The organism is Lentzea sp. NPDC059081 (genome assembly GCF_042738015.1).
In the GTDB taxonomy this organism is placed as follows: Bacteria; Actinomycetota; Actinomycetes; order Mycobacteriales; family Pseudonocardiaceae; genus Lentzea.
The window spans coordinates 1-51,336 of record NZ_JBHYGW010000042.1; the positions used below are offsets into that span (position 1 = coordinate 1).

51 protein-coding genes are annotated in these 51,336 nt (G+C 69.7%); 29 read left to right on the forward strand and 22 right to left on the reverse strand.

Annotated elements, in window-relative coordinates; genetic code table 11:
- Window positions 1-447, reverse strand: a 447-nt coding sequence (locus tag ACFWV3_RS42525; protein WP_382419700.1) for a cupin domain-containing protein, incomplete at its 3' end; no start/stop codon positions are given.
- 145 nt (window positions 448-592) lie between these two features.
- Here ACFWV3_RS42525 and ACFWV3_RS42530 point away from each other — a divergent pair.
- Window positions 593-1,042, forward strand: coding sequence for a MarR family winged helix-turn-helix transcriptional regulator (locus ACFWV3_RS42530; protein WP_382419653.1), 450 nt, complete (start codon window positions 593-595; stop codon window positions 1,040-1,042).
- Window positions 1,043-1,046: 4 nt separating this feature from the next.
- Here ACFWV3_RS42530 and ACFWV3_RS42535 read toward each other — a convergent pair whose 3' ends face one another.
- Window positions 1,047-1,625 carry a TMEM165/GDT1 family protein gene (locus tag ACFWV3_RS42535; RefSeq protein WP_382419701.1) on the reverse strand — a complete coding sequence of 193 codons (579 nt, stop codon included), beginning with the start codon at window positions 1,623-1,625 and terminating at the stop codon, window positions 1,047-1,049.
- Between the two features lie 330 nt (window positions 1,626-1,955).
- On the opposite strand from ACFWV3_RS42535, the gene ACFWV3_RS42540 reads away from it, so the two are divergent.
- The 4 genes from ACFWV3_RS42540 to ACFWV3_RS42555 are packed head-to-tail and all read left to right on the forward strand — an operon-like array spanning window position 1,956 to window position 8,499.
- Window positions 1,956-3,410: a cytochrome ubiquinol oxidase subunit I gene (locus ACFWV3_RS42540; protein WP_382419654.1), complete on the forward strand. Its 1,455-nt coding sequence runs from the start codon at window positions 1,956-1,958 to the stop codon at window positions 3,408-3,410.
- Window positions 3,411-3,422: 12 nt separating this feature from the next.
- Complete coding sequence (cydB, locus tag ACFWV3_RS42545) at window positions 3,423-4,394, forward strand: cytochrome d ubiquinol oxidase subunit II (RefSeq protein WP_382419655.1); 972 nt, start codon at window positions 3,423-3,425, stop codon at window positions 4,392-4,394.
- Window positions 4,394-7,387, forward strand: a complete 2,994-nt coding sequence (cydD, locus tag ACFWV3_RS42550) for a thiol reductant ABC exporter subunit CydD (protein ID WP_382419656.1) — start codon at window positions 4,394-4,396, stop codon at window positions 7,385-7,387. Before cydB ends, cydD begins: the two co-directional genes overlap by 1 nt.
- A 5-nt stretch (window positions 7,388-7,392) precedes the next feature.
- Window positions 7,393-8,499 (forward strand): GAF domain-containing sensor histidine kinase, encoded by a 1,107-nt coding sequence (locus ACFWV3_RS42555; protein ID WP_382419657.1) that lies wholly within the window; start codon window positions 7,393-7,395, stop codon window positions 8,497-8,499.
- On the opposite strand, the gene ACFWV3_RS42560 is transcribed toward ACFWV3_RS42555, so the two are convergent.
- A complete protein-coding gene (locus tag ACFWV3_RS42560) occupies window positions 8,477-9,094 on the reverse strand; it encodes a response regulator (protein WP_382419658.1) in 618 nt (205 codons plus the stop codon). The two genes, ACFWV3_RS42555 and ACFWV3_RS42560, sit on opposite strands and share 23 nt — an antisense overlap.
- A 61-nt stretch (window positions 9,095-9,155) precedes the next feature.
- On the opposite strand from ACFWV3_RS42560, the gene ACFWV3_RS42565 reads away from it, so the two are divergent.
- A complete protein-coding gene (locus tag ACFWV3_RS42565; protein ID WP_382419659.1) occupies window positions 9,156-9,650 on the forward strand; it encodes a GNAT family N-acetyltransferase in 495 nt (164 codons plus the stop codon).
- 57 nt (window positions 9,651-9,707) lie between these two features.
- Here ACFWV3_RS42565 and ACFWV3_RS42570 read toward each other — a convergent pair whose 3' ends face one another.
- Entirely contained in the window at window positions 9,708-10,226 is a 519-nt protein-coding gene (locus ACFWV3_RS42570; protein ID WP_382419702.1) for a macro domain-containing protein, read from the reverse strand.
- 136 nt (window positions 10,227-10,362) lie between these two features.
- On the opposite strand from ACFWV3_RS42570, the gene pheA reads away from it, so the two are divergent.
- Both pheA and ACFWV3_RS42580 read left to right on the forward strand, forming a co-directional pair.
- On the forward strand, window positions 10,363-11,253 hold the full coding sequence (gene pheA / locus ACFWV3_RS42575; RefSeq protein WP_382419660.1) for a prephenate dehydratase: 891 nt from the start codon (window positions 10,363-10,365) through the stop codon (window positions 11,251-11,253).
- Window positions 11,250-11,843 (forward strand): histidine phosphatase family protein, encoded by a 594-nt coding sequence (locus ACFWV3_RS42580; RefSeq protein ID WP_382419661.1) that lies wholly within the window; start codon window positions 11,250-11,252, stop codon window positions 11,841-11,843. The genes pheA and ACFWV3_RS42580 overlap by 4 nt, the downstream gene beginning before the upstream one ends.
- Here ACFWV3_RS42580 and ACFWV3_RS42585 read toward each other — a convergent pair.
- Window positions 11,840-12,622: an MBL fold metallo-hydrolase gene (locus tag ACFWV3_RS42585; RefSeq protein ID WP_382419662.1), complete on the reverse strand. Its 783-nt coding sequence runs from the start codon at window positions 12,620-12,622 to the stop codon at window positions 11,840-11,842. The two genes, ACFWV3_RS42580 and ACFWV3_RS42585, sit on opposite strands and share 4 nt — an antisense overlap.
- A 69-nt stretch (window positions 12,623-12,691) precedes the next feature.
- Between ACFWV3_RS42585 and ACFWV3_RS42590 the strand changes: the two genes are divergently transcribed.
- Window positions 12,692-13,294, forward strand: a complete 603-nt coding sequence (locus ACFWV3_RS42590; RefSeq protein WP_382419663.1) for a TetR/AcrR family transcriptional regulator — start codon at window positions 12,692-12,694, stop codon at window positions 13,292-13,294.
- A 764-nt stretch (window positions 13,295-14,058) separates the two neighbouring features.
- Here the strand turns inward: ACFWV3_RS42590 and ACFWV3_RS42595 are convergent.
- The gene (locus ACFWV3_RS42595) at window positions 14,059-14,409 is read right to left on the reverse strand and encodes a metallopeptidase family protein (protein WP_382419664.1); all 351 of its coding nucleotides are present in this window, start codon (window positions 14,407-14,409) and stop codon (window positions 14,059-14,061) included.
- Window positions 14,406-15,464, reverse strand: coding sequence for a septum formation family protein (locus ACFWV3_RS42600; protein WP_382419665.1), 1,059 nt, complete (start codon window positions 15,462-15,464; stop codon window positions 14,406-14,408). The genes ACFWV3_RS42595 and ACFWV3_RS42600 overlap by 4 nt, the downstream gene beginning before the upstream one ends.
- A 273-nt stretch (window positions 15,465-15,737) precedes the next feature.
- On the opposite strand from ACFWV3_RS42600, the gene ACFWV3_RS42605 reads away from it, so the two are divergent.
- The 3 genes from ACFWV3_RS42605 to ACFWV3_RS42615 are packed head-to-tail and all read left to right on the forward strand — an operon-like array spanning window position 15,738 to window position 17,918.
- Window positions 15,738-16,274, forward strand: coding sequence for a hypothetical protein (locus tag ACFWV3_RS42605; protein ID WP_382419666.1), 537 nt, complete (start codon window positions 15,738-15,740; stop codon window positions 16,272-16,274).
- A gap of 6 nt (window positions 16,275-16,280) precedes the next feature.
- Window positions 16,281-17,444 (forward strand): glutathionylspermidine synthase family protein, encoded by a 1,164-nt coding sequence (locus tag ACFWV3_RS42610; RefSeq protein ID WP_382419667.1) that lies wholly within the window; start codon window positions 16,281-16,283, stop codon window positions 17,442-17,444.
- A gap of 21 nt (window positions 17,445-17,465) precedes the next feature.
- Entirely contained in the window at window positions 17,466-17,918 is a 453-nt protein-coding gene (locus ACFWV3_RS42615) for a DUF350 domain-containing protein (protein ID WP_382419668.1), read from the forward strand.
- Between the two features lie 28 nt (window positions 17,919-17,946).
- Here the strand turns inward: ACFWV3_RS42615 and ACFWV3_RS42620 are convergent, their stop codons facing one another.
- Entirely contained in the window at window positions 17,947-18,198 is a 252-nt protein-coding gene (locus tag ACFWV3_RS42620) for an AraC family transcriptional regulator (RefSeq protein ID WP_382419669.1), read from the reverse strand.
- Between the two features lie 72 nt (window positions 18,199-18,270).
- On the opposite strand from ACFWV3_RS42620, the gene serS reads away from it, so the two are divergent.
- Entirely contained in the window at window positions 18,271-19,521 is a 1,251-nt protein-coding gene (gene serS, locus ACFWV3_RS42625; protein ID WP_382419670.1) for a serine--tRNA ligase, read from the forward strand.
- On the opposite strand, the gene lhgO is transcribed toward serS, so the two are convergent.
- Complete coding sequence (lhgO, locus tag ACFWV3_RS42630) at window positions 19,508-20,680, reverse strand: L-2-hydroxyglutarate oxidase (protein WP_382419671.1); 1,173 nt, start codon at window positions 20,678-20,680, stop codon at window positions 19,508-19,510. The genes serS and lhgO overlap by 14 nt on opposite strands.
- A gap of 32 nt (window positions 20,681-20,712) precedes the next feature.
- Window positions 20,713-21,594: an LLM class flavin-dependent oxidoreductase gene (locus ACFWV3_RS42635; RefSeq protein WP_382419672.1), complete on the reverse strand. Its 882-nt coding sequence runs from the start codon at window positions 21,592-21,594 to the stop codon at window positions 20,713-20,715.
- A gap of 71 nt (window positions 21,595-21,665) precedes the next feature.
- Here ACFWV3_RS42635 and ACFWV3_RS42640 point away from each other — a divergent pair, with 71 nt between their 5' ends.
- Entirely contained in the window at window positions 21,666-22,469 is an 804-nt protein-coding gene (locus ACFWV3_RS42640) for an HAD family hydrolase (RefSeq protein ID WP_382419673.1), read from the forward strand.
- Between the two features lie 53 nt (window positions 22,470-22,522).
- Window positions 22,523-23,458: an NAD-dependent epimerase/dehydratase family protein gene (locus ACFWV3_RS42645; RefSeq protein ID WP_382419674.1), complete on the forward strand. Its 936-nt coding sequence runs from the start codon at window positions 22,523-22,525 to the stop codon at window positions 23,456-23,458.
- 54 nt (window positions 23,459-23,512) lie between these two features.
- On the opposite strand, the gene ACFWV3_RS42650 is transcribed toward ACFWV3_RS42645, so the two are convergent.
- Window positions 23,513-24,424: a glycosyltransferase family 2 protein gene (locus ACFWV3_RS42650; protein ID WP_382419675.1), complete on the reverse strand. Its 912-nt coding sequence runs from the start codon at window positions 24,422-24,424 to the stop codon at window positions 23,513-23,515.
- A gap of 199 nt (window positions 24,425-24,623) precedes the next feature.
- On the opposite strand from ACFWV3_RS42650, the gene ACFWV3_RS42655 reads away from it, so the two are divergent.
- The 4 genes from ACFWV3_RS42655 (at window position 24,624) to ACFWV3_RS42670 (ending at window position 28,020) form a co-directional block, all read left to right on the forward strand.
- On the forward strand, window positions 24,624-25,976 hold the full coding sequence (locus ACFWV3_RS42655; protein ID WP_382419676.1) for a hypothetical protein: 1,353 nt from the start codon (window positions 24,624-24,626) through the stop codon (window positions 25,974-25,976).
- Window positions 25,973-26,854 (forward strand): glycosyltransferase, encoded by an 882-nt coding sequence (locus tag ACFWV3_RS42660; RefSeq protein ID WP_382419677.1) that lies wholly within the window; start codon window positions 25,973-25,975, stop codon window positions 26,852-26,854. The genes ACFWV3_RS42655 and ACFWV3_RS42660 overlap by 4 nt, the downstream gene beginning before the upstream one ends.
- Before the next feature lie 106 nt (window positions 26,855-26,960).
- Window positions 26,961-27,653, forward strand: coding sequence for a glycosyltransferase family 2 protein (locus tag ACFWV3_RS42665; RefSeq protein WP_382419678.1), 693 nt, complete (start codon window positions 26,961-26,963; stop codon window positions 27,651-27,653).
- Between the two features lies 1 nt (window position 27,654).
- Window positions 27,655-28,020, forward strand: a complete 366-nt coding sequence (locus tag ACFWV3_RS42670; protein ID WP_382419679.1) for a DUF2304 domain-containing protein — start codon at window positions 27,655-27,657, stop codon at window positions 28,018-28,020.
- 57 nt (window positions 28,021-28,077) lie between these two features.
- Here the strand turns inward: ACFWV3_RS42670 and ACFWV3_RS42675 are convergent, their stop codons facing one another.
- Window positions 28,078-28,968 (reverse strand): glycosyltransferase family 2 protein, encoded by an 891-nt coding sequence (locus ACFWV3_RS42675; RefSeq protein ID WP_382419680.1) that lies wholly within the window; start codon window positions 28,966-28,968, stop codon window positions 28,078-28,080.
- Between the two features lie 102 nt (window positions 28,969-29,070).
- On the opposite strand from ACFWV3_RS42675, the gene ACFWV3_RS42680 reads away from it, so the two are divergent.
- The 3 genes from ACFWV3_RS42680 to rfbB all read left to right on the forward strand — a co-directional run bounded on the left by ACFWV3_RS42680 (window position 29,071) and on the right by rfbB (window position 31,671).
- Window positions 29,071-29,679, forward strand: coding sequence for a dTDP-4-dehydrorhamnose 3,5-epimerase family protein (locus ACFWV3_RS42680; RefSeq protein WP_382419681.1), 609 nt, complete (start codon window positions 29,071-29,073; stop codon window positions 29,677-29,679).
- A gap of 79 nt (window positions 29,680-29,758) precedes the next feature.
- The gene (rfbA, locus tag ACFWV3_RS42685; RefSeq protein ID WP_382419682.1) at window positions 29,759-30,640 is read left to right on the forward strand and encodes a glucose-1-phosphate thymidylyltransferase RfbA; all 882 of its coding nucleotides are present in this window, start codon (window positions 29,759-29,761) and stop codon (window positions 30,638-30,640) included.
- 44 nt (window positions 30,641-30,684) lie between these two features.
- The gene (rfbB, locus tag ACFWV3_RS42690) at window positions 30,685-31,671 is read left to right on the forward strand and encodes a dTDP-glucose 4,6-dehydratase (RefSeq protein WP_382419683.1); all 987 of its coding nucleotides are present in this window, start codon (window positions 30,685-30,687) and stop codon (window positions 31,669-31,671) included.
- A gap of 64 nt (window positions 31,672-31,735) precedes the next feature.
- Here the strand turns inward: rfbB and ACFWV3_RS42695 are convergent, their stop codons facing one another.
- Window positions 31,736-33,715, reverse strand: a complete 1,980-nt coding sequence (locus ACFWV3_RS42695; RefSeq protein ID WP_382419684.1) for a DUF6541 family protein — start codon at window positions 33,713-33,715, stop codon at window positions 31,736-31,738.
- 207 nt (window positions 33,716-33,922) lie between these two features.
- Between ACFWV3_RS42695 and glf the strand changes: the two genes are divergently transcribed.
- From glf to ACFWV3_RS42710, 3 genes are all read left to right on the forward strand, one after another.
- Window positions 33,923-35,110: a UDP-galactopyranose mutase gene (glf, locus tag ACFWV3_RS42700; RefSeq protein WP_382419685.1), complete on the forward strand. Its 1,188-nt coding sequence runs from the start codon at window positions 33,923-33,925 to the stop codon at window positions 35,108-35,110.
- A gap of 6 nt (window positions 35,111-35,116) precedes the next feature.
- The gene (locus tag ACFWV3_RS42705) at window positions 35,117-36,988 is read left to right on the forward strand and encodes a glycosyltransferase (RefSeq protein WP_382419686.1); all 1,872 of its coding nucleotides are present in this window, start codon (window positions 35,117-35,119) and stop codon (window positions 36,986-36,988) included.
- Window positions 36,989-37,075: 87 nt separating this feature from the next.
- Window positions 37,076-38,938, forward strand: coding sequence for a glycosyltransferase (locus ACFWV3_RS42710; protein ID WP_382419687.1), 1,863 nt, complete (start codon window positions 37,076-37,078; stop codon window positions 38,936-38,938).
- Here ACFWV3_RS42710 and ACFWV3_RS42715 read toward each other — a convergent pair whose 3' ends face one another.
- The 8 genes from ACFWV3_RS42715 to ACFWV3_RS42750 all read right to left on the reverse strand — a co-directional run bounded on the left by ACFWV3_RS42715 (window position 38,939) and on the right by ACFWV3_RS42750 (window position 46,033).
- Entirely contained in the window at window positions 38,939-39,751 is an 813-nt protein-coding gene (locus ACFWV3_RS42715; protein WP_382419688.1) for a carbohydrate ABC transporter permease, read from the reverse strand.
- Complete coding sequence (locus ACFWV3_RS42720; RefSeq protein ID WP_382419689.1) at window positions 39,748-40,626, reverse strand: carbohydrate ABC transporter permease; 879 nt, start codon at window positions 40,624-40,626, stop codon at window positions 39,748-39,750. The genes ACFWV3_RS42715 and ACFWV3_RS42720 overlap by 4 nt, the downstream gene beginning before the upstream one ends.
- On the reverse strand, window positions 40,623-41,852 hold the full coding sequence (locus tag ACFWV3_RS42725; protein ID WP_382419690.1) for an ABC transporter substrate-binding protein: 1,230 nt from the start codon (window positions 41,850-41,852) through the stop codon (window positions 40,623-40,625). Before ACFWV3_RS42725 ends, ACFWV3_RS42720 begins: the two co-directional genes overlap by 4 nt.
- Window positions 41,853-41,928: 76 nt before the next feature.
- On the reverse strand, window positions 41,929-42,831 hold the full coding sequence (locus tag ACFWV3_RS42730; RefSeq protein WP_090059404.1) for a glycosyltransferase: 903 nt from the start codon (window positions 42,829-42,831) through the stop codon (window positions 41,929-41,931).
- Between the two features lie 3 nt (window positions 42,832-42,834).
- Window positions 42,835-43,653 carry an ABC transporter ATP-binding protein gene (locus ACFWV3_RS42735; protein WP_382419691.1) on the reverse strand — a complete coding sequence of 273 codons (819 nt, stop codon included), beginning with the start codon at window positions 43,651-43,653 and terminating at the stop codon, window positions 42,835-42,837.
- A gap of 19 nt (window positions 43,654-43,672) precedes the next feature.
- Entirely contained in the window at window positions 43,673-44,587 is a 915-nt protein-coding gene (locus ACFWV3_RS42740) for an ABC transporter permease (protein WP_382419692.1), read from the reverse strand.
- A gap of 68 nt (window positions 44,588-44,655) precedes the next feature.
- Window positions 44,656-45,495: a TylF/MycF/NovP-related O-methyltransferase gene (locus ACFWV3_RS42745; protein WP_382419693.1), complete on the reverse strand. Its 840-nt coding sequence runs from the start codon at window positions 45,493-45,495 to the stop codon at window positions 44,656-44,658.
- Window positions 45,496-45,559: 64 nt separating this feature from the next.
- Window positions 45,560-46,033: a bacterial proteasome activator family protein gene (locus ACFWV3_RS42750; protein WP_382419694.1), complete on the reverse strand. Its 474-nt coding sequence runs from the start codon at window positions 46,031-46,033 to the stop codon at window positions 45,560-45,562.
- Between the two features lie 90 nt (window positions 46,034-46,123).
- On the opposite strand from ACFWV3_RS42750, the gene ACFWV3_RS42755 reads away from it, so the two are divergent.
- Window positions 46,124-47,323, forward strand: a complete 1,200-nt coding sequence (locus ACFWV3_RS42755; protein ID WP_382419695.1) for a cysteine desulfurase-like protein — start codon at window positions 46,124-46,126, stop codon at window positions 47,321-47,323.
- 18 nt (window positions 47,324-47,341) lie between these two features.
- Window positions 47,342-47,986 carry a class I SAM-dependent methyltransferase gene (locus ACFWV3_RS42760; RefSeq protein WP_382419696.1) on the forward strand — a complete coding sequence of 215 codons (645 nt, stop codon included), beginning with the start codon at window positions 47,342-47,344 and terminating at the stop codon, window positions 47,984-47,986.
- Here ACFWV3_RS42760 and ACFWV3_RS42765 read toward each other — a convergent pair.
- On the reverse strand, window positions 47,970-48,935 hold the full coding sequence (locus ACFWV3_RS42765) for an NAD(P)H-quinone oxidoreductase (protein ID WP_382419697.1): 966 nt from the start codon (window positions 48,933-48,935) through the stop codon (window positions 47,970-47,972). The genes ACFWV3_RS42760 and ACFWV3_RS42765 overlap by 17 nt on opposite strands.
- Before the next feature lie 45 nt (window positions 48,936-48,980).
- Here ACFWV3_RS42765 and ACFWV3_RS42770 point away from each other — a divergent pair, with 45 nt between their 5' ends.
- Both ACFWV3_RS42770 and ACFWV3_RS42775 read left to right on the forward strand, forming a co-directional pair.
- The gene (locus tag ACFWV3_RS42770; RefSeq protein ID WP_382419698.1) at window positions 48,981-49,613 is read left to right on the forward strand and encodes a GNAT family N-acetyltransferase; all 633 of its coding nucleotides are present in this window, start codon (window positions 48,981-48,983) and stop codon (window positions 49,611-49,613) included.
- 80 nt (window positions 49,614-49,693) lie between these two features.
- Window positions 49,694-51,208, forward strand: coding sequence for a M28 family metallopeptidase (locus tag ACFWV3_RS42775; protein ID WP_382419699.1), 1,515 nt, complete (start codon window positions 49,694-49,696; stop codon window positions 51,206-51,208).
- Window positions 51,209-51,336 lie beyond the last annotated feature (128 nt).

Here is a 51,336-nt window from a genome sequence, read left to right on the forward strand (position 1 = left end):
GGAACGTCGGCGAGGTAATCCACGCTCAGCAGGGCACCTCGCGGCACCGCCCCCACGCCCCCGTACAACCAGTACGAGGACGTGGGGGCGGCACCACGATGCACCCGTCTGACCGCGCATTCCCCCGGCACCGTTCCGAGCCACACCACTAGCCGGCGACCTAGAGCGACCAGGGTGGCGTGATCGTCGTCTCCCGTCCGCCAGCGTGCCCTCGATGCCCACCGACGTCGCGACCAGGACCCGCGCCGGCTCACCGGTCAGCGCCAGCTCGGTGTCCGGCGGTACGACGATCGCGTCCCCGGCGCCCGCGGTCTGTCCCTGGATCGTCACCGACCCGGACAGCACGTAGAACACCTCCTCCTTCGAGGCGCGGTGCGGCGTTTCGTCGCCTCCTTCCGGCACGTCCACGGTCCACAGCGCGATCTCGGAACTGCCGCGCGACGGCACGGCCAATGACCTGAACTCGAACCCGCCGAACGAGTGCGTGACGGCGGAATCCCCCGTGACCAGCAAGACGACCTCCAAAGTAGTCAACCAAGTTGTCTGACCTTAGAATAAGGTCAACCAGGTTGTCTACCTAGAAGGGAAGCGGATGGAACCCGTGCCCGTGCTGCTGGCGATGACCTATCGCGCCATGGGCGACCAGTTCCACGACCGCCTCCGGGAGATCGGTCTCGAACCGCTGCGGCCGGCGCACGGCTACGTCTTCCGGTTCCTCAAGGAGAAGCGCGCCACCACCGTCGACATCGGACAGCACCTCGGCGTCACCAAGCAGGCGGCGGCCAAGATCGTCACCGAGCTCGACGAGTGGGGCTACGTGCTCCGCGAACCACACCCCACCGACAAGCGCGCCCAGTACGTGACGCTCACGACGAAGGGCCGCGACTACCTGAAGCTGGCCGACAACCTGTGGGCCGACCTGGAGGCCGAGATGGCCGAGGCGATCGGCGCGGACACGCTCACCACGATCACGACCGGCCTCGCCGCGTACCTGCGGCACGTCCACGGCGAGGACCAGCCGGGGCTGCGGCCGGTCTGGTGACGGCTCAGAACACCTGCGTCAGCGCGATCACGCCGAACACCGCGAAGATCACCCCGGCCACCCGCTGGATCCAGTGCGTCGGCAGGCGTCCGGCGAGCTTGCGCCCCACCAGGACCGCGAGGCCCGCCACGGCGACCAGCGCGAGCCAGGCGCCGAGCCCGACCGCGATCGGCTCGCCGTAGCGGGCGGTGATGCCGGCGGTCGCGAGCTGCGAGGCGTCACCCCACTCCGCCGCGAACAGCACGCCGAACGACGTCAGCGCGGCTCGCCAGAACGGTACGGCGGCACGGGTCCCGGTCTCGTCCGCGGAGTCCTCCTCCTTCGAGAACCCTTCCTTGAGCAGCAGGAACGCGCCCACCAGGAACAACACGGCGACCACGCCGGCGACCAAGCGGTCGGGGAGCAGGGTGATGGCCGTGCCGAACGCCGCGCCGACCACGGTCTGCACGGCGAAGGCCGCCACGACGCCGACGAACACCGGCCACGCGCGATACCGCGTGGTCAGGACCAGGGTCGCGACCATGGTCTTGTCGGGGAGCTCGACGAGGAACACCACCGCGAAGGCGGTGATGAACGCGAGCAATGAAGTGGCCACGAGGTCCTCCACGTCCGAAGTCGAACCCGGACGGAGGCGCAACAGACCCCGACCGGGCATGCTGCAAAGCCCGGCCGGAGGTCTCGTTCGCCCGTTCAAGACGGGTGTGGCACCGGATCCGCTCGAAGGCAGATCAGTATGTCGATGACCACGCCACCGGCCGACTGCTCCGGTGGGAACTACTCCCCTCTGGCGCATTCATCGTAACCGACGCATGTCACCCGAACGGCGTGACTTCGCGCACGGGACCTTGGTCCCGACTCGGATCGGGACCGTCGTACCTGATAGCGGTCATGATCCACATTTAGGCTCGAAGACGTGGAAGTACTCGAACTCGCGCGGTGGCAGTTCGGCATCACCACCGTCTACCACTTTCTGATGGTGCCGTTGACGATCGGCCTGTCCCTGCTGGTCGCGGGGATGCAGACCGCGTGGGTGCGTACCGGTGACGAGCGCTACTACAAGATGACGAAGTTCTGGGGGAAGCTCCTCCTGATCAACTTCGCCATGGGCGTCGTGACGGGCATCGTGCAGGAGTTCCAGTTCGGCATGGCCTGGAGCGCCTACTCGCGGTTCGTCGGTGACGTGTTCGGCGCGCCGCTCGCGATGGAGGGCCTCGTCGCCTTCTTCGTCGAGTCGACGTTCCTCGGTCTGTGGATCTTCGGCTGGGACAAGCTGCCGAAGAAGGTCCACCTCGCCTGCGCCTGGGCGTTCAGCCTCGCCACCATCGCCAGCGCGTACTTCATCCTCGCCGCCAACTCGTGGATGCAGCACCCGGTCGGCATCGTGATGGACGACGGCCGCCCGCGCCTCACCTCGATCTGGGCCGTGCTCAGCAACAACACCGTGCTCGCCGCCTTCCCGCACACCGTCGCCGGTGCGTTCGCGGTCGCCGGCGCGTTCCTCGTCGGCATCGCCGCCTGGCACCTGTACCGCAAGTCGGAGGAGGAGCGGGTCTGGCGCAGCTCGCTCAAGCTCGGCACGTGGGTCGGCGTGGTCGCGTTCGCCGCGCTGAGCATCAGCGGCGACCTGCAGGGCAAGCTCATGTTCGAGCAGCAGCCGATGAAGATGGCGGCCGCGGAAGCCTTGTGCCACACCGAACAACCGGCGAGCTTCAGCGTTTTCGCGTACGGTGACGTCACCAGGCCCGACTGCGAGAACGTCAAGAGCATCACGGTCCCCGCACTGCTGAGCTTCTTGGCGCACAACGACTTCAGCAGCGAGGTCAAGGGCATCCAGGACCTGGTTCCGCTGTACCAGGAGCGCTACGGTGAGTTCTACCCGGTCGACGACCGCCTGGGTGAGCTCAGCGGCAAGCCGATCGACTACGTGCCCGCGCTTCCCGTCACCTACTGGGGTTTCCGGTTGATGATCGGGTTCGGGGCGATCTCGGCCGGCCTGGGTGTCCTCATGCTGTGGCTGACGCGGAAGAACCGGACGCCCACCGGCTGGTGGTTCCCGGTTCTCGGCCTCGCCGGCATCGCGACCCCGTTCCTGGCCAACAGCTTCGGCTGGATCTTCACCGAGATGGGTCGGCAACCTTTCGTGGTGGTGCCGAACCCGTCCGGTGTGGACGGTGTCTGGATGTTCACCGCGCAGGCGGTCTCGAACAGCACCCCCGGCGAGATCCTGACCTCGCTCATCGCGCTCACCGCGGTCTACAGCGTGCTGGCGGTCGTGGAGTTCTACCTGATCCGCAAGTACGTCAGAGGCGGGATTCCCGGCGTACTGCCCCAGAAGTCCGACGACGGCGCCCTGGCGTTCGCGTACTAGGGGAGAGACGACGTGGAAACGCTCTGGTTCGTGCTCATCGCCGTGCTGTGGCTCGGCTACCTGTTCCTCGAAGGGTTCGACTTCGGCGTCGGCATGTTGCTGCCGGTTCTCGGGCGCAGCAACGACGAACGCCGAGTCATGATCAACACCATCGGGCCGGTCTGGGACGGCAACGAGGTGTGGCTCATCGTCGCGATCGGTGCCACGTTCGCGGCGTTCCCCGGCTGGTATGCGGCGCTGCTGAGCGCCGCGTACCTGCCACTAACGTTGTTCCTCATCGCGTTGATCGGCCGCGGGGTCGCGTTCGACTACCGCGGCAAGGTCGACAACCCGCGCTGGCGCAAGGCGTGGGACGTCACGATCATCGCCGGCTCGTGGATCGCCACGCTGTGCGTCGGTCTGCTGATCTCGACGACGGTGCTCGGCCTGCCGATCGACGCGAACGGCGACCGCGTGGGCTCGGTCCTCGCGGTGATCCGGCTCGACACGGTCGTCGGCGCGCTCGCCTTCGCCGGGTACGCGCTGGTGCACGGCGCCGTGTTCACCGCGTTGAAGACCGAGGGCGAGATCCGCGACCGGGCCCGCCGCGTCGCGCTGACGCTGGCGCCGGTGGCGTTGCTGCCGCTGGTCGCGCTGCTCGCGATCGTCGCCGGGCTCTGGGCCGGTGTGGTCGTGCTGGTGCTCGCCGCGGCGATGTGGCGGTTGCTCGCGAACCGCGACGGCCAGTCGTTCGCGTTGATGGGACTCGCGATCGCGGCGACCGTCGTGATCCTGTTCGGGTCGCTCTACCCGAACGTCCTGCCGTCGACGCTCAACGACGCGTGGTCGCTCACGGTCGCCAACACGGCGTCGAGCCCGTACACGCTGACGGTCATGACGTGGGTCGCCGGCTTCGGCACGCCCGCGGTCCTCGTCTACCAGGCCTGGACCTACTGGGTGTTCCGCAAGCGCATCGGCGTCCAGCACATCCCGGCCGGGCACTGATGAAGCGCGGCCCGCTGGGAGCGCTGCCCCAGCTCTCGAGGAACGCCAGGCGCGCGCTCGCCGGGGTGGGCGTGCTGGCGTTCCTCAACGCACTGGCGCTCGTCGCCCAGGCCGTCGCGCTGGCGTCGGTGATCACGACCCGTGAGGGCCTTCCGCTCCTCGCCGTGGCGATCCTCGCGCGCGCTGCGCTGTCGTGGGCGACGGAAAGCGCCGCCGCTCGTGCCGCTGCCGGCGCGAAGGAGGAGCTGCGGACCCAGCTGCTGGCCAAGTCGTTCGACCGCGGCCCCGGCTGGATCGCCGACCGCGGCACGGCCGAGCTGTCGGTGCTCGCGACCAAGGGCCTCGACGCGCTCGACGCGTACTTCACCCGCTACCTGCCCGCGCTGGTCACGGCCGTGGTCGTGCCGCCGCTGGTCGGGGCGTGGATCCTCTTCACGGACTGGCCGTCGGCGGTGCTGATCGCGGTGACCGTGCCGTTGATCCCGGTCTTCGCCGCCTTGATCGGCTGGTACACCGAGAAGCGCGTGCGGAAGGCCGCCGACGTCACCGAGCTGCTGTCGGCGCAGCTCCTGGAGCTGGTGCGGGCGCTGCCGGTGCTGACGGTGTTCGGTCGCGCCAAGCAGCAGGCCACCGCCGTGCGGCAGATCGGCGAGCAGCACCGCAAGGCCACGATGGGCACGCTCAAGGTCGCGTTCCTGAGCGCGTTGGTGCTGGAGATCGCGGCGTCGCTGTCGGTGGCGCTGATCGCGGTCGGCATCGGAATCCGGCTCGTGCACGGCGACATGACGCTGATGACGGCGCTGGTCGTGCTGATCCTGGCGCCCGAGTGCTACCTGCCGCTGCGCGCGGCCGGTGCCGCCCACCACGCCAGTGAGGACGGGCTGGAGGCGGTCCGGCGGGTCGCCGAGGTCGTCGAGCACGAGGACTCGCGGCGGCCGAGGCTGCCCGGTGGCTCGGTCCACGTCGACAACCTGCGCGTGCTGAGGCGCGGGGGCTTCGCACCGGACGGCGTCAGCTTCGACGTGCGGCCGGGGGAGATCCATCGACTCGAAGGCGCCAGTGGTGCGGGGAAGTCGACGACGTTCCAGGTGCTGCTGGGCTTCCTGGAGCCGACCGACGGCACCGCGTTCGTCGCCGGCGACATCGCGTACGTGCCGCAGAAGCCCGCGTTCGCCGCTCTGACCCCGCGTGCCGAGCTGGAGCTGACGGTTCCGGACGCCGACGACATCGAGCAGGTCGCACGGGAGGTCGTGGCCGAGCACCTGCTCGACCGCCGCATCACGGACCTGTCCACCGGTGAACGCCAGCGCGTCGCAGTCGCGCGCGCTCTGCTGCGGGTGCGTCACGGCGCGACGGTGTTGCTGCTCGACGAACCGACCGCGCACCTCGACCCGGTGACAAGTCGCAAAGTCGACAAAGCGATCAAGCGAGCCAGCGCCACGGCCGCCGTCGTCCTCGCCTCGCACCGCGAGAAGGAGGCGACCGAGGACGAGACGGTCGCCAGGGTCGTCACCGAGGAGACGCGGACCGAACGGCCGAAGCGCCTGCCGCTGCCGTGGAAGGGCGCGGCGCTGGGTGTGCTCGCGACCCTGGCCGGCATCGCGCTGACCGCGCTGGCCGCCCACCTCATCGCGCGGGCCGCCGAGATGCCGCCGATCCTGACGCTGTCGGTGCTGGTCGTGGGCGTGCGGACGTTCGCGCTGAGCAAGGGCGTGCTCCGGTACGTCGAGCGGCTGGTCACCCACGACGAGACGTTCCGGCTCGCCAACAACCTGCGCGCCGAGCTGTGGTTGCGGCTCGTGCGCACCCAACGGCGTGATGGCCTCCAACGGCTCGTCGAGGACACGGACACCGTGCGCGACCTCGTGCCGCGTGTGCTGCTCCCGCCCGTCGTGGCCATCGGTGCGGGCATCGCGACCACGGTCCTGTTCGCGTTCATCGACCCGGCGGCCGCGCTGACGTTGGGCGGTCTGCTGCTCGCGGCGGGGCTCGCCGCACCGGCTGTCGCCGTCTGGACCGAACGCCGGGCCAGCACGAAGCTCGCCAGGGGCCGCCGCAGGGTCGCCAGGGACACGATCAACGCGCTCGCCGCCGCACCGGACCTCATCGCCCACGACGCCCACCACCGGGTGCTGGCGAAGCTCCACGCCGCGGACGTCGAACTCGCTGGTCAGACCCGCAGGCAAGCGTTTGGCACGGGTGCCGCCACGGCGATCGTGCTGCTCGCGACCGGCGCCGCCGCGCTCGTCTGCGCCACGACCGGCAACCCGGTGCTCGGCCTGGTCCCGCTCGCGCTGGCGGAACCGCTGGCCGCGCTGCCGCTCGCCGCCCAGCAGCGCCGGGCGATGCGCGAGGCGAGCGCCCGCCTCCAGTTCGACGCGCCGGAGCGGCCGGAACCGGCCCGCGGCAAGCGGATCCGGTTGGAGAACGTCGACGTCCGCTGGCCCGGTGCGACCGAGCCGACGCTGCGCGACCTGCACCTCGACGTCCAGCCCGGCACGCACGTCGCGATCGTCGGACCGTCGGGCAGTGGCAAGTCGACGCTGTTCGCGCTGCTCCTGGGCTTCCTGCCGCCGGAGCGGGGGATCGTCGAGCTGCCCCGCGCCACCTGGTGCCCGCAGGAACCGATGCTGGTCAGCACGACCGTGCGGGAGAACCTGCGGATGTCGGGGCAGCACGACGACGAGCGGCTGCGGGAGGCGTTGCGGACGGCGTGCCTGCCCGAGTGGGCCGACCGGCTCGACACGGTGATCCGGCCCGACCAGGTGTCGGGCGGCGAGGCGCAACGGCTGGCGCTGGCCAGGGCGTTGCTGCACGACGCCGACGTGGTGCTGCTCGACGAGCCGACCGCGCACCTCGACGAACCGACCGCGCGCACGCTCCTCGACCGGCTCCGCCGCGACGGCAGGACGATCTTGCACATCACCCACCGCCCCGATGAGGCGGCACGGGCAGACCTCGTGCTGGACCTCGGCACGCCCGCCTACCGTTGAGGACCATGGACCCCTCCCTGGCGCGGCGCGTGCTCGTCGCGTCGACCGAGATCACGTCGGCGGCGCTGGAAGACCCGGAGAACGTGCTGCGGCTCGTGGTGGAGGCGGCCGCGGAGATCGCGGACGCCGACCTCGGCCTGGCCATGCTCGCCACGGCGGAGGACGACGGCACGCTCACGGTCGAGGCGTCCAGCGGTGAGCCGATCGTCGCCACGCTGAGCCCGCGCAGTGCCGCCGCCAAGGCCGCGCGCACGGGCGTGCCGGTGATGGCCGACGACGTGACGAACGACCCGCGCACGGCTCCGTACGTGCCGCACGCGTTGCGCGTGTACGGACCGTTCGCGGTGGCGCCGTTCGGCACCTCGGACCGCAAGATCGGCGCGCTGGCCGTCTACCGGCGCCGGGACAAGCCGCCGTTCACGCAGGAGACCGTGGACGTGCTGACGGCGTTCGCGGCCCAGGCCGGTCTCGCGGTGGTGCTCTCGGAGGGCTTCACGGCACGGCAGCGCGTCGCGGTCTACGAGGAGCGCGAACGCATCGCCCGCGACCTGCACGACGTGATCATCCAACGCCTCTACGGCGCCGGTGTGCAGCTCAGCCTGCTGGAACGCCGGCTGGGCAAGAAGCTCGACTCGGGTCAGCGGGCCAGGATCGACGAGGCCGTCGACCTGGTCGACGAGACGATCGCCGAGGTCCGCGCGACCGTCCGCAAGCTGCGCAACACCGACCCCGCCGACTCCGCCGACCTGCACGACTCGATCAAGGCCGAGGTCCGCACGGCCGGTGAGCTGCTCGGGTTCGCCCCGCGCTTGCACGTGTCCGGCGACCTGGCCAACGTGCCGCGCAAGTACGCCGACGACGCACGGGCGGCGTTGCGTGAGGCGTTGTCGAACGTCGTGCGGCACTCGGGGGCCACGAACGTCCAGATCGACGTACGGCGCGATGAGAAGCATCTGCTGCTGCGAGTCGCGGACAACGGGTGCGGGATCCCGTCCGGCGTGACTCAACGCGGTTTGCGGCACCTCGCGGAACGGGCGAAGGCGGCAAGCGGGGATTTTCGCGTCGTGAGTTCGCCGAACGGGACCACGCTCACCTGGTCCGTCCCCGTTTAGCCACCCATGCGGCGGCTTGCGTTCGCCGTTCCATGCCGAGTTTGGAGAGCACGGACGTCACGTAGTTCTTCACGGTCTTCTCCGCGAGGAACAACCGTTCACCGATTTGGCGGTTTGTCAGGCCCTCACCGATGAGTTCCAACACGCGCTGTTCCTGGTCCGTGAGGCCAACCGGGGCGGGATTGCGCATCCGTTCGAGTACCCGGCTTGTGGTGGCCGGGTCCAGAAGGGACCGTCCCGCCGCGACTTCGCGCACCGCCGTGACGACGTCCTGCCCCCTGACCTGTTTGAGCAGATAGCCGGAAGCACCGGCCATGATGGCCCCGACCAGCGCCTCCTCGTCGTCGAAGGCGGTCAGCACCAGACAGCGGATTCCGAGGTCCCGCAGCGACCGGCAAAGGTCGACGCCGCTGCCGTCTGGCAGTTGTACGTCCACAACCGCCACATCGGGCGGTGTCCTTTGGGCCCGAGCAATCGCCTCGTCAACGGAACCCGCTTCGGCGATGACCGAGATGTCCTCCTCGTCGTCGAGCATCTCGCGCAGTCCTCTGCGCACTACTTCGTGATCGTCAACCAACAAAACGCGCACTGGCACGAATCCACCGTACGTCGAATGGCTGTTCCTGAGTGAGACTCGGATTGAGACAGTTCTTGTCATGGCAGAAGGCTCGGTAAGGCCGATCGAGGAAGCAGATCGCATAGTCGTCGCTCGTTTGGTCCTCGAGCTATGGGGCGCACACACATCCGTCGCGCACGGAGAGGTGTTCTTCCCCGCGAGTCTGCCCGGCTTCCTCGTGGAAAAGCAGGGTCACGTGCTGGGTCTGCTGACCTACGCCGTGGCGAACCACCAGCTCGAAATCGTCACGATCGACGCGTTGCGTCGGGGCCGCGGCGTCGGCACCGCGCTGGTCGACGCCGCGGTTCGCCAGGCACGCGCACTCGGCTGCTCCCGAGTGCGCCTGACGACCACGAACGACAACCTCGACGCGATCCGGTTCTACCAACGCCGCGGGTTCAAGCTGGCCGCGCTCCGACCCGACGCCGTGCGGGAAGCGCGCAAGCTCAAGCCGGAGATCCCCGCCGTGGGGGATTTCGGCATCCCCATCACAGATGAGCTCGACCTTGAACGATGGGTCGCGCCACGGCAGTAGTCCACAGCTGTCCACAACCTTGTCCACAGGTTGTGCACAGGTGGGCCAGGTGTGTCGCTAGACGTGGAGCGGGTTGAACGACTCGTCCCACGCGGCGGCCACCTGGTGGGCGCACACGGAAGGCGCGACGCCTCCCACCCCGGTGCCGAGCCCCGGCATCGCGATGGTGTGGACGGCGTCGCGCACCGGCGTGCCGTCCTCCAAGCGTCCGTCGAGCCACAGCCGCAGCACGGCGCGTGCGGCCAGGTACGGGTGGACGGTGTCGACCGGCAGGAGCTCGCCGGGCAGGCGCATGGTCGGCGCGCTGATCAGCCAAGCGGGCTCGGTCTCGCCCGTCGCCACGATCTGCGCCTCGCCCACCGGCAGCTCACCGCCGTGCAGCGTGAGGACCGCGCTGCGGACGTTGTTCTCCACCTCGGGGAACGCCGTGGCGTAGACGGCGTCGATGCCGCCGCGCATCCAGCCCTGCGAGTTGGCGGGGCTCACGATGGCCTGTGCGTGGATGTCCAGCACGGACCCGCGATGCACCCGCACTCCTGTTCGTCCGTCAGCGACGGCGAGCCAGGCGTTCGCCATCGGTTCGTCGACCGCGCACAACACGAGTTCAGGCGCTAGAGCGGGCACGCCCCAAGCATTCCAGTTCGAACGGTCCTGACGGAACCCAGGTTTGGCCGCTGACACAGGCGTGATTCGCGCCTCTACTCTTCACGGCGTGCCTCGCATTGCGTACTTCGGACCACAGGGGACCTTCACCGAGCAGGCCGCGATGCGGTTCGACGGTGAGCTCGTCCCCGTCGAGACCATCCCGCTCGCCATCGCCGCGCTGCGCGAGGGCGACACCGAGTTCGCGTGCGTGCCCATCGAGAACTCCGTCGAGGGGGCCGTGCCGGCCACGCTCGACGCCCTCGTGCGCGACGAACCGGTCGTCGCGGTGGCCGAGACGGTGCTGGACGTCCGGTTCAGCGTGCTGGTCCGCCCCGGCACGTCCGAGATCGGGACCATCGCCTCGCACCCGCACGCGCTGGCCCAGGTCCGCGAGTGGATCGCGGCCACGCTGCCCGGCGTGACCTCGATCGCCACCTCGTCGACCGCCGCGGCCGCCGCCGCCGTGGAACGGGGCGAGTTCGACGCCGCCGTGACCGCGCCCGTGGCTGTGCAGCACTACAAGCTCGACGAGTACGCGACGGACGTCCTCGACGTGCCCGACGCGCGCACGCGGTTCCTTCTGCTGCGTCGGCCGGGGGCCCTGCCGGAGCCGACCGGGGCCGACCGCACGAGCGTCGTCGTGACCACGCCGGACCGCGTGGGCGTGCTGTCCGAGCTGCTCACGGAGCTCGCGCTGCGTGGCATCAATCTCACCGGTCTCGAATCGCGTCCCACGAAGGGCAAACTGGGCACGTACCGCTTCTACATCGACGTCGAGGGGCACATCGCAGAACCGAGGATCGGTGACGCGCTGGCCGCGCTGCACCGACACTCGCACGAGATCCGGTTCCTCGGGTCCTTCCCGAAGGCCGACCACGAGCCCTCCGAGGCTCGCAACGACGAGTTCGCCGCAGCCGCCTCCTGGGTCGATGCTGTCAGAAAGGGCGAGCGCGGGTGAGGTTGCTGCTGGTCAGGCACGGCGAGACGGCGTCGAACATCGAACGGAAGCTGGACACCGCGATGCCGGGGCCCCCGCTGACGGAGCTGGGGCAGAAGCAGGCTCGCGAGCTGGCCGACCTGCTGGCGGCCGAGTCGGTCACCGCCGTCTACGCGAGCATCGGCCTGCGCGCCCAGCAGACCGCCGCCCCGACCGCCGAGCGCTTCGGCCTGCCCGTCCAGATCCTGGAGGGCGTCCACGAGATCCAGGTCGGCTCGCTGGAGGGCCGCAACGACACCGAGGCGTACCGGACCTACCTCGAGACCGTGATCAAGTGGGCCGAGGGGGAGCTGGACGTGCCGTTCCCCGGTGACGGCGAGACCGGGCAGCAGGTCCTCGACCGGTTCCTGGCCGCGATCGAGTCGATCCGCCAGGACGGCACCGTCGTGGTCGTCACCCACGGCGGTACCGGACGGATGGGCGCGCTCGCGCTGGCGTCCAACATCCCGGTCGAGCTGGCGGAGAACCTGCTGCCGAACACCGGCGTCGTCGTGCTCGAGTCCGACGGCGACGGCTGGGTGTGCCGCTCCTGGGCCGGCGTGGAGATCTAGGCGCTCAGGTCCAGCCATTCGCCTGGCCGGAGCACGTGCGCCCGTGGTCCCGCGTGCTTCTCGAACTCCGCCGCCGGGTTCTCGACCTCGACGTAACCGGGCAGCTTCACCGGCTGCTCGGTCTCGTAGTGCATCGGCACGGCGTGCCACGCGCCGAGGATCTTCGCCGCCGCGGCCGCTTGGAACGGGTCCATGGCCGCCGCGACCGGACTCGGCGGCTGCAGGTGCGGCGCGTCGACCACGGCGCCGTTCGCGGGCAGGAACGCCGCGTCGAACGGGCTGAACCGCCGCGCCACCAGCCACCACCAGCCGTGGAACATCGTGTCGCCGCCGTGGAAGACCCGCTGCCCGTCCGCCTCGACGACCCAGTTGAGCTGCGGGTCGCCCAGCCCGTCGATCGACGGCACGGCCGTGACCCTGAACGGCCCGATCTCGCTGGTCTCCCAGGTGTCCACGACCTTCGTCCTGATCTCGTGCTCCAGCAGCTCGCGCTCGCTCAGCACCGTCGCCACGTTGTCCACGTCGTCGCCGTACCCGCGTGCCGGCCGCAGCACCGGCGCTCCGGGCGTGAGGGCGTTGTGGAGCGCCTTGGCGTCCGTGTGGTCCCGGTGCAGGTGCGTGACCAGCGCGCCGGCCGCGTTCCCTGTCGGCGCGGTCAGCCCGATGCCCGGCAGCCACCCCGTGAACAGGGGTGACAGGTCCTCCACGTAGTCGATCACCAGCCGCTCGCCGGCGGCCTCGATCTCGACCCCGGCCCATCCCAGTCGTCTCACTCGCATGGTCCGGCAAGTTAGCGTACGACCGTTCTCCAAATCAATAGCGAACGCACGTACGCTAAGCTCGGTCTCATGTCACCGCGACGCTCCGCGGCCGAGGCGCAGCAGACCCGAGGCCGCATCCTCAGCCGAGCCGCCGAGATCGCCTCGTCGGAGGGCCTGGAAGGCATCACGATCGGCCGCCTGGCCGAGGAGCTGGAGATGAGCAAGTCCGGGGTGCACAAGCACTTCGGCACCAAGGAGACCTTGCAGATCTCGACGCTGGACAAGGCGTTCGTCGACTTCTGGCACCGCGTGGTCTCACCGGCGTTGGCGTTCCCGCCCGGACTCGACCGCTTGCGGGTGGTGTGCGCGAACTCGGTCGACTACCTGGCCGCGCCCCTGCTGCCCGGCGGCTGCCTGATGACGGCCGCCCTGTCGGAGTTCGACGGCCGGCCGGGCGCGGTGCGCGACGCGGTGGCCGAGGTCTGGTCGCGCTGGCAGGGACAGCTGCGGTCGGACCTGGTGGTGGCGGTGGAGGCGGGGGAGCTGCCGGCGTCGTTCGACGTGGAGCAGGCGCTGTTCGAGATCTTGGCGGCCGGGTTGGGGTTGAACGCGGCGATGCAGCTGCAGCACGACGAGGCGGCGGTCGGACGGGCGCGGCGGGCGATCTCCCGGGCGTTGGAGCAGGCCTGAGCCGGGGTGCGTGGCCGTGAGGCTCGCATGCGCACGGACGCCTGACGCGCTGCGCGGTACGGACGCCTAACGCCCGCAACGCGCGCACGGGACGCCTCGCGCGCACGGGACGCGCATGGGACGCGGACGCGCATGGGACGGCTCGCGCGCACGGACGCCTCTCGGAGCGGCCACCACCACTCTGGTTCCGGCGACGTGCCGTGGCGGAGGCTCAGTCGAGCTTCACGCGCACACGCGCGCTCATCGTCGCGGCCACTACCACTCCGGGCAGGACGGCGCGTCCGTGAACAGCGCTGGGCAGGCCCGGCCGCATCGGGCCAGGTCAGATGTGGCCAGGTCACATCGGGCCGAGCCACATCGGGCCCGACCACATGAGGCTCCGGGCCGCATCAGGCGCGACCGCGTCAACCTCGTCGGCCTCACACACACGAACACCTATCGTCGCGGCCACCACCACTCTGGGTTCCGGCGACGTGTCGGGGAACAGTGCCGAGTCGAGCGTCACGCGCACACGGCCACCTCTCGTCGCGGCCACCACCACTCCAGCCCCGCGAGCGTCCAGAGGCAGCGCAACCAGCCACGCCCGACCCCAGGCCGGCCCTGAAGCCACACCGACCGGCCGCCCACGCGCGGGCCCGCCCGCCGAACGCAGCTCCCGCCCATCGAACGCAGCCCCGCCCACCGTGCGGCCTCTACCCGCCGAGCGCAGGCCCCCTCCCAACGCGCCGCAGCCCCGCAACGCGCAGCCCCGCCCCTGGCAGGCCCTAACCCCAGCCCAGCTCGTGCAACCGAGCGTCATCCACCCCGAAGTGGTGCGCGATCTCGTGCACAACGGTGATGGTGACCTCCTCCACCACGTCGTCCTCCGTGTCGCACACGTCGAGGATCGCGTCCCGGTAGATGAAGATGTGGTCCGGCAGCGCGCCGCCGTAGTCCGTCGAGCGCTCGGTCAGCGCGATGCCCTGGTAGAGGCCCAGCAGGGACGGCTCGTCCGGGTTGCGGTCCTCTACGAGCACCACGACGTTGTTCATCGCGTGCGTGAACTCCGGCGGGACCAGGTCCAGCGCCTCCTCGACCAGCTCGTCGAAGCGGGCCCTCGTCATCTCGACGGTCATCGGTTCTCGGAGGTCGTCGTCGGGGCGCTGGAGGAGGACTTGTCGGGTTTGCCGGACTCGGACGGCTTGCCGGACTCCGAGGGTGGCTGGCCCGACTCCGAGTGCAGCGGCGCGCCGGTCGGTTCGTCCTGCGGGCGGACCGAGGTGGTCTGCGGCGGGTTCGAGGTGGTCAGCGGGGCGCCGTTGGGGTTGCGGACGCTGTCCTTCCACGCCACCAGGTTGTTGCCCTGGGGGATGGCGCCGATCTTGCAGTTGGCCTTGCGGGAGCCGACGGCCCAGCTCTCCTCCGCCCGCGTGTCCCACGTGAACGCCAGGCCCTTGGCTTTCAGGTCGGCGCCGCCGGTGTAGTCGTTGGCGATCGCGGCGCACTTCTCCGACATTACGGTGTCCTGCTGCTCGACCGGCAGGAACGGGCCCTCGGGGTGCTGCACGACGCCGACGATCTCGAACGCGTGCGGCTTCGCGCACTCGATCGGGTCGCCGACCGTGTTGTTCTCGGCGAGCGCCAGGCAGACGCCGGGGTCGTACACGCTCGACTGGTCCTGCGACTTCGCGGTGCCGTACGACGGCAGGGCGGCGCCGGACGGGGCGGTGACCTGGAGGCCGCATCGCAACTGACGGTAACCGCTCGACCACCGGTGCTCGTCCGGGTTCAGCGTGCTGACGCCGTACTTGCCCTTCGGGTCGAGCTTGCCGGCCATGTAGGTGGCCGATGCCTGGGCGCAGTTTTCCTGGGCGATCTTCTCCCACGCCTCGGCGTTCGGGAACGGCGCTTCCTTCGGGTAGGCGGCCGTGATGTCCGCCGTGCCGGTCACCTCGAACTTGTGCGCGGCGGAGCAGTCGACCTTCTGCGCGTCGGCCAGATCGGCCTTTTCCCAGTTCAGGCACTCGCCGGCGACGGCCTGGTACGCCGCGTTGACCAGTTCGCGCTTCGTTCCGAGCGGCCCGCCGGCCAGCACGGAGGTGAACGCGGACAACATCAACAAGCTGAAGGCGCCCACGAAAGCGCCGACCATCACGACCCGCGTGTCGCGGATGTGACCAGATCGACTCAACCAACCGGCGCTCGGAGACATCTCATCCATGATGCCCGTGCCGTGTGAGGCGGCTGTGCGCCGGGTTGGGTCGAGTGTTGCTTTTAGGACACTCGTCACTGAATCGGCCGTGTTTCCGCCGTCTCGCTAGGTACCTTGCCCGCGGGAGTGGTGATGACTGACAAAAACTTGCCAGAGCCTGGCCAGCCGACGCCGCAGTCGGGACCGCCCGGACAACCGCAGCAACCGCCGCCGTACCAGCCTGCGCCTGACCAGCAGGGATCGAACCAGCCTGTGCCGCAGAAGCCCACCAAGGGCAAGATCCGGCAGCAGCAGGCGGGCGTGACCCAGCCGCGTCAGCCGAGCGTCGCCGAACAGCGCGCCCGTGCCGCCGCGCAGAAGGCGCAGCAGGAGCGGTTCGCTGCCGAGTCCGCCGCCTTCGAGAAGAAGCGGAAGACGCGAAAGCGCCTGCTCATCGGTGGTGGTGTCACCGTGGGCGTGATCGCGCTGGTCGCGATCTGGTACGCGGCGGCGAGCCCGAAGAACGTCACCGCGCAGTGCACCGACCAGAACAACGTCATCGTCGACGACGACTACTGCTCCGACAGCTACTACCGCAGTCACGGTGGGTACTCGAGCGGTGGCTTCATCTACATCGGTGGCTCCTCGTACCGCTACAACTACGGCGGCACGGGCTCGGTCGGGCAGAAGGCCGTCGGCGGCAGCTACACGATCCCCAAGGGCGCGAACGTCTCGACCAAGTCGGGCACGTCCGTCCAGCGCGGCGGGTTCGGCGTCAGCAGCGGCGGCTCGAAGAGCAGCGGAGGCTGAGCACAGTTGCGTCGTGAAAGCTCACATCCGCGGCCGAACTGGCAGCGGACGGTCTCCGACCAGGGCCTGGTGTTCGGGCTGCCCGCGAAGTACGCGAACGGCGCCGACCGCCCCTACTGGGACGAGTCCGTGCACTACGTGTTCGAGATGAGCGAGATCCTCTCGCTCGAAGCCGACGTCGAGCTGCTCCACTCCATGTGCCTCGACGCGGTGGACAACGTCGTCCTGACCGAGCGCTACCGCGACTTCGGCATCCCCGAGTGGGTCTGGCCGCACATCGCCGAGTCGTGGCGGCGCCGCGACCCGCACGTGTACGGCCGCTTCGACCTGCGCTACGACGGGTCCGGTCCCGCGAAGCTGCTCGAGTACAACGCGGACACCCCCACGTCGCTGCTGGAGGCCGCGTACATCCAGTGGTACTGGAAGACCGAGGTCTTCCCGGACGACGACCAGTGGAACTCGCTGCACGAGCGCCTGGTCGAGCGCTGGACCGAGATCGGCGCCAAGCTGCCGTCCGGCGAGCTGCACTTCAGCTGGTCGAGCGCCGACCCGTCCGGCGAGGACCACCTCACCACCGCCTGCCTGCAGGAGACGGCCGCCGAGGCCGGGCTGAACACCGTGGGCATCGCGATGGAGGACATCGGCTGGGACACGCTGCTCAACCGGTTCGTCGACCTCGAAGAGGCGCCGATGGGCACGGTGTTCAAGCTCTACCCGTGGGAGTGGGTGGTCGAGGAGCAGTTCGGCCGCCACGCCGTCGAGTCGCTGCCCGGCACCCTGTGGCTCGAGCCGCTGTGGAAGATGCTGCTCTCCAACAAGGCGCTGCTCGCGGTCCTGTGGGAGATGCACCCCGGCCACCCCAACCTGCTCCCGGCCTACCTGAACGACCCCGGGATGCTCACCGAGTACGTGCGCAAGCCGCTGCTCGGCCGCGAGGGGTCGAACATCCAGATCGTCGCTCCCGGCTACGAGACGCAGACGGGTGGCGTGTACGGCAAGGAAGGTTTCGTTTACCAGCTGTTCGATCCGCTTCCGGACTTCGACGGCTACCGCCCCGCGTTGGGCGCCTGGGTCGTCGGCGACACGTCGGCAGGCCTCGGCATCCGGGAAACGGTCGGTCTCGTGACCGACGATGGCGCGGCGTTCGTGCCGCATCGAATTGTTGAGTAAGACTCCGAAAGGGAACAGCACATGACGTACGACCTCGCGTTGGACCCGGGCTTCGGTTCCGCCATCGGCCGGGGCATCGGCGCGATCGCGCTGTACGCCGTCGTCGGTCTCGTCCTCATGGTGTTCGGCTTCTACGCGATCGACTGGACGACGCCGGGCAAGCTGTCGATCCTGGTCCGCAACGGTGCGCCGAACGCCGTGATCGTGACGGCCTCCGGCCTGGTCTCGATGGCGTTCATCGTCGTCGTGGCGATCCTCAGCGCCGTCGGCAAGCTCGACGAGGGCCTGCTCACCTCGCTGATCTACGGCATCGTCGGCATCATCGTGCAGGTCGCGGCCGTGCGGTTGCTGGAGTGGGTGACCAGGCTGGACATCGGCTCGATCATCGAGTCGGACCGGTTCGCGCCCGCGTCGGTCGTCGTCGCCGCCGCGCACATGGCCCTCGGTCTCGTGGTCGCGTTCGCGATCTACTAGGCCTCGTTCCTCCAGAAGGACCCGGTGCTCAGGCGCCGGGTCCTTCTGCGTGACAGCGGGTCGCGGGCGGCAGCTCACCCCGGCGGAACGCCGCGGGCGAGACGCCCATCAGCCTGCGGAGCTCACCGGTCAGGTGCGCCTGGTCGTGGAAGCCGGCGTCGGCGGCGATCTCGGCCCACGGCCGGTCCTGGGCCGGCACCACGCGCAGGACCAGCGTGGTGGCGTGGTCCGCGCCATGTCCCGCCCTGCCACGACGTTCGCCACGTGGGTCCGCGACCACCAGGACGCTTTGAACAGCGTGAACGGGATATCCGCGTGAAGTGCGAAAGCGGCGGGGACTACCCTTCTCCAGGTGATTGACCTCAAGGTGTTGCGCGAGAACCCGGAGATCGTGCGCGCGTCGCAGCGTGCCCGTGGCGAGGACGAGGGCGTCGTCGACTCCCTGCTGTCCGCTGACGAGCGCAGGCGCAGTGCCATCTCCCGCGCGGACACCCTGCGCGCCGAGCAGAAGGCGTTCGGCAAGGAGGTCGGCAGGGCCAAGGGCGACGAGAAGGCCGCTCTGCTGGTCAAGGCGAAGGACCTGGCCGCCGAGGTCAAGGCCGCCGAGGCCGAGCAGAACGCCACCGCCGCCGAGGTCGACGAGCTGCTCACGAAGATCCCCAACCTGGTGCACCCGGACGCGCCGGTCGGCGGCGAGGACGACTTCCGGATCGTCAAGCACGTCGGGGAGCCGCGCGCGTTCGACTTCGAGCCGCTCGACCACCTCGACCTCGGTGCCAAGCTCGGCGCGATCGACATGGAGCGCGGGGCCAAGGTCGGCGGCAGCCGGTTCTACTTCCTCAAGGGCGTCGGCGCGCAGCTCGAGCTCGCGTTGCTCAACATGGCGGCGGCGCAGGCCACGGCCAACGGGTTCGAGCTCATGATCACGCCCACGCTGGTGCGGCCGGAGATCATGGCGGGCACCGGGTTCCTCGGCGCGCACTCGAGCGAGATCTACCACCTGCCCGCCGACGACCTGTACCTCGTCGGCACGTCGGAGGTGCCGCTCGCCGGATACCACGCGGACGAGATCCTCGACGGGGAGAAGCGGTACGCGGGCTGGTCGTCGTGCTACCGGCGCGAGGCCGGGTCGTACGGCAAGGACACCCGCGGCATCATCCGCGTGCACCAGTTCAACAAGGTCGAGATGTTCTGCTACGTCAAGCCGGAGGACGCCGAGGCGGAGCACGCGAAGCTGCTCGCCTGGGAAGAGGAGATGCTCGGCAAGATCGAGGTGCCCTACCGCGTCATCGACACGGCGACGGGCGACCTCGGCATGTCGGCCTACCGCAAGTTCGACTGCGAGGCGTGGGTGCCGTCGCAGCAGCGGTTCCTCGAGCTGACGTCCACGTCGAACTGCACCACGTTCCAGGCGCGCCGCCTCAACGTGCGCTACCGGGACGACAACGGCAAGACGCAGATCGCGGCCACGCTCAACGGCACCCTGGCCACGACCCGGTGGATCGTCTCGATCCTGGAGAACCACCAGAACGCCGACGGCTCGGTCACCGTCCCCGAGGCGCTGCGGCCGTTCCTCGGCCTGGACGTGCTCAAGCCGCGCTAGTCACTTCGGCGGCCACGTGCTTCGCTATCTCCAGCGAACCCGTGGCCGCCGGAGAAGGCGCGTTCAGCACGTGCACCTGGCGTGGCGCGGTCTGGATCAGGAAGTCGTCGACGAGCGACCCGTCCGGCCGCATCGCCTGCGCCCGCACGCCGCTCTCGGCGCGCACCAGGTCGTCCTCGCGCACGGCCGGCACGAGCCGGGCCAGTGAGGCGGCGAAGCGCTTGCGGGACAACGACCTCAGCACCTCGTCGACGCCGGTGCGGGCGTACTTGCGCGCGAGTCGCCAGGTGCCGGGGAACCGCGCCACGTCGGCGATGTCGGCCAGCGACACGTCACTCCACCGGTAGCCCTCGCGCCGCAACGCGAGCACCGCGTTCGGGCCGCAGTGCACCGAGCCGTCGAGCATGCGCGTGAGGTGCACGCCGAGGAACGGCAGCGTCGGGTCCGGCACCGGGTAGATCAGCCCGCGCACCAGCGATGTGCGCTTGAGCTCGTAGTACTCCCCGCGGAACGGCACGATCTTCGCGGCGGGGGAGAGTCCGGCGAGCCGCGCGATCCGGTCGCTCTGCAGGCCTGCGCAGTTCACCAGCGCGTCGGCGCGCACGACCCCCTGCGGCGTCGCCACCTCGACCTTCGCGCCGGCGGTCCTGATCGCGAGGGCCGGTGAGGACAACCGCAGGTCGTGGCCGTCGAGCGACCGCACGAGGGCGGCGCAGACGGCCGGGTAGTCGATGATCCCGGTGCTCTCGACGCGCAACGCGGCCACGCAGGCCACCTCGGGCTCGTAGGCGCGCGCCTCCGCGGCGGAGACGAGCTTGGCGGGCACGCCGTTGGCCTCGGCGCGCGCGGCCAGGTCGTGCAGGCGTGGCAGCTCCTCGTCCGACGTCGCCACGACGAGCTTCCCGCACACCTCGACCGGCACGTCGTGCTCACGGGCGAAGGCGATCATCGACGCGTTACCGGCCACGGACATCCGCGCCTTGAGCGACCCCGGCTTGTAGTACAGGCCCGCGTGCACGACGTTCGAGTTGTGGCCGGTCTGGTGGGCGCCCCAGCGCGCCTCCTTCTCCAGCACCGTCACGCGGTCGCCGCGCGCGGCCAGCTCGGCGGCCACCGCCAGGCCGACGATTCCGCCACCGATCACCACAACAGAGCGCACGATGACGGAATCTAGAACAGGGGCCCCAGCCGTTACAGGTGCCGGTCCAGCGTCGGCAGAACGTCCGCCGCGACGTTCTCCACGACCTGCTCGCTGCCCGCGTAGACGCCGTCGTGCCGCGGCCAGTGCGCCACCACGTCCGTGAAGCCCAGCTCAGCGGCCCTGCCGACGGCGTCGACGAAGCACTCGACGCTCGACAGCGAGTACACCGGCGCCGAGTCGAGGTTGAGGTAGCGGTTCACCCGCGACGTGCGGCCCTGCGTGGCCAACGTCTCAGTGAAGCGCTCGGCCATCTCCGCGACGCCGCGCCACCACGTCTCGTGGTCCTCGGTCTCCGGACCGGTCGTGACCCAGCCCTGGCCGTACCTCGCCGCGATGGTCATCGCCTTCGGGCCGTTCGCCGCGACCACGAACGGCAGCCGCGGCCGTTGCACGCAACCGGGCGCGCTGCGGGCCTCCTCCGCCGAGTAGAACCGGCCCTGCCACGTCGTGCGCTCCTGGTACAGCAGCTGGTCGAGCAGCTCGACGAACTCGCCGAACCGGGCCGTCCGGTCGCCCGGCAGCAACGGCTTCGCGCCGGTCACCGTCGTGTCGTACCCGGCCCCACCAGCGCCGACGCCGAGCGTGAACCGGCCGTCGGAGACGTCGTCGATCGCCATCAGCTCCCGCGCGAACGGCACGGGGTGGCGGAAGTTCGGGCTCGCGACGAACGTGCCGAGCCTGATGCGCGAGGTGACCATCGCCGCGGCTGTCAGGGTCGGGACAGCGCCGAACCACGGGCCGTCCACCAGCGTGCGCCAGCCGAGGTGGTCGTAGGTCCACGCGTGGTGGAACCCGTACTCCTCCGCTGCGCGCCACTTGGCTTCGGCGATCCACCATCGGTGTTCCGGGAGAATCACGATTCCAGCGCGCACGGACGTACGGTAACCAGCTGTTCAGCGTCCAACGAACTTGGCTCGGGTAATTGACAAGGCAAGATGTCGGTGTGGAACAGCCGCGCCTGGTCGCCTCCGACGTCGATGGAACCCTGCTCAGCACCTTGGAGTCCGTGAGCCGGCGCACGGCGGCGGTCGTCGCGCGCGTGCTCGCGGCAGGCGTGCCGTTCGTCCTGGCCACCGGCCGGCCGCCGCGCTGGGTCCCGCGCATCGCCGGCGAGGCGGGGCTCGACGGGTTCGCCGTGTGCGCGAACGGCGCGGTGCTCTACGACATCGGCCGCGACGAGATCGTCTGGGCGCGCACGCTCAGCCCGGTGCAGCTGCACGACGTCGTGGCCGCGGTCGACAGCGTGATCGACGACTGCACGTACGCGGTCGAGCTGGTCGGCAGGCCCGAGGACGAGCTGACGTTCGTCGCCGAGCTCAGCTACACCCACCCGTGGCCGGAGGGGCCGCACAGCGGGCTGAGCCGCGCGGAGACGCTCGGCCGTCCCGCGGTGAAGCTGCTGGCCCGCAACAGCGCCATGACCAGCGATGAGATGGCGCGGGCGATCAACGAGGTGCTGCACGGCGAGGTCGACCTCACCTACTCCACGGACCACGGCCTGGTCGAGATCGCGGTGCACGGCGTCACGAAGGCCTCCGGGCTGGCCGACGTGGCGGAGCGGTTCGGCGTCGAACCCGAGCACGTCATCGCGTTCGGGGACATGCCGAACGACGTGGAGATGCTCCGGTGGGCGGGACACGGCGTGGCGATGGCCAACGGTCACGAGGCCGCGAAGGCCGCGGCGGACGAGGTCACCGGCCCGAACTCCGAGGACGGCGTCGCCATGGTGCTGGAACGGTGGTTCTGAACCGTGGCTACCCTGGGCGCGAACCGGCACATCCCGACTCGAAGAGGTTCTCCGTGCGTGCTCTCGTGACCGGCGGCGCCGGTTTCATCGGCTCCACCCTGGTCGACCGCCTGCTGCGCGACGGGCACGAGGTCCACGTCGTCGACGACCTGCGCCGCGGCACCCGCACCGCTCCCGCCGACCCCGCGCACGCCGACCGGTACTCCTTCACCCGGCTCGACATCGGCGACCCCGGGCTCGCCGACGTCGTCGCCGGGTTCGGTCCCGAGGTGGTCCACCACCTGGCCGCGCAGATCGACGTCCGCGTCAGCGTCGCCGACCCGATCCTCGACGCGCAGCAGAACGTCATCGGGACGATCAACGTCGCGGAGGCCGCCCGCAAGGCCGGCGTGCGCAAGATCTGCTTCGCGTCGTCCGGCGGCTCGATCTACGGCACCCCGGACGAGCTGCCGGTCTCCGAGGCCGTGCCGATCAACCCGAAGTCGCCGTACGCGGCGAGCAAGGTCTCCGGCGAGGTGTACCTGAACACCTACCGCCAGCTCTACGGCCTGGAGTGCACGCACCTCGCCCTGGCGAACGTGTACGGCCCGCGGCAGGACCCGCACGGCGAGGCCGGCGTGGTGGCGATCTTCGCGAACGCCCTGCTGGCCGGGAAGCCGACGAAGCTCTTCGGCGACGGCGGCAACACGCGCGACTACGTCTTCGTCGAGGACGTGGTCGCGGCCTTCGTGGCGGCGTCCGGTGAGAACGGTGGCGGCCGGCGCTACAACATCGGCACCGGTCAGCAGGTGTCGGACAAGGACCTGCACAGCCTCGTCGCCGCGGCGGCAGGCGCTCCCGACACCCCGGAGTACGCCCCCGCGCGACTCGGTGACCTGCGGGCGTCGGCGCTCGACGCGTCGAAGGCGGCGCGCGACCTCGGGTGGGTGCCCGAGGTCGACGTCAAGACCGGCGCCGAGCGGACCGTGGAGTACTTCCGCACCGCCTGACGGGCGTGCCGGCCCGGCCGCCGGGGGTGGCGAGCCGTCACCGGAGCGGTGACCTCACCGTCCGACCTCCGTGTGGTCGGCACCGGCGCGGTAGGAGGTTCCCGCGGGCAGGTACCTGGCGGTCGTCCGGTTCAGCACGGCGTCGCGGACACCGCCGGCGATCGCCTTGACGTTGGCGCCGCGCGACGGCTCGAACACGGCGGTGGTCAGGGCCTGCCGCCCGATGTAGAGCAGCGCCATCAGCGACCAGCGCGGGTTGCTCCTGACGTTCTCGCGGATCATCACGAGGCCGTTGCGGGTGATCCAGTAGTGCCGCCACGCCGAGTAGCGCAGCACCTTGACCGTGCGGCCCAGGAACCGGTGCTCGCGCCGGTCGCCGATCGAGTGCGGCAGCCGGGTCGCCATGTCCTGCACGATCCGCACGCCGTTGCGGCGCAGCCGGAGGCAGAAGTCGTTGTCGACCCAGTCGACGAAGAACTCGTCGCGGAACGGGCCGGCCGCGTCGAGGACCGAGCGCCGCACGACCATGCCGGACGTGATGACGGAGTCCTGGTCCACCAGCCCGTCGCCGGTGGGGGAGAAGCGCTCGTAGGTAGTGCCGTCCGCCGCGTCGACCGGAGTGGGTGCGATGACGCCGATGGACGGGTCGGCGAGGTGGGCGGCGAGCGTCGCCACCAGCCCGTCGGGCAGGACCGAGTCCTGGTCGAGCACGAGGACCGCCTCGGTCTTCTCCGGCAGCGCGCGGACCGCGTCGTTCAGCGCTCCCGCGAGACCACCGTTGCGACCGGACCGGAGCACCTCGACCCGCGGACCGGCCAGCCCTTCCGCCGGCGAGGCCACCCCGGTCGGCGTGTTGTCGACGACGATGACGTCGGCGCAGGTCACCAGAGCCGCCTCCACCACTGCTGTGAGCCGGTCGTCCGGGTGGTAGGCGGTGACGACAGCGGTGATGACGAGATCGGTCATCGGTAACGGGCTCCTCGGGAGTCGGCGGCACGGTGCCTGCGAGGCGGTGGCGGGGTCGCCGCACGTGCGCGGCCGATGCTACAGAGGCACGCCGGGGGCTTTCCGGGCGTCCGTTAGGCTGGTCCGGTCGGGCCTGGGGCGGTCGTCCCGCGCGGAACGCGCGATCCGGGCCGTGACCACCTTGACCGACAGGCTGGGCATGAGACTCCTCCGTTTGCTGCGCGGGCCGATGCCGTTGATGGGCATCGGGCTCGCGCTGGTCGTCCTCTCCGGCGCCGCGTTCCTCGCCGTGATCAGCCGCTCCGGGATCGACCGGCAGGGTGTCGCGGCGCTCGCGAGCCTCTACTTCCTGGTCAACACGATCGCGCTCGGCGTGTTCAGCGGCGTCGAGCAGGAGATGTCGCGCGCGGTGAGCAGGCAGCGCGCGCTCGGCGGGCCGGTCGCGCCCGTGGCCCGCTTCGTGGCCCTGCAGGGCGCCAGGCTGCTGGTACCCGCCACCGCCGTCCTGCTGGTGCTGTCGCCCGTGCTGGTCGGCGGGTCGTTGCAGGGGCACTGGGAGCTCGTGGGCCTGCTCTTCGTGAGCCTGGTCTCCGCGTGGGCCGCCTCCTCCGTCCGCGGTGCCCTCGCGGGCAGCCAGCGCTTCGGCTCCTACTCGGCGACCCTCGCCGCCGAGGGCCTGTCCCGGTTGGTGCCCTGCGTCGTGCTGTGGCTGGCCGGCGCCGACTCCGCGTGGCCGTTCGGCCTGGTCTTCGTGCTCGGCCAGCTCTTCGCGGCGCTGCTCGGCGTGGCGCTGCTGTGGATCGGTGGCCACCGCGACTGGCGCGCCTCGTCGGCGGTCGCCCCTCCGGAGGTCGAGGGGGCCGGCAAGATCCGGTTCGGCGTCTCGACGGCCCTGGTGCTGGTGGTCGTGGCCAACCTGACCAACCAGGCCATCGTCAACCTGCCACCGGTGATGATCGCGTCGCTGCCGGCGGTGGACTTCGCGCTGGCCACGGCGATTGCCGGCGCGGTCACCCTCACCCGGCTGCCGATGTTCGCCTTCGTCCCGCTCCAGACGATGCTCCTGCCGCGGCTGGCCACCTCGGTGGCCAGCGGCGACCTCCCCGGGTTGCGCAGGCAGACCTTCCGGACGGCCGCCGCGTGCGTCGTGCTCGGAGTGGTCGCCATCGTCCTGCTGGGCACCGCCGGCCCGTGGTTGCTCGGCCTCTACCTCGGTCAGCCCGCGCAGCTGCCGGCCGTGGCCATGGCCGGTCTCGGCATCGGCACCCTGTTCCTGATGACCTCGAACGTCACGCAGCCCGCGCTGCTGGCGCTGGGCAAGCACCGGATGGTGCTCGTGTCCTACCTGATCGGCGCGGCCGCCATGGTGCTGGCGTTCGCGCTGCCCGCGGATCCGATCACCTCCGCCGTGCTGACGACCTCGGCCGGACCCGTCGCCCTCGTCTCGGCCATGGCGGTCGTCCTCGTGCGGGAGACCGGACGTGCCCGGCCACCCGCGGCCGACGCGCCGGTGCCGGCCCTCGCCGAACCCAGGGAGCGAACCACCCGATGACCGACAAGATCACGGCGATCGCGACGGCCTACCACCCCGACCAGCGGCTGCTGGCCGTCGTCGAGGCCGCGAAGGCGTCCTGCGTCGAGGTGCTGGTGGTGGACAACACCCCCGGCGGCGCGGAGCTGCTGCGCGGTGAGCTGCCGGAAGGGGTGCGCGTGCTGCGCCCGGAAGGCAACCTCGGGCTCGCGGGCGCGCTCAACCTGGGCGTGCGGGAGATGGCGCCCGGCTCCGAGGCCGTGCTGCTGCTCGACCAGGACTCGGTGCTCTCCGGTGAGCTGGTCGGCCTGCTGGCCGCCCACCTGGCCGACCCCACCGTCGGCGCCGCCGCCCCCGCTCCCTGGGACGCCGCGCGCCAGTCGTACATCGATCCGCGCACGGCGTTGCGGCCGCAGGTCGCCGACCGCGACGCCGTGATCACCTCCGGCATGGTGGTGCGGCGCTCGCTGCTCGAGGAGCTGGGCGGGTTCCGCGAGGACTTCTTCGTGGACTGCGTCGACCAGGACTTCTGCCTGCGGCTGCGGCGGACGGGGATGCGGATCGTGCAGGACAAGCGGGTCAAGCTCCCGCACTCGCTCGGCGAGGTCCGCGAGCACCGGTTCCTCGTCGGGCACGTCCGGGTCACCCACCACCCGAAATGGAGGCTCTACTGGGTGATCCGCAACGGCGTGCTGCTGGTGAAGGAGAACCTGCGCCGGTCGCCGGTGTGGTGCCTGACCTCGATCCTGATCATGGTCCGCTGGGCGCTGCTGACGGCGTTGTACGAGAAGCCCCGCGGCGCCCGGCTGCGCGCGATGGGGCAGGGCCTGCTGGACGGGCTGAGGGGCAGGACCAGCGCCGAGCACCTTCCCGCCGGCAGCGCGCTCGCCGGGTCCTGAGCGGCCGCGGTACCAGACACGAATGGACGAAGCGCTGCACTACACTGGCAGCGCTTTCCACAGATTTCGGTAGTGCACAAGACATATGGAGTCCTGGAGGACCCCGGTGGCTGAATGGTCCGACGTCTGGCTGGTCGTTCCCGTGTACAACGAGGCCCAGGTCATCGGGGACGTCGTGCGCAACGCCAGGCAGACGTTCCCGAACATCGTCTGCGTGGACGACGGCAGCGCCGACGCCTCCGCCGAGCAGATCCAGCTGGCGGGCGCCCACCTGGTGCGCCACCCGGTGAACCTCGGCCAGGGCGCCGCGCTGCAGACCGGCGTCAGCTATGCGAAGGCCCAGCCGGGGGCGAAGTACTTCGTCACCTTCGACGCCGACGGTCAGCACCAGGTCGACGACGTGGTGCGGATGCTCAAGCGACTGCAGAGCGAGGACCTCGACATCGTCGTCGGCACCCGGTTCCTCGCCGGCGCCGACACGAGCCACATCCCCTGGATCAAGCGGTTCGTGCTCAAGACCGTGGTGCTGCTCAGCCCGCGCACCCGCCGGCTGGGCCTGACCGACGCGCACAACGGGCTGCGGGTGTTCAACCGCACGGTCGCGAACAAGCTGAACATCACCAGCAACGGCATGGGCCACGCCTCGGAGATCGTCGAACTGGTCGACCACCACAAGTGGAGGGTCGCCGAGGAGCACGTGACGATCCTCTACACCGAGTACTCGATGGCCAAGGGGCAGTCGCTCATCAACGGCGTGAACATCGTCTTCGACGGTGTCATGAGGGGTTCGAGGCACTGACATGTTGATCCAGATCCTGCTCATCGTCTCCGTCGTGGTGCTGCTGTTCCTCTTCCTGCGCCACCACGGCAAGAGCAAGACCGCGGCCGGAGTCAAGATCGGCTTCTCGGTGTTCATGCTGTTCGGCGTCCTCGCCGTGCTGCTGCCGGGCGAGGTCAGTGCGATCGCCAACTTCCTCGGCGTCGGCCGTGGCACCGACCTGCTGCTCTACGGCCTGGTCGTCGCGTTCGGGTTCGCCACGATCAACACGTTCCTGCGCTTCAAGGAACTGGAGCTGCGCTACGCCAAGCTGGTGCGCGCGATGGCCATCCAGAACGCCAAGGCCCCCGAGGACGAGCTCAAGCCCACCGACACGTCGGTCGTCTGAGCCGAACGACGACAAAGCGCCCCCGGTCCGCTGACCGGGGGCGCTTTTCGCGTTCTCTCAGCTGTTGCCGAAGGCGTGCTTGGTGAGCGAACGGACGACGTCGCGCTGGCCGCTGCGCACGGCCGTCGGCAGCAGCGTGAGCGCGTGCAGCCGGGACGAGGAGTGGTTGCGCGCGGCCCGTTCGGCACGGCGCCAGCCCCTCGCCCTCATCCGCTCGGCCGTCGCGAGGAACAGTCCGCGCTCCTCGGTGAAGCGGTCGCCGTCGAGCGCCATCTTCGACGAGACGCTCTCGAGGTGGCGGCGGTACCGGAAGCAGACCGTGCTGTCGACGAGCATCTTCTCGCCGCGCTCGATCAGCTCCAGCTCCAGCGCGAGGTCCTGAGTGGTGCGCAGGTCGGGGTTGAAGCCGACCGACTTGATCGCGTCGGTGCGCCAGGCGATCGACGGGAAGTAGAGCCAGTTGCCGCGCAGCAGGCTCGTCGCGAGCTCCTCGTCGCCCATCAGCAGCCGGTCGGTCACCTTCGGCGCGTACAGCCGCCGCTTGACCTCGTCCGCGAGCGCCTTGACCGGCCGGCCGTCCTGGTCGATGACCTCGACGCCCGGCTGGATCATGCCCACGCCGGGGTGCTCCCGGTAGGCGGCGAGGACGGTGCCGACGTAGTTGGGCAGCAGCAGGTCGTCCGCGCCCAGCATCGACATGAGCTGGTGCTCGGCCAGGTCGAGGCAGCGGGTGAAGTTGCCGGTGATGCCGAGGTTCCGCTCGTTGCGGAAGTACCGGATCCGCTCGTCCCCGAGCGACTCGAACCAGCCGGGCACGGTGGGTTCGGAGGTGTCGTCTACGACCGTCAGCCGCCAGCCGTCGTCGGTCTGCGCCCGCACGCTCTCCACGGCGGCCTGCATGAGCGCGACGTCGCCGTAGTACGGCAGCATGATGTCGATCATCGTCATGGTGACTGGGTCTCCTGGTCGGCTAGGCGGCCATGATGCCCTACCCGGGTGAACCCGGTCCGTGAGGATGGGCGCCCCGCCACGCCGTTATCCTCTGCGATCGTGCAGATCCGTGAGCTGACCATTGCCGGGGCGTACGAGTTCGTGCCGCGGACCTTCGGTGACAACAGGGGCATGTTCGCGAGCCCCTACCAGGAGCAGGCGCTGATCGAGGCGACCGGCCGGTCGATGCGCGTCGCCCAGAGCAACCACTCGGTCTCGAGCAAGGGCACCATCCGCGGCGTCCACTTCGCCGACGTGCCCCCCAGCCAGGCGAAGTACATCTACTGCCCGCGTGGCGCGCTGCTCGACGTCGTGGTCGACATCCGGGTGGGCTCGCCCACCTACGGGCAGTGGGACGCCGTGCGGCTGGACTCGCGCGAGTACCGCGCCCTGTTCGTCTCCGAGGGGCTCGGGCACTCGTTCGTCGCCCTCGAGGACGACACCGTCATGAGCTACCTGTGCGGTGAGGCCTACAACCCGAGCGCGGAACACGGCGTCAACCCGCTCGACGAGGCGCTCGGCCTGCCCTGGCCCGCTGATCTTGAGCAGGTGCTTTCCGACAAGGACCTCGCCGCCCCGACCCTGGCGGAGGCCGAGGCGGCCGGTATCCTTCCCCGGTACGAGGACTGCCTCGCCTACTACGAGAAGCTCCGCGCCAACACCGCGTGACGTCGCGTCGCCGGACCGCTTGCGCGCATGCGCCCGGCGAGTGCGCTGATCTCCAACCAAGATGGGAAGACGCTCGACGATGAGAGGGATCGTTCTCGCCGGCGGCAGCGGTACCAGGCTGCACCCGATCACGCAGGCCGTGTCCAAGCAGCTGCTGCCGGTCTACGACAAGCCGATGGTGTACTACCCGCTGTCGGTCCTGATGCTCGCCGGCATCAGGGAAATCTTGATCATCTCGACGCCCGCCGACCTGCCGAACTTCCAGCGCCTGTTCGGTGACGGTGCGCAGTTCGGCATCCGGCTGGAGTACGCGGAGCAGGCCGAGCCCAACGGCCTGGCGGAGGCCTTCGTCATCGGTGCCGACTTCATCGGCGACCAGGACGTCGCGCTCGTGCTCGGCGACAACATCTTCCACGGCCAGGGCTTCGCCAAGGTGCTCCAGCAGCACGCGGCCTCGCTCGACGGCTGCGTGCTGTTCGGGTACCCGGTCAAGGACCCCGAGCGCTACGGCGTCGGCGAGGTGGACGCGCAGGGCAACCTGATCTCCATCGAGGAGAAGCCGGCCCTGCCGAAGTCCAACAAGGCCATCACCGGTCTCTACTTCTACGACAACCAGGTCGTGGAGATCGCCCGCGGGCTCGAGCCCTCCGCCCGCGGCGAGCTGGAGATCACCGATGTGAACATGGTCTACCTCAAGCAGGGCAACGCGAAGCTGGTCGACCTGGGCCGCGGGTTCGCCTGGCTCGACACCGGCACGCACGACTCGATGCTCGAGGCGGGCCAGTACGTCCAGGTGCTGGAGCACCGGCAGGGCATCCGGATCGCCTGTCTCGAGGAGATCGCCCTGCGGATGGGCTTCATCGACGCGGACGCGTGCCACGCCCTCGGCGAGAAGCTGGCCAAGTCCGGCTACGGCCAGTACGTGATGGAGGTCGCCCGCTCGTCGGGCGCCACCGCGTGAACGAGATGACGAACGCCCGACCGACAGGTGCGACGAGGAGCACGATGCGGGTTCTGGTAACTGGTGGCGCGGGATTCATCGGATCCCACTACGTGCGGCAGCTCGTCGGAGGCGCCTACCCGGCGTTCGCCGACGCCGAGGTCGTCGTGCTGGACAAGCTGACCTACGCGGGCAACGAGGCCAACCTCGCACCGGTGGCGGACAGCCCCCGGCTGAAGTTCGTCCGCGGCGACATCTGCGACGCCGACCTGGTCGGCGAGCTGATGCCCGGCACCGACGTGGTGGTGCACTTCGCCGCCGAGTCGCACGTGGACCGGTCGATCTCCGGTGCCGCCGAGTTCGTCGTGACCAACGTCCTCGGCACCCAGACCCTGCTGCAGGGCGCGTTGGAGGCGAACGTCGGCAAGTTCGTCCACATCTCCACGGACGAGGTGTACGGCTCGATCGAGACCGGCTCCTGGACCGAGGAGCAGCCGCTGGAGCCGAACTCGCCGTACTCGTCGGCCAAGGCCAGCTCGGACCTGATCGCCCGGTCCTACCACCGCACGTACGGCATGCCGGTGTGCATCACGCGCTGCTCGAACAACTACGGCGAGTACCAGTTCCCCGAGAAGGTCATCCCGCTGTTCGTGTCGAACCTGATGGACGGCAAGAAGGTGCCGCTCTACGGCGACGGCCTGAACATCCGGGACTGGCTGCACGTCGACGACCACTGCCGGGGCATCCAGCTCGTCGTCGAGGGCGGCCGCGCCGGTGAGGTCTACAACATCGGTGGCGGCACCGAGCTGACCAACCACGAGCTGACCGAGCGGCTGCTGGCCGCGATGGGTGCCGACTGGTCGTCCGTGGAGCGGGTCGCCGACCGCAAGGGCCACGACCGCCGCTACTCGGTCGACATCACCAAGATCTCCACCGAGCTGGGCTACGCCCCGCAGGTGCCGTTCGAGGAGGGCCTCGCCCGCACCGTCGCCTGGTACCGGGACAACCGGAGCTGGTGGGAGCCGCTCAAGGCGCGCGCCGCGCTGGCCTGACCGACCACGCGAAAAGCCCGGTCCCGCGAACGCGGGACCGGGCTTTCGTCGTCCGAGGGGCCTGCTACCGGCTCGGCGAGGTCGCCGAGCCGCACCTGTCGAGCTTGTAGAGCTTCACCGAGCCGCGGGACGCGACGAGCTCGAAGGCTCCCGGCTTGGTGGGCTCCTCGACGCCGGGGTAGTTCAGCCTGCGCCTGTCCCACTCCCAGAACGTCTTGTTGGCGATCAGCAGGTAGTGCGCGCCGAGCCGGTCGGCCGCGGCGCAGACCTTCGGGTCGTCCGCGGCGTCGGCGACGTGCCTCGCGAGGTAGGCCTGGTCGTCGCTCCACGGGAGGTCGGCGTGCGGGAACAGCGCCTTGCGGCGGATGTCGGCGAGCATGACCGCCGAGCCGTCCCACGGGTTGTTGACCACGACGGCGTCCTCGGGCAGCGCCTTGCGGAGGTCGTCGAGGAACGCGAGCTCGGTCTGGTCGACCAGCACTCCGTTGGTCGGGTCGGCCCCCGTGTAACTGCCGCGGACCGTGGCGATGTTCGCGCTCGCGTAGTACCCGCGGCTCAACGGCAGCAGCGCCAGCACCACGACGATCGCAAGCGCGGTCGGTGTGCGCAGCAGCGCGGGAATCCTGGCTGCCGGAACGCGTTCGGCGATCTTCCCGGCGATGAACAACACGCCGATCACCGCGAGCGGCACGGCCACGATCGGCGCCATGGCCGCGAGCCGGAACGAGTCGTTGTACCAGAGGCCGGTGAACTTCCTGGTGTCCGGCCGGTTGATCGCCGCGGAGACCGTGTACAGGAAGGACACGGTGGCGAACGCCGCGATCAGCCAGCGGTGCTCCCTCCACCGCCACGCGGTCGCCAGTCCGACGATGGCGAGGATCGACAGCGCCCACAGGGCGGGCTTGCCGTTGGGCGAGTTCAGCAGCGCCTCGCCGACGGCCCTGGCCGGGGTCTCGAAGGGCGGCCAGAACATCTCCCGCACGGGCTTGAACGCGGCGAGGCGGGACACGAAGACCCAGATGGCGAGCAGCACGGCGAGCGTCCCGGCGACGACGGCGACGCCCTGCCACGTCCTGCCGCCGCGGTGGAGCTCTCGGCCCCAGCGGAACACCGCGACCAGGAACGGGAAGACCGCGAGCACCGCGAGGCTGAACATCGCGTTCGGGTGGGCGAAGGCGGTGCCGACGAGCACCAGCACGGCCATCGACAGCGACCGGCGGCGGCCGAGGACGTCCTCCTTGGCCAGCGAGGTCGCGGCCAGCACGGCGGCGAGACCGGCGGGGACCAGTGCGAGACCGAGCAGGTTCGGCCACAGCACGCCGAAGCCGAGCAGGCCCCACGGGAACGCGGTGAACGCGACGGCCAGCACCGGCGTGACGGCGACGGCCGCCGTGTTCCTGCCCACGAGCTGGCGGACCAGCAGCAGCATGCTCAGCGGCCAGACCAGCGAGGCGATCGCCCAGGCCATCACGTTCGCGGCCACCGCGATGTTCGAGCCGGTGCTCAGCACGACCAGCGAGGTCACGCCGTGCCAGCCGGCGGGATAGAAACCGGGGGGGATCAGCGGGTTGCCGAGCGAGGCCATCGTGAGGGACGAGGCGGAGCCGGACTCGAGGACGTAGTTGAGCGCGCTGTAGTGGTAGATCGCGTCGAAGGTCTGGTTGAGCTGGTCGGGCGTCCCCATGCCGCGGACGACCACGTACCCGCCGACCAGTGCGGCGGGGACCAGGCCGGCGGCGGCGACCCACTGGGTGCGCACCGGGTCGTTGCGGCGGGCGGGCGCGATCCGGCGGAACAGCAGCGACAGCACGACCGCGATCAGGCACGCGGCCACCGAGACGCCGAGGACCAGGGGCACGGACCACCTGATGCCCACCTTCTGGGCGACGGCGGCCGTGACGGAGATCAGCGAGACGCTGAGCGTGGGCGCCATGCCCCAGGCGCCGAGTCCGCGCAGGCCGAGCGCGTACGCCAGTGCGACGCCGGGGCCGATCAACCAGCCCGCTGCGACGAGCGCGACCGGCAGTGCCTCGAACCAACTCATCGTCCTGCAACCTCACAGTGAAGGTGAATCGTCTACGTGAACCGGTGCGCCGGGTTCCGGCTGGACGCACAGCCGCACTGCCCGAGCGAAGACGCGGAGCCGGTCGGAGTCTACGGTCAGCCGATCGCGGGCCTGCGTTTCACCCGAGTGCCGCCGACCCTGGGGGGGCTCACAGCACAGGTACCCGGCGGCGTTACCCTCGTTGGCGTGAGCTTCGCAGGTTATGACCTGATTGTCGTCGGATCCGGATTCTTCGGTCTCACGGTCGCCGAGCGCGCCGCGTCCCAGCTGAACAAGCGGGTGCTGGTGCTCGAGAGGCGTGACCACATCGGAGGCAACGCCTACTCGGAGGCCGAGCCCGAGACAGGGATCGAGGTGCACCGCTACGGTGCGCACCTGTTCCACACGTCGAACAAGCGCGTGTGGGAGTACGTGAACCAGTTCACGGAGTTCACGGGGTACCAGCACCGCGTCTTCGCCATGTACGACGGCCAGGCGTACCAGTTCCCGATGGGCCTCGGCCTCATCTCGCAGTTCGTCGGCCGCTACATGTCGCCGGAGGACGCCAAGGCGTGGGTCGCGGAGCAGGCCTCCGAGATCGACACCAAGGACGCGAAGAACCTCGAGGAGAAGGCGATCTCGCTGGTCGGCCGTCCCCTCTACGAGGCGTTCATCAAGGCCTACACCGCGAAGCAGTGGCAGACCGACCCGAAGGAGCTGCCCGCGGCGGTCATCACCCGCCTGCCGGTGCGCTACAACTTCGACAACCGCTACTTCAACGACACCTACGAGGGCCTGCCGGTCGACGGCTACACCGCGTGGCTCGAGAAGATGGCGGACCACGAGAACATCGACGTCAAGCTGTCGACGGACTACTTCGACGTGCGCGACGAGATCCCGGCGGGCGTCCCGGTCGTCTACACCGGTCCGCTGGACCGCTACTTCGACTACTCCGAGGGCTGGCTGGGCTGGCGGACGCTCGACTTCGAGCAGGAAGTGCTGCCGATCGGCGACTTCCAGGGCACGCCGGTCATGAACTACAACGATGCGGAAGTTCCGTACACGCGCATCCACGAGTTCCGCCACTTCCACCCGGAGCGCGAGTACCCGTCGGACAAGACCGTCATCGTCCGCGAGTTCTCCCGTGCCGCGGAGAAGGACGACGAGCCGTACTACCCGATCAACACCGCGGAGGACCGCGCGAAGCTGGAGCGTTACCGCGAACTGGCCCGCAAGGAAGCGGCCGAGCGGAACGTCGTCTTCGGTGGTCGCCTCGGCACCTACAAGTACCTGGACATGCACATGGCCATCGGTTCGGCGCTGAGCGTGTTCGACAACAAGATCGCTCCGCACCTGTCCTCTGGCCAGGTGCTGGACGGGTCGCTGGAGGACTGAGAAGCGATGCCGGGGAAGTCCAACCTCGTCGAGCACGAGGCGCCGGAGAAACTGCTGACACAGCGCGGCCTGTTCGCAGGTCCGTCGCCGATCGTCTCTGAAGATCTGTACGCCGAGGTGAAGCGCGGTATCGCCGACCGGGAGCGCCACCGCATGGTGGTGCACCCGAACGCGACCGTCTCGATGAACACCTACTTCGGTCGCTTCCCCGCTTCGTACTGGCAGCGGTGGTGCGTGAGCCCCGAGGTGGAGCTCGAGCTCGAGGTCACCGGCTCCGGCCAGGTGTCGCTCGTCGCCTCGGACTCCGAGGGCGAGACGCGCACGGTTGCCGCGGAGAAGGTCTCGGGTGCGAAGGCGCAGAAGGTGCGCCTCACGACCAAGATCGACAAGTTCACGGACGGCGGCGGCCTCTGGTTCGACGTCCTCACGGGCGAGGACTCCCTCTCCGTGGAGAAGGTCCGCTGGACGGTCGCGCCGCCGAAGACGGTGCGCCCGACCGCCGTCGTCATCTGCACGTTCAACCGCGTGGACGACTGCCTCAACACCATGGAGGCGCTCGCCTCCGACCCACAGCCGCTCGAGCTCGTCGACACGATCTACGTCGTCGACCAGGGCACGGACGCCGTCGAGTCGCGGCCCCGGTTCGCCGAGGTCTCGGCCGCGCTCGGGGCCAAGCTGCGCTACATCCGCCAGCCGAACCTCGGTGGTGCCGGCGGCTTCACGCGCGGCCTCTACGAGGTCACCGAGATCGACCACGCGGAGCACGCGAACGTCCTGTTCATGGACGACGACGTGCTGTGCGAGCCCGAGATCGTCATCAGGCTCACCGCGTTCGCGAACCGCACGACGCAGCCGACCATCGTCGGTGGTCAGATGCTCTACCTGCTGCACCCGAACTTCCTGCACGTCGGTGCCGAGTACGCGAACCTCGACACCCTCGCGCCGGGCCAGGTCGTGGACGGCGCGCTGTTCAACGCCGACCTCACCGGCTACGACGAGGAAACCGGCAAGCGCAACGTCCAGGACAAGCGCGTCGACGCCGGCTACAACGGCTGGTGGTCGTGCCTGATCCCGTCGGAGATCGTGAAGGCGGTCGGCTACCCGCTGCCGCTGTTCTTCCAGTGGGACGACATCGAGTACGGCTACCGCGCCCGTGCGCACGGCTTCGCCACCGTGTCGCTGCCCGGCGCCGGTGTGTGGCACGCGGACTTCCACTGGAAGGACTGGGACGACTGGCACAGGTACTTCAACCTGCGCAACGCCCTGATCACCTCCGCGCTGCACAGCCGCTTCGACCCGAAGATGATCGTGCGCGGCATGGCCAAGCAGTTCGCCACGTACATCCTGGGCATGCAGTACGGCCTCGCCGCCACGCAGCTCAAGGCGATCGAGGACTTCCTCGAGGGCCCCGGCTTCCTGCGGGACGGCGGTGTGCAGGCGGCGGCGGACATCCGCAAGCTGCGCGCCGAGTTCCCGGAGACCGTGCGGCACCCGGCGTCGGAGATCCCGGGCTTCAAGCCCGGCAGCCTCCCGATGATCGGTGCCGCGCCGACGCCGAAGCTGATCGCGCCGGTGTTCGCCAAGCGCCTCGTCAACCAGCTGCTCGGCAAGTCCGTGCACCACGCGGGCACCGTTCCCGCGGGTGACGCCACCTGGTGGCACGTGTCGCTGTTCAACACGGCGGTCGTGACCGACGCGTCGCAGGAGGGCGTGCGGGTCCGCAAGCGCGACAAGGAGCTCGCGGTCCGCCTGTCCAAGCAGGGTGCGAAGGTCTTCCGGGAGCTGTACCGCAGGGCCCCCGAGGTCCAGCGCGCCTACAAGGACGCGATGGGGCAGCTCACCAGCCGCGAGACCTGGTCGCGGTTGTACGACCTCTGAGTTCGTCAGGCAAAAGAGTTCTTCCGACGTTTTGAACGGGCGGTCCGGGTCTTCCGGGCCGCCCTGCCACTTGATAGGGGACGGTCAGTGGACCAGAACTGCGTGCTGCAACGGGTGATCCTGCCCAGGGACGAAGACCCGCTCGACGTCAGGCCGCTCTACCTGGACGAGCCGGACACGACGCACTGCCACGTCGCGTCCCGCCGCAGCACCACGGTCCCGCCGTCCTCCAAGGTCTCCTTCGCGACCTACTTCAACGCGTTCCCGGCCTCCTACTGGAAGCGCTGGACGACGGTCGACGAGGTCGTGCTCAACCTCGTCGTGCGCGGCAGCGGCCGTGTCGACGTGTACCGCTCCCGCCCGTCCGGCGACATCATCCACGTCGAGGGCCAGTACGTCCGCGACGCGAGCGAGTGGACCGAGGTCGAGTTCGCGGTGTCGCTCAAGCCGTTCGAGGACGGCGGCTGGATCTGGTTCGACGTCTTCACCGACGACAGCCCGCTGGAGATCCGCGAGGCGGCCTGGACGGTGCGCGAACCGCTGCCGGTGCAGAAGGTCGCCATCGGCATGACGACCATGCGCCCGGTCGACGCCGTGATCGCGTTGCGCGCGCTCGGCGAGGATCCGGCCGTGCTCGAGGTCCTGGACAAGGTCTTCGTCGCGGACCAGGGCGCCGTGAAGGTGCGCGACACCGCGGGGTACGCCGAGGCAGCGGCCCTGCTCGGCGACAAGCTCCAGGTCATCGAGCAGGACAACCTGGGCGGTTCCGGCGGCTTCACCCGCGGCATGTTCGAGGCGATCGAGAACACCGACGTCGACCAGATCATGCTGATGGACGACGACATCCGCCTCGAACCGGACGCGGTGCTCAGGTCCAACGCCTTCGCCCGCGCCGCCGCCCAGCCGGTGGTCGTCGGCAGCCACATGCTGAACCTGCACTCGCGCGCCCGCCTGCACAGCTACGCGGAGATCGTCGACCTCGGCTCGTGCTTCTGGCGTGCCGCACCGGGTGCGGTGACCGACCACGACTTCGGCGCCGAGTCGCTGCGCGAGACCGCGGCCGTGCACCCGCGGATCGACGCCACCTACAACGGCTGGTGGATGTGCCTGTTCCCGCGTGAGGTCGTCAAGCGCATCGGCTACCCGTTGCCGCTCTTCATCAAGTGGGACGACGCCGAGTACTCGCTGCGGGCGCTGGAGCACGGCTTCCCGACGGTGTCGCTGCCCGGCTCCGCGGTGTGGCACATGCCGTGGACCGACAAGAACGACTCGACGGACTGGCAGGCGTACTTCCACACGCGCAACCGGCTCATCCTGGCCGCGCTGCACAGCCCGTACGACGTCAAGGCCGGTCTCGTGAAGCACGGCCTGAAGCTGACGCTGCGGCACCTGCTGTCGATGGAGTACTCGACGGTCATGTTGCAGCAGAAGGCGCTCGAGGACTTCCTGGCCGGTCCGGCTTCGCTCTTCGACTCGCTGCGCACGGGCCTGCCGGAGGTGCGCAGGCTGCGCGCCGAGTACTCCGACGCGCAGACCCTGCCGTCGGCCCGCGAGTTCCCGCCGCCCACCTTCGACCAGGTCCACGCCGAGGCGCTGCTGCGGCCGTCCACGTCGAAGATCACGACGGTCAAGCGGGCCGCGAAGTCGTTGCTGCACAACCTGAGCAAGCCCGAGCCCGACGCCGCGGACCGGCCGCAGCTGAACGTGCCGGCGCTCAGCGCCCGCTGGTCGCTGCTCGGCAACCTCGACAGCGCGACCGTGTCGACCGCCGACGGCACCGCCGTGGCGTTCTACAAGCGCGACCCGAAGGAGTTCCGCGCGCTGGCCAAGCGGGCGGCCCGCAACTACCGCCGCCTCGGCCAGGAGTGGGACCAGCTCAAGCGGGTCTACCGGGCGGCGCTGCCGGAGCTCACCTCCACCGAGTCGTGGCGGAAGGTCTTCGAGAACTGATCACCCCTTGATCCCGGTCTCCGTCACACCGCGCACCAGGAAGCGCTGCATCGCGAGGAACACGACGACCAGCGGTGTGATGGAGACCGCGGCGGCCAGGAAGAGCTCGTGCACGTTGATCGACTGAGCCGTGAGGAACGTCGACAGCGCCACCTGCACGGTCCACGAGTCCTGGTCCTGGGCGATCACCAACGGCCACAGGAACTGGTTCCACGACGTCACGAACGCGATCACGCCGAGCGCCGCGAAGAACCCGCGCGAGTTCGGCACGACGACGCGCCAGAACGTGCCCCAGTGCCCGAGCCCGTCGATCCGCGCCGCCTCCTCCAGCTCCCGCGGGAACGTGAGGAAGTACTGGCGGAACAGGAAGGCCGTGAACCCGCTGAACAGGCCGGGAATCACGAGCCCGCGCAGGTCGGACACCCAGCCCAGGGTCGAGACGACGACGAACGTGGGCACGAACGTGACGGCGGCGGGGATCATCAGCGTGGCGACGACGAGGTAGAACACGACGTTGCTGAACCGGTGGGGGATCCGCGCCAGGCCGTAGCCGGCCATCGAGCACAGCAGCAGCTGTCCTGCCGTCTGCAACACGGCCACCAGCAACGAGTTCAGCATGCTGCGCAGCAACGGCACGGCGGGGTCGCTGAAGAGCTCGGCGAAGTTCTCCCACCGCACCGACGACGGGAAGAACGTCCACGACGTCGCGCTGATCTCGGACTCGGCCACCAACCCGTTGCGCACCACCAGGTAGAACGGCACGAGGAACAGCACGGCCGCGATGCCCAGCGCCAGGTACCGCACCGCCTTCACCGCCGCACCACCCTTCCCTGCAGCAGCGTCACGCCGACGATCAGCACTGCGAGGATCACCGCGCCCGCGCTGCCGTGCCCGAAGTCCTGACCGCCGGACCCGAGAGCCGTGTAGTAGAGGTAGATCAACGGCGGCCGGGCGAACGGCGGGTAGCCGCGGTCGGTGCCGAGCACGTTGTAGAACTCGTCGAACGCCTGGTACGCGCCGATCAGCAGCAGGAGCAGCACGGCGATCGACGTGGTGCGCAGCTGCGGCAGCGTGACGAACCTCAGCGACTGCCACGGCCGTGCGCCGTCGAGCGCCGCGGCTTCGTAGAGCACGCGCGGGATCCGTTGCAGGCCCGCGATGAAGAGGATCATGTAGAACCCGAGCTGGAGCCAGAGCCGCAGCGTCACGAGCACGAGCCAGTACCAGGGCGGGGACGTGGAGACCGTCCACGCCACCGGGTCCGCGCCGAACCAGCCCAGCACGGTGTTCGCGAGGCCGCTGCGCAGCCCGTTGAAGATCGACAGCTTCCACACCAGCGCCGCCACCACGTACGAGCACGCCGTCGGCAGGAAGAACACCGACCGGAAGAACGCCTGCATGAAGCCGATCTGGTTCACCAGCAACGCGAGTGCCAGCGCCAGCACGAACGTCAGCGGCACGATGAACAGCGCGAACAGGCTGAACGTGCCGAGGCTGCTCAGGAACGGCCCGTCGGTGAGCATGTCCGCGTAGTTGCGCAGCCCCACGAACTCGCTCGGCGTCACCGTGTTGCGCGCATCGAAGAACGACAGCAGCAGGCTCCACCCGATGGGCACGTACACGAACACGAGCAGCCCGGCGGCGAACGGCCCGACGAACAGCCAGAACGCGCGGTTGTGCTTCGTCATCCGTACAGGCGCTTCAGCTCGTCCCGCACCTTCGACGCGGCGGCCTTGAGCTCGGAGTCGGCAGGCGCACCGTCACGCACCACGCGTGACACGGCGTCGTTGAACGAGGTCCGCATCACCGACGTCCAGTCCGGCGGGCTGGACGCCTTGGCGTTGTCCCGCACGAACTTCACCGCGTCCGCCGCCGCACCGGTGGTCAGCTTCGACGCCTTCGCGGCGATGCTCTCGCGCGGCGGGATGTGGAAGCCGTAGCTGAGGTTGAAGTCCTCCTGGAAGTCGGTCTTCTCGACCCAGAGCCACTTCACGAACTCCTTGGCCTCGTCGACCCGCTTCGACTTGGCGTTGACCATCGCGCCGAACGCTCCGACGGGCACGCTGGGCTTGCCGTTGCCGGTGAGCTTCGGGAACGGCAGCACGCCGAAGTCGTCGCCGAGCGCCTTCTGCACGGCCGGCACCGTCCACAGCCCGGTCCACTGCATGGCGACGAGCCCCTGCGTGAACGCGTCCGGCTCCGCCCAGTCCTTCACGGCCCCGAGCAGCAGGCCGCCGCTGGTGTAGAGCTCGCGGAGCTTGCCGATCGCCGTCGCCGCGGCCGGGTCGTCGAACCCGACCTGGTGCTCGCGCACGTAGTCGAGCCCCGCCGACCACAGCGCGGGCCCGCCCAGCACGCCGCCACCGCCGTCGTTGCCCGCGAAGAGGCCCTTGACGCCGTCCCTGGTGAGCCGCTTGGTCGCGTCGACCAGCTCGTCCACAGTGGATGGTGGTTGCACGCCGGCCCGGGCGAGGAAGCTCTTGCGGTAGAACAGCATCTGCATGTCGACGGCCTGCGGGATGCCGTAGACCTTCCCGTCGACGGTGTGCGTGGCGAGGATCGACCGGGTGAAGTCGTTCTTCGCGTCACCGAGGAGGTCGTCGAGCGGGACGTACTGGCCGGCCCGGACCGCGCTGACCTGCGGGGTGGACTCGAAGACGTCCGGACCGCCGTCGGACAGCAGGCTCGTCGCGAGCTTGGAGTCGTAGTCGCCGGGGTTCCACTGCACGGTCACCGGGGTCTTGGAGTACGCCTTGGCGTAGCGCTGCACGGCCTCCTGCACGCCGGGCTCGCCATAGGCGTGGTACCACTGCGTGAGAGACTGGCCGCTGCCGCCTCTGCCGGTGTTCGACCCGCAGGCCGCGAGGAGTGCGCTCGCACCGGCCAGGGAAAGAAGTCCGCGTCGGGAGATCACCCGTCCCGTCTTACTCCGATCACTTCGCGTGCGCGAGCGATTACGGGAAGTGCGGGACGGGTGTGCCCCGATCGGATCACTTGCGGAAGAAGCGCTCCCGCTGGCCGAGACGCACGAGCTTCAGCCACTCGACGAACGCCTTCGGGTCGCGCTTCACGGCCAGGAAGTACAGGCCGAAGCGGAACACCTCCAGCGCGCCCAGCTTGCGCATGCCCGGCTGCGACAGCAGGTAGCCGCGGTTGCGGTAGGTGTAGTACCGCTTGACCGGGTTCTCCGGGTCCTGCGCGTGGAACTTGCCGCCCAGCATCGGCTTGAACTCGTCAGAGCCGTCCGGGTGCACGTAGGCGACCCGCAGCGACGTGCCGAACGGCAGGCCGGAGCGGACCATCCTGCGGTGGATCTCCACCTCGTCGCCGCGGAAGAACAGCCGGTAGTCCGGCACGCCGACCACGTCGAGCGTCGAGGCGCGGAACAGCGCGCCGTTGAACAGCGAGGCGATGCCCGGCAGGAAGTCCGTGCCGAGGTCGGCCGCCGACCGCTTCCACGTCAGGCCGCGGCGCAGCGGGAACGCGAGCTTGTCCGGGCTGTCGATGTTCGTGACGACCGGGGAGATCTCGGCGAGCTTGCGGCGCTCGGCCTCCTCCATCAGCACGGCCAGCACGTTCTCGTCGGCGGGGCGGCCGTCGTCGTCCGCGAGCCACACCCAGTCCGCGCCCAGCGAGAGCGCGTGCAGGATGCCGAGCGCGAAGCCGCCGGCGCCACCGAGGTTGCGGTGCGACGGCAGGTAGGTCGTGGGCAGCGGGCACTGCTCGACCAGGTCGTCCACCGGCTGGTCCGGGCCGTTGTCGACGACGACCAGGTGGTCGGGGACGCGTGTCTGCGTGGCGAGCGCCTTCAGCGACTCGGCCAGCAGTTCCCGGCGGTGGCGGGTGACCACCACCGCCACGACGGAGCCCTTGGGCAGTGCCTGGAGGTTCACGATCTATTCGCCGCCGTTTCCGCTGAGGACGGGGGAGGAGTGGCCGAGCCGCTCCAGCGTCTCCGGGCTCATCCGCTCGAACGGGTCGTAGCCCTTGTACGCGGTGAGCACCTCGCGCAGGCCCCCGTGCATCTTCACGTGACCCTCGTCCATCCAGATCGCGCTGTCGCAGAACTCGATCAGGAACTCGTCCGAGTGGTTCGCGAAGACGAGCAGGCCGGAGCGCTTCACGAGGTCCTTGAGCCGGTCGCGGGCCTTCGCCATGAACGCCGCGTCGACCGCGCCGATGCCCTCGTCGAGCAGCAGGATCTCGGGGTTGATCGAGGTCACGACGCCCAGCGCGAGCCGGACGCGCATGCCCGTCGAGTACGTGCGCAACGGCATCTGCAGGTAGTCACCGAGCTCGGTGAACTGCGCGATGTCGTCGACCCGCTTCTCCATCTCCTTGCGGCTCATGCCGAGGAACAGACCGCGGATCATGATGTTCTCGTACCCGGAGATCTCCGGGTCCATGCCGACGCCGAGGTCGAAGACCGGCGCGACCTTGCCGACGATCCGCGAGTGCCCGCGGGTCGGCTCGTAGATGCCGGCGAGCAGCCGCAGCAGCGTGGACTTGCCCGCGCCGTTGTGGCCGATCAGGCCGACCCGGTCGCCGTCCTTGAGCGACAGCGAGATGTCGTGCAGCGCCTCGATGATCGGGACCCGGCCCTCGGAGCCGATCTTGCCGCCGACCTTGCCGAGCGCGAGCTTCTTCAGCGACCTCGACTTGGCGTCGAAGATCGGGAAGTCGACCGATGCGTTCCAGACGTCGATGCTGACCATGGTTTAGCCGACCTCCTCGTCAGACCCAGTAGGAAACACGGGCGCGGTAGTTGCGCAGGATCACCAGCGCGGCGAGCCAGCCCACGACGGTGAAGCCGCCGACGATCGCCCAGTGGTGCCAGTCGACCGCGTGGCCGAGCAGCGGGGCGCGGACGATCTCGACGAAGTGGTACACGGGGTTGAGCTCCGCGACCAGGATGCGCCAGCCCGCGTCGCCACCACCGGTGACCTTGGTGAGGATGCTGGCGTCCCAGACGATCGGCGTCATGAAGAACACCAGGTTGATGAAGCTGTTCACCACCGGCGGGATGTCGCGGAAGCGGGTGCTGATGACGCCGAAGAGCAGCGAGACCCACACCGCGTTGACCGCGAGCAGCGCGAAGCCGGGGATCGCCAGCACGATGGTCCAGCTCAGACCGGGGTGCAGCGGACCGCCCTCGGTCATCTTGTAGTCGTGGTTGAGCGAGGTGAAGAAGATCGCCAGCACCACGACGTAGACCACGAGGTTGTGCATCAGGAACAGCACCTGGCGCCACACCATGCGCATCACGTGGACCGTGATCGGCGCCGGCAGGTGCTTGATCAGGCCCTCGTTCGCGATGAACACGTCGGTGCCCTCGGTCACGCAGCCGACGATGAAGTTCCAGACGATGAAGCCGACCGTCACGTACGGCAGGAACGTCGCGACCTCGGTGCCGAGCAGCACCGAGTAGAGCAGGCCCAGCGCGAGGGCCGTGGTGCCCATCGAGATCGTGATCCACAACGGACCGATGACCGAACGCCGGTAGCGCTGCTTGATGTCCTGCCAGCCGAGGTGCCCCCACAGTTCGCGGTGGTCCCAAGCCTCCCGCACGTCGGCGAACGCGCGCTTGAAGCTGCGCGACTTGACGGCGGGGGGCGCCTCGGGGTGGTCGAGGGTACTGGTGGCTTGCACGAGGACTGAGCGTACCGGCGTCGGATCGGAGGCTTGCTCACCGGTGGGTCACGGTGCGATCACCTGGGTCAGACCTTGGTCACCTTGACGATGACCTGTTCGTGATCGTAGGTGTACCCGAGGTAGTCGAACTCGACCCCGTAGGCCTTCACGTGCTCCATCCAGGCCTTGTGCTCGTGCTCCTGCCACTGCGGGTAGTTGAAGTACTCGTCGAAGACGATGACGCTGCCCTCGACCAGCCGGGGACCGACCAGGTCGAGCACGGTCTTGGTGGACGAGTAGAGGTCGCAGTCGACGTGCAGGAACGTCACCGGGCCCTCGTGCACCTCGAGGAACTTCGGCAGCGTCTCGTCGAACCAGCCGGCCACGAGCTCGGCGCCGGGCACGTCCGGCAGGCCGTCCATCGTGAACGTGCCGGCCGGGAACCCGTTGCGCCAGTCCTCCGGCAGGCCCTCGAACGAGTCGAAGCCGTAGACCTCACCGTCGCGGGCGTTGGCGATGATCTTGAGCGTGCCGCCGGTGTAGACGCCGAACTCGAGGGCCATGCCCTCGGCGGGGGCGTGCGTGAGCGCGTGCTCCAGCGTCGCGTGGGGCGAGCCGAAGTGCGGGACGCGCGGCATGGCCTCCTGCACGAATCGCGCGCTCTGCAGGGCGGCCTCCTGGTCGGCGGCGAACACGATGTCGCGCCGGGTCCGCACCTCCTGCTCCACCGTGTGGTCGACGATGCGGTTCGCCTGGTGTGTCAGCTCGCTGCGCAGCTCGTCCCGCAGGCCGTCGATCTGGACCTGGAGGCGCTCGATCTGCTCGCGTTGCGGAGCGATGGCGTCCTGGACCAGTTCGATCGCCTTGACGCGCAACCTGTGACGAAGCTGCTTGGCCTGCAGGCCGCGGCGGACACGCTCGAGCACGGTGGCTCCTTCCCGAAGTTCAGCGCATCGTAGAGCCAGGTTCGGGTGGTTGTGCTAGAGGCGTCTAGAGGTATTGCCCCGTTCCCTTGCCCGTGGGACCGCCCTCCTGGCCGTCACCGCTGCCGGCGGGCAGCGCCCGTCCGCGCATGTGCTCCAGTTGCGAACGCGCGGCCATCTGCTGGGCGAACAGCGCGGTCTGGATGCCGTGGAAGAGGCCCTCCAGCCAGCCGACGAGCTGGGCCTGCGCGATCCGCAGCTCGGCGTCGGACGGGGTGCCGTCCTCGGTGAACGGCAGCGAGAGGCGCTCCAGCTCGTCGCGCAGCTCGGGCGCGAGACCGTCCTCGAGCTCCTCGATCGACCGCTTGTGGATCTCCTTGAGGCGGTTCCGGCTGGCCTCGTCCAGAGGAGCCGCCCGCACCTCCTCCAGCAGCTGCTTGATCATCGTGCCGATCCGCATGACCTTGGCCGGCTGCTCGACCATGTCGGTGATGTCGCCGTCCTGGCCGCCGACGATTACGACGGGCTGCTCCTGTGTCATGGTCTCCATCCTCGCGTCCGTGGTCGCTTCACGGTTAACCGGGTGGGGCTGCTCGACACCGTGTTTGCCCAATTACGTACGGTGTGAGTCATGGCGTTCGACGTCGCACGGGTACGGGGGCTCTTCCCCGCGCTCGGCGACGGCTGGGTCCACCTGGACGCGCCGGCAGGCATGCAGGTGCCCGAACAGGTGGCCACCGCCGTCTCCACCGCGCTGCGCGCCCCGGTCTCCGGTCCCGGTGGCATCTTTCCCGCCTCCCAGCGCGCGCAGGGCATCGTCGACGCCGCCCGGCGTGCCGTCGCGGACCTCGTCGGCGCGGACCCCGCGGGTGTCGTGCTCGGGCCGTCTTCCGCCGTGCTGCTGCAACGCCTCGCCGACGCCATGACGGACGACTGGTTCATGGGCGACGAGGTGCTCGTGTCCCGCCTCGACCACGCGGCGAACATCGCGCCGTGGCTGCGCGCCACCCAGCGCACCGGCAGCGCGGTCAAGTGGGCCGAGATCGACATCGAGACCTGCGAGCTGCCGAGCTGGCAGTACGACGAGCTCGTCACCGACCGCACCAAGCTCATCGCCATCACCGCCGCGTCCGGCGTGGTCGGCACCCGGCCCGACCTGGGCAAGATCTCCGCGGTGGCCCGCGCGCACGGGTCGTTGATGGTCGTCGACGCCTCCTCGGCGGCGCCGTTCGTACCGCTCGACATCGTTGCCATGGGCGCGGACGTGGTCGCGCTCTCCGCCGGTCAGTGGGGTGGCCCGCCGGTCGGGGCGCTGGTGTTCCGCGACCCGTCGATGCTCGAACGGCTGCCGTCGGTCTCGGTCGACCCGGCCGCCCGCGGCCCGGAACGGCTCGAGCTCGGCCCGCACGCGTACCCGATGCTCGCCGGTCTCGTTGCGTCAGTGGAGTACCTGGCGGACTTGGACGACGCGGCGTCCGGCCCGCGGCGGGAGCGCCTGCTCACGTCGCTCGGATCCGTGAAGGCCTACCAGGCGGGACTCCTCGCCAACCTCATCAACGAACTGCGGTCGCTGCGGCACGTGATGGTGATCGGCGACGCCATGCGCCGGGTTCCGGCGCTGGCGTTCTCGGTCGCCGGGGTCAAGGCGGCGGACGGCGTCGAGCACCTGGCGTCCCGGGGCGTGTGCGCGTTCGCCGACCCAGGCCAGCACGGCGTGTTCTCGGTGCTGGGCGTCGGCGAGATCGGCGGCGCCATCCGCGTCGGGCTCGCGCACTACACGAACGCCGTCGAGATGGACGACCTGGTCCGAGCGGTGGCCGAACTGGCCTGAGCACTTGGGAGATCCTGCTTGGACGACACGCTGGCCCGCGAGCTGGCTGATCTCTCCGCCCTGCACCGCATCGACTCGCTCAACACCGAGTACCTGCCCCAGCTCTCCGGTGACCTGCGCCCGTCCGCCCTCGTCGCGGTGATGGACGAGATCGTGCTCGGCGCGCGGACCGTGCTGGTGGAACTGGGCTGCGGCTCCACGTCCGTCCTGCTCGCGCGGTTGTTGCGGCAGCGCGGGTTCGGGCACCTGCTGTCGATCGAGCACGACGAGCGGATCGCCGCGTTCGTCGCCTCGCAGCTGCGCCGCGAGGGCTTGGGCTCGATCGCCCGCGTGGTGCACGCGCCGTTGTCGAGGCACCCGGCGGCGCTGTCGCGGCACGGCCAGTGGTTCGCACCGCAGCAGGTGCACGACGAGGTGCTCGCGTACGTCGACCGGTTCGGGCTGGTGGACCTGCTGCTGGTGGACGGGCCGGGGTTCGGCGACTCCCGCTACCCGGCGCTGCCGGTGCTGCGGGCCGTGCTGGCACCGGGCGCGACCGTGCTGGCGGACGACGTCGACCGGCCCGACGAGCAGGCGGTGCTCACACGCTGGTCCGAGGAGTTCGGGCTGGAGTTCCGCACGGCTCCCCGGACCGCGCTGGGCACCTCTACCGTTCCCGCTTGAGCAGGACCTTGCCGAACACGTCGCTGGCCTCCAGCAGCCGGTGCGCCTCGGCGGCGTCCGACATCGGCACGACCCTGCCGACGATCGGCTTCACGGCACCGCTGTCGACGAGCGGCCACAGGTGCTCGCGGACCTGCGCGACGATCGCGCCCTTGCTCTCGACCGACCGCCCGCGCAGCCCGGTCGCCATCACCATCGCGCGCTTGGCCAGCAGCGCGCCGATCGGCAGCTCGCCCTTCACGCCGCCCTGCATGCCGATGATCATCAGCCGGCCGTCCGGCGCGAGCACCTCGATGTTGCGCGGCAGGTAGGCGGCGCCCATGTTGTCGAGCACGACGTCGGCGCTCTTGACCTCGGCCACGAAGTCCTGGGTCTTGTAGTTGACCGTGATGTCGGCGCCGAGCTCCGCGCACTTCCGCAGCCGCTCGTCCGAGCCCGCGGTGACCGCGACGGTCGCGCCGAGCGCCTTGGCGACCTGGATGGCGTGCGTGCCGATGCCGCCGGCGCCGCCGTGCACGAGGAACGTCTCGCCGAGCTTCAGCCGTCCGTCCATCACGACGTTCGACCACACCGTGCACGCGACCTCGGGCAGCGCGGCCGCCGTGACGACGTCGACGCCCTGCGGCACCGGGAGAACCTGCGGCGCCGGCACGACGACCTTCTCCGCGTAGCCGCCGCCCGCGAGCAGTGCGCACACCTCGTCGCCGACGTTCCAGCCCGTGACGCCCTCACCGAGCGCGGCGACGGTGCCGGAGCACTCCAGCCCGATGACGTCCGACGCACCCTTCGGCGGCGGGTAGAAACCCTGGCGCTGCAACAGGTCCGCGCGGTTGACCGCGCTCGCGGCGACGTCGATCAGCACCTCGCCGGGACCGGGCACGGGGTCGGGGACCTCGGTCCACTCGAGCACCTCTGGGCCGCCGGGGTCGCGAACAGTGATGGCACGCATACAGTCGACCGTAATACCGTTCGACAGGTCCGGCACCATCGGATCATGGACCCCTGGCCTCTGCGACACCTGGTTCTCCGCACCCCGCGCCTGGAGCTGCGCCCGGACGACGACGAGGGCCTGTTCGAGCTCGTCGAGGTCGCGAAGGACGGTGTGCACGACCCGGAGGACATGCCGTTCCTCGTGCCGTGGACGGACTGGGTCGCCGGCGACGGCGGGTTCGGGATGATCAAGCACTACTGGGGCGCGCGCTCCTCGTTCGCCGCCAAGGACTGGGCGATCAACTTCCTCGCGCGGCACGAGGGCGGGGTCATCGGCATGCAGGAGGTCTCCGCCCGCGACTTCGGCGCGCTGCGCGAGGTGAGCACCGGCTCGTGGATGGGGAAGCGGTTCCAGGGCGGTGGCCTCGGCACCGAGATGCGCATCGCCGTGCTGCAGTTCGCGTTCGACCACCTGGGGGCGAACATCGCTCGTTCGGCGGCTTGGCTGGGCAACCACGCGTCGAACCGGGTGAGCGAGAAGCTCGGCTACGTGCACGACGGCTCGATGGCCGCCGCACCCCGCGGCAAGCGCCTTGAGCACGTGCGACTCCGCCTGGACGCCGCCGACTTCGTGCGCCCGGAGTGGTCCGTCGAGGTCGAGGGGCTCGCGGAGAGTGTCGATCTGCTCACCAGCTGAGATCCCGCCGACCGAAGGATTGTGTCCTGGGTCTCCTTTTTGTGAGGGTGCAGCCATCTCGAACAAAGGGGAACGTTCACATGTCCGGCAGAACCAAGCTGGCGACGGTGCTTGCCATCTCGGCACTAGTCGCAGCCCCTACCGCCACCGCGTCCGCCGCGGCTGACCCCGCTGGCCCCGCCCTCGCCAAGAAGCTCGCGAAGAAGGTCACCGTCGAGGGCGTCAACCGGCACCTGATCGCGTTCCAGCGCCTCGCCGACCGCAACGGGGGCAACCGCGCCGCCCTGACCCCCGGCTACGACGCGAGCGTCGACTACGTCGCGGGCAAGCTGCGCGACGAGGGCTTCATCGTGTCCACGCCGACGTTCGACTTCGACGTCGCCGTCACCGACGCCGAACGGGCCACCGTCGGCGGCGTGAACTACCAGGCACTGATCATGACCGCTTCGCCGCAGACCCCGGTCGGCGGCGTGACGGGCACGCTGCGCGTCGTGCCGGAGGACGCCACCACCGGCTGCGAGGCCACCGACTTCGCCGGCCAGGACTTCACCGGCTCCGTCGCCCTGATCCGCCGCGGCGGCTGCACGTTCGAGCAGAAGCACCTCAACGCCTTCGCCGCGGGCGCCATCGCCGTGCTGGTCTCGAACAACACCGCCGGTCCGCTGTCCAACGTGACGCTGACCAACCCCGGCAAGATCCCGACGGGCGGCGTCTCGCAGGCCGACGGCACCACGCTCGCCGGCAAGGCGGGCTCGGCGGTCACCGTCGACATGCGCTTCCACACCGAGACCCGCACCCAGCGCAACGTCGTGGCGCAGACCCGCACCGGCCGCACCAACAACGTGGTCATGGCGGGCTCGCACCTCGACAGCGTCGAGGTCGGCCCCGGCATCAACGACAACGGCTCCGGCTCGGCCTCCCTGCTGGAGACCGCGCTGCAGCTCGGGTCCAGCCCGAAGGTCGACAACGCGATCCGCTTCGCCTGGTGGGGCGCGGAGGAGCGCGGCCTGATCGGCTCGACGAAGTACGTGCAGTCGCTGACGTTCGAACAGCAGCTGGACATCGCGCTGTACCTGAACTTCGACATGGTCGGCTCCCCGAACGCCGCGTACTTCATCTACGACGGCGACAACTCCGACGGCGTGGGCGCGGGCCCCGGCCCGTACGGCTCGGCCCAGATCGAGAAGGCCTTCGCCGACTACTTCGTCGCCAAGGGCGTCCCGACCGAGGGCACGGACTTCTCGGGCCGCTCGGACTACGGCGAGTTCATCGCGCAGGGCATCCCGGCCGGCGGCCTGTTCACCGGCGCCGAGGGCGTGAAGACCGCGGCGCAGGCAGCGAAGTGGGGCGGCACGGCGGGCATCGCCTACGACCCGTGCTACCACTCGGCGTGCGACAACCTCGGCAACATCGACCGCGTCGCCCTGGGCCGCAACGCCGGCGCCATCGCGTTCGTGACGGCCGCTTACGGCGTCTCGACCGAGGATGTCAACGGCGTGCCGCCGCGCTCGAAGCGTGCGGACGCGCGCAAGTCGGCGTCGCTGTCGAAGGCCGCCGCGCACGTGGGTGAGCACTCGCACGCGGCTGTTTCGTAGGTATCGCTAGCTGACGCAGGGGTCCCCCGCCAAGGCAGGGCTTCGGCAAAGTCGTTTCACCTGGACGCAAGGCGGGCACGGCGCTCGTTGATCATGTGAGTGTCTAAGTCGCATGATCTTGTGGGAGT

Bases quoted from the DNA above. Each gene is read 5' to 3' on its own strand.
- ACFWV3_RS42530 (WP_382419653.1), top strand. From the start codon at position 593: ATGGAACCCGTGCCCGTGCTGCTGGCGATGACCTATCGCGCCATGGGC.
- cydD (WP_382419656.1), top strand. From the start codon at position 4,394: ATGAAGCGCGGCCCGCTGGGAGCGCTGCCCCAGCTCTCGAGGAACGCC.
- ACFWV3_RS42555 (WP_382419657.1), top strand. From the start codon at position 7,393: ATGGACCCCTCCCTGGCGCGGCGCGTGCTCGTCGCGTCGACCGAGATC.
- ACFWV3_RS42565 (WP_382419659.1), top strand. From the start codon at position 9,156: ATGGCAGAAGGCTCGGTAAGGCCGATCGAGGAAGCAGATCGCATAGTC.
- ACFWV3_RS42570 (WP_382419702.1), bottom strand. From the start codon at position 10,226: ATGGCGAACGCCTGGCTCGCCGTCGCTGACGGACGAACAGGAGTGCGG.
- ACFWV3_RS42585 (WP_382419662.1), bottom strand. From the start codon at position 12,622: ATGCGAGTGAGACGACTGGGATGGGCCGGGGTCGAGATCGAGGCCGCC.
- ACFWV3_RS42590 (WP_382419663.1), top strand. From the start codon at position 12,692: ATGTCACCGCGACGCTCCGCGGCCGAGGCGCAGCAGACCCGAGGCCGC.
- ACFWV3_RS42595 (WP_382419664.1), bottom strand. From the start codon at position 14,409: ATGACCGTCGAGATGACGAGGGCCCGCTTCGACGAGCTGGTCGAGGAG.
- ACFWV3_RS42615 (WP_382419668.1), top strand. From the start codon at position 17,466: ATGACGTACGACCTCGCGTTGGACCCGGGCTTCGGTTCCGCCATCGGC.
- ACFWV3_RS42650 (WP_382419675.1), bottom strand. From the start codon at position 24,424: ATGACCGATCTCGTCATCACCGCTGTCGTCACCGCCTACCACCCGGAC.
- ACFWV3_RS42655 (WP_382419676.1), top strand. From the start codon at position 24,624: ATGAGACTCCTCCGTTTGCTGCGCGGGCCGATGCCGTTGATGGGCATC.
- ACFWV3_RS42660 (WP_382419677.1), top strand. From the start codon at position 25,973: ATGACCGACAAGATCACGGCGATCGCGACGGCCTACCACCCCGACCAG.
- ACFWV3_RS42670 (WP_382419679.1), top strand. From the start codon at position 27,655: ATGTTGATCCAGATCCTGCTCATCGTCTCCGTCGTGGTGCTGCTGTTC.
- ACFWV3_RS42675 (WP_382419680.1), bottom strand. From the start codon at position 28,968: ATGACGATGATCGACATCATGCTGCCGTACTACGGCGACGTCGCGCTC.
- rfbA (WP_382419682.1), top strand. From the start codon at position 29,759: ATGAGAGGGATCGTTCTCGCCGGCGGCAGCGGTACCAGGCTGCACCCG.
- rfbB (WP_382419683.1), top strand. From the start codon at position 30,685: ATGCGGGTTCTGGTAACTGGTGGCGCGGGATTCATCGGATCCCACTAC.
- ACFWV3_RS42695 (WP_382419684.1), bottom strand. From the start codon at position 33,715: ATGAGTTGGTTCGAGGCACTGCCGGTCGCGCTCGTCGCAGCGGGCTGG.
- ACFWV3_RS42705 (WP_382419686.1), top strand. From the start codon at position 35,117: ATGCCGGGGAAGTCCAACCTCGTCGAGCACGAGGCGCCGGAGAAACTG.
- ACFWV3_RS42720 (WP_382419689.1), bottom strand. From the start codon at position 40,626: ATGACGAAGCACAACCGCGCGTTCTGGCTGTTCGTCGGGCCGTTCGCC.
- ACFWV3_RS42735 (WP_382419691.1), bottom strand. From the start codon at position 43,653: ATGGTCAGCATCGACGTCTGGAACGCATCGGTCGACTTCCCGATCTTC.
- ACFWV3_RS42750 (WP_382419694.1), bottom strand. From the start codon at position 46,033: ATGACACAGGAGCAGCCCGTCGTAATCGTCGGCGGCCAGGACGGCGAC.
- ACFWV3_RS42755 (WP_382419695.1), top strand. From the start codon at position 46,124: ATGGCGTTCGACGTCGCACGGGTACGGGGGCTCTTCCCCGCGCTCGGC.
- ACFWV3_RS42765 (WP_382419697.1), bottom strand. From the start codon at position 48,935: ATGCGTGCCATCACTGTTCGCGACCCCGGCGGCCCAGAGGTGCTCGAG.
- ACFWV3_RS42770 (WP_382419698.1), top strand. From the start codon at position 48,981: ATGGACCCCTGGCCTCTGCGACACCTGGTTCTCCGCACCCCGCGCCTG.
- ACFWV3_RS42775 (WP_382419699.1), top strand. From the start codon at position 49,694: ATGTCCGGCAGAACCAAGCTGGCGACGGTGCTTGCCATCTCGGCACTA.